The organism is Myroides odoratus (assembly GCF_965118575.1).
GTDB lineage: Bacteria > Bacteroidota > Bacteroidia > Flavobacteriales > Flavobacteriaceae > Flavobacterium > Flavobacterium odoratum_B.
In genome coordinates this window covers 1-57,671 of sequence record NZ_CBCPHW010000013.1, presented here as the reverse complement: position 1 = coordinate 57,671, position 57,671 = coordinate 1, and the positions used below count along the sequence as shown (strand labels likewise).

Annotated in this window: 51 protein-coding genes and 2 tRNA genes (1 of these 53 running past the window's edge); 33 read left to right on the top strand and 20 right to left on the bottom strand. The window is 35.4% G+C overall.

Annotated features, from left to right (window positions below; all coding sequences use genetic code 11):
- The 4 genes from ACMHJ2_RS11820 to ACMHJ2_RS11805 form a co-directional block, all read left to right on the top strand.
- On the top strand, positions 1–124 hold the end of the coding sequence (locus ACMHJ2_RS11820) for a fumarate reductase/succinate dehydrogenase flavoprotein subunit (RefSeq protein ID WP_413513065.1). 1,877 nt of this gene lie to the left of the window's left edge; 124 of the gene's 2,001 nt are visible here — the last part of the coding sequence; its start codon lies off the left edge, out of view; its stop codon occupies positions 122–124.
- A 51-nt stretch (positions 125–175) separates the two neighbouring features.
- The gene (locus ACMHJ2_RS11815) at positions 176–916 is read left to right on the top strand and encodes a succinate dehydrogenase/fumarate reductase iron-sulfur subunit (protein ID WP_413513064.1); all 741 of its coding nucleotides are present in this window, start codon (positions 176–178) and stop codon (positions 914–916) included.
- A 127-nt stretch (positions 917–1,043) separates the two neighbouring features.
- On the top strand, positions 1,044–1,850 hold the full coding sequence (locus tag ACMHJ2_RS11810; protein ID WP_413513063.1) for a hypothetical protein: 807 nt from the start codon (positions 1,044–1,046) through the stop codon (positions 1,848–1,850).
- Positions 1,851–1,989: 139 nt separating this feature from the next.
- Positions 1,990–2,757 (top strand): nitrilase family protein, encoded by a 768-nt coding sequence (locus tag ACMHJ2_RS11805; protein WP_413513062.1) that lies wholly within the window; start codon positions 1,990–1,992, stop codon positions 2,755–2,757.
- An 84-nt stretch (positions 2,758–2,841) separates the two neighbouring features.
- On the opposite strand, the gene ACMHJ2_RS11800 is transcribed toward ACMHJ2_RS11805, so the two are convergent.
- Entirely contained in the window at positions 2,842–3,255 is a 414-nt protein-coding gene (locus ACMHJ2_RS11800) for a lipocalin family protein (protein ID WP_413513061.1), read from the bottom strand.
- Positions 3,256–3,281: 26 nt separating this feature from the next.
- Positions 3,282–3,701: a lipocalin family protein gene (locus ACMHJ2_RS11795; protein ID WP_413513060.1), complete on the bottom strand. Its 420-nt coding sequence runs from the start codon at positions 3,699–3,701 to the stop codon at positions 3,282–3,284.
- Positions 3,702–4,094: 393 nt separating this feature from the next.
- Here ACMHJ2_RS11795 and ACMHJ2_RS11790 point away from each other — a divergent pair, with 393 nt between their 5' ends.
- Together ACMHJ2_RS11790 and ACMHJ2_RS11785 are read left to right on the top strand one after the other, a co-directional pair.
- Complete coding sequence (locus ACMHJ2_RS11790; protein ID WP_413513059.1) at positions 4,095–6,599, top strand: DUF2339 domain-containing protein; 2,505 nt, start codon at positions 4,095–4,097, stop codon at positions 6,597–6,599.
- A 30-nt stretch (positions 6,600–6,629) separates the two neighbouring features.
- Positions 6,630–7,853, top strand: a complete 1,224-nt coding sequence (locus tag ACMHJ2_RS11785) for a hypothetical protein (RefSeq protein WP_413513058.1) — start codon at positions 6,630–6,632, stop codon at positions 7,851–7,853.
- 79 nt (positions 7,854–7,932) lie between these two features.
- On the opposite strand, the gene ACMHJ2_RS11780 is transcribed toward ACMHJ2_RS11785, so the two are convergent.
- Entirely contained in the window at positions 7,933–9,582 is a 1,650-nt protein-coding gene (locus tag ACMHJ2_RS11780) for an Ig-like domain-containing protein (protein WP_413513057.1), read from the bottom strand.
- Between the two features lie 68 nt (positions 9,583–9,650).
- Entirely contained in the window at positions 9,651–10,331 is a 681-nt protein-coding gene (locus tag ACMHJ2_RS11775) for a ComF family protein (protein WP_413513056.1), read from the bottom strand.
- Between the two features lie 113 nt (positions 10,332–10,444).
- Between ACMHJ2_RS11775 and ACMHJ2_RS11770 the strand changes: the two genes are divergently transcribed.
- The 3 genes from ACMHJ2_RS11770 to ACMHJ2_RS11760 all read left to right on the top strand — a co-directional run bounded on the left by ACMHJ2_RS11770 (position 10,445) and on the right by ACMHJ2_RS11760 (position 11,875).
- A complete protein-coding gene (locus ACMHJ2_RS11770) occupies positions 10,445–10,636 on the top strand; it encodes a hypothetical protein (RefSeq protein WP_413513055.1) in 192 nt (63 codons plus the stop codon).
- 4 nt (positions 10,637–10,640) lie between these two features.
- Entirely contained in the window at positions 10,641–11,015 is a 375-nt protein-coding gene (locus tag ACMHJ2_RS11765) for a YchJ family protein (protein WP_413513054.1), read from the top strand.
- A 227-nt stretch (positions 11,016–11,242) separates the two neighbouring features.
- Positions 11,243–11,875, top strand: coding sequence for an NAD(P)H-binding protein (locus ACMHJ2_RS11760; protein ID WP_413513053.1), 633 nt, complete (start codon positions 11,243–11,245; stop codon positions 11,873–11,875).
- Between the two features lie 54 nt (positions 11,876–11,929).
- On the opposite strand, the gene ACMHJ2_RS11755 is transcribed toward ACMHJ2_RS11760, so the two are convergent.
- From ACMHJ2_RS11755 to bla, 3 genes are all read right to left on the bottom strand, one after another.
- Positions 11,930–12,505, bottom strand: a complete 576-nt coding sequence (locus ACMHJ2_RS11755) for a YceI family protein (protein ID WP_413513052.1) — start codon at positions 12,503–12,505, stop codon at positions 11,930–11,932.
- Between the two features lie 143 nt (positions 12,506–12,648).
- Entirely contained in the window at positions 12,649–14,193 is a 1,545-nt protein-coding gene (locus tag ACMHJ2_RS11750) for a glycine--tRNA ligase (RefSeq protein ID WP_413513051.1), read from the bottom strand.
- Between the two features lie 86 nt (positions 14,194–14,279).
- On the bottom strand, positions 14,280–15,026 hold the full coding sequence (gene bla / locus ACMHJ2_RS11745) for an MUS/TUS/MOC family subclass B1 metallo-beta-lactamase (RefSeq protein WP_413513050.1): 747 nt from the start codon (positions 15,024–15,026) through the stop codon (positions 14,280–14,282).
- Between the two features lie 211 nt (positions 15,027–15,237).
- Between bla and ACMHJ2_RS11740 the strand changes: the two genes are divergently transcribed.
- Positions 15,238–15,645 carry a hypothetical protein gene (locus tag ACMHJ2_RS11740; RefSeq protein WP_413513049.1) on the top strand — a complete coding sequence of 136 codons (408 nt, stop codon included), beginning with the start codon at positions 15,238–15,240 and terminating at the stop codon, positions 15,643–15,645.
- A 55-nt stretch (positions 15,646–15,700) separates the two neighbouring features.
- Here ACMHJ2_RS11740 and ACMHJ2_RS11735 read toward each other — a convergent pair whose 3' ends face one another.
- The 6 genes from ACMHJ2_RS11735 to ACMHJ2_RS11710 all read right to left on the bottom strand — a co-directional run bounded on the left by ACMHJ2_RS11735 (position 15,701) and on the right by ACMHJ2_RS11710 (position 26,976).
- Entirely contained in the window at positions 15,701–16,864 is a 1,164-nt protein-coding gene (locus ACMHJ2_RS11735; RefSeq protein ID WP_413513048.1) for an efflux RND transporter periplasmic adaptor subunit, read from the bottom strand.
- 4 nt (positions 16,865–16,868) lie between these two features.
- Positions 16,869–21,227: a CusA/CzcA family heavy metal efflux RND transporter gene (locus tag ACMHJ2_RS11730; RefSeq protein ID WP_413513047.1), complete on the bottom strand. Its 4,359-nt coding sequence runs from the start codon at positions 21,225–21,227 to the stop codon at positions 16,869–16,871.
- A gap of 229 nt (positions 21,228–21,456) precedes the next feature.
- Complete coding sequence (locus tag ACMHJ2_RS11725; protein ID WP_413513046.1) at positions 21,457–21,834, bottom strand: hypothetical protein; 378 nt, start codon at positions 21,832–21,834, stop codon at positions 21,457–21,459.
- 189 nt (positions 21,835–22,023) lie between these two features.
- Positions 22,024–22,413 (bottom strand): hypothetical protein, encoded by a 390-nt coding sequence (locus tag ACMHJ2_RS11720; RefSeq protein ID WP_413513045.1) that lies wholly within the window; start codon positions 22,411–22,413, stop codon positions 22,024–22,026.
- A gap of 142 nt (positions 22,414–22,555) precedes the next feature.
- Positions 22,556–23,599, bottom strand: a complete 1,044-nt coding sequence (gene thiL, locus ACMHJ2_RS11715) for a thiamine-phosphate kinase (RefSeq protein ID WP_413513044.1) — start codon at positions 23,597–23,599, stop codon at positions 22,556–22,558.
- 134 nt (positions 23,600–23,733) lie between these two features.
- Complete coding sequence (locus ACMHJ2_RS11710) at positions 23,734–26,976, bottom strand: DUF2723 domain-containing protein (RefSeq protein WP_413513043.1); 3,243 nt, start codon at positions 26,974–26,976, stop codon at positions 23,734–23,736.
- A gap of 177 nt (positions 26,977–27,153) precedes the next feature.
- Here ACMHJ2_RS11710 and ACMHJ2_RS11705 point away from each other — a divergent pair.
- Both ACMHJ2_RS11705 and ACMHJ2_RS11700 read left to right on the top strand, forming a co-directional pair.
- A tRNA-Gln gene (locus ACMHJ2_RS11705) sits at positions 27,154–27,224 on the top strand.
- 596 nt (positions 27,225–27,820) lie between these two features.
- Positions 27,821–27,891 (top strand) — tRNA-Gln (locus ACMHJ2_RS11700).
- A gap of 77 nt (positions 27,892–27,968) precedes the next feature.
- Here ACMHJ2_RS11700 and ACMHJ2_RS11695 read toward each other — a convergent pair.
- The 5 genes from ACMHJ2_RS11695 to ACMHJ2_RS11675 are packed head-to-tail and all read right to left on the bottom strand — an operon-like array spanning position 27,969 to position 32,678.
- Entirely contained in the window at positions 27,969–28,748 is a 780-nt protein-coding gene (locus ACMHJ2_RS11695; RefSeq protein ID WP_413513042.1) for an enoyl-CoA hydratase/isomerase family protein, read from the bottom strand.
- A gap of 14 nt (positions 28,749–28,762) precedes the next feature.
- Entirely contained in the window at positions 28,763–30,232 is a 1,470-nt protein-coding gene (locus tag ACMHJ2_RS11690; protein WP_413513041.1) for a sensor histidine kinase, read from the bottom strand.
- Positions 30,229–30,774 (bottom strand): CopD family protein, encoded by a 546-nt coding sequence (locus tag ACMHJ2_RS11685; protein ID WP_413513040.1) that lies wholly within the window; start codon positions 30,772–30,774, stop codon positions 30,229–30,231. The genes ACMHJ2_RS11690 and ACMHJ2_RS11685 overlap by 4 nt, the downstream gene beginning before the upstream one ends.
- 9 nt (positions 30,775–30,783) lie before the next feature.
- Complete coding sequence (gene hemH / locus ACMHJ2_RS11680; protein WP_413513039.1) at positions 30,784–31,803, bottom strand: ferrochelatase; 1,020 nt, start codon at positions 31,801–31,803, stop codon at positions 30,784–30,786.
- The gene (locus ACMHJ2_RS11675; RefSeq protein ID WP_413513038.1) at positions 31,803–32,678 is read right to left on the bottom strand and encodes a helix-turn-helix transcriptional regulator; all 876 of its coding nucleotides are present in this window, start codon (positions 32,676–32,678) and stop codon (positions 31,803–31,805) included. Before ACMHJ2_RS11675 ends, hemH begins: the two co-directional genes overlap by 1 nt.
- Before the next feature lie 227 nt (positions 32,679–32,905).
- On the opposite strand from ACMHJ2_RS11675, the gene hemA reads away from it, so the two are divergent.
- The 9 genes from hemA to ACMHJ2_RS11630 all read left to right on the top strand — a co-directional run bounded on the left by hemA (position 32,906) and on the right by ACMHJ2_RS11630 (position 40,127).
- Positions 32,906–34,165, top strand: coding sequence for a glutamyl-tRNA reductase (gene hemA, locus ACMHJ2_RS11670; protein WP_413513037.1), 1,260 nt, complete (start codon positions 32,906–32,908; stop codon positions 34,163–34,165).
- Entirely contained in the window at positions 34,158–35,090 is a 933-nt protein-coding gene (gene hemC, locus ACMHJ2_RS11665) for a hydroxymethylbilane synthase (protein ID WP_413513036.1), read from the top strand. Before hemA ends, hemC begins: the two co-directional genes overlap by 8 nt.
- A gap of 4 nt (positions 35,091–35,094) precedes the next feature.
- Complete coding sequence (locus ACMHJ2_RS11660; RefSeq protein WP_413513035.1) at positions 35,095–35,751, top strand: uroporphyrinogen-III synthase; 657 nt, start codon at positions 35,095–35,097, stop codon at positions 35,749–35,751.
- 36 nt (positions 35,752–35,787) lie between these two features.
- On the top strand, positions 35,788–36,816 hold the full coding sequence (gene hemE / locus ACMHJ2_RS11655; protein WP_413513034.1) for a uroporphyrinogen decarboxylase: 1,029 nt from the start codon (positions 35,788–35,790) through the stop codon (positions 36,814–36,816).
- 67 nt (positions 36,817–36,883) lie between these two features.
- The gene (locus tag ACMHJ2_RS11650; RefSeq protein ID WP_413513033.1) at positions 36,884–37,243 is read left to right on the top strand and encodes a hypothetical protein; all 360 of its coding nucleotides are present in this window, start codon (positions 36,884–36,886) and stop codon (positions 37,241–37,243) included.
- A gap of 6 nt (positions 37,244–37,249) precedes the next feature.
- Positions 37,250–37,546 carry a hypothetical protein gene (locus ACMHJ2_RS11645; protein WP_413513032.1) on the top strand — a complete coding sequence of 99 codons (297 nt, stop codon included), beginning with the start codon at positions 37,250–37,252 and terminating at the stop codon, positions 37,544–37,546.
- Entirely contained in the window at positions 37,543–38,463 is a 921-nt protein-coding gene (gene hemF / locus ACMHJ2_RS11640) for an oxygen-dependent coproporphyrinogen oxidase (RefSeq protein ID WP_413513031.1), read from the top strand. Before ACMHJ2_RS11645 ends, hemF begins: the two co-directional genes overlap by 4 nt.
- Before the next feature lie 77 nt (positions 38,464–38,540).
- Entirely contained in the window at positions 38,541–39,533 is a 993-nt protein-coding gene (hemB, locus tag ACMHJ2_RS11635) for a porphobilinogen synthase (RefSeq protein ID WP_413513030.1), read from the top strand.
- A gap of 180 nt (positions 39,534–39,713) precedes the next feature.
- Entirely contained in the window at positions 39,714–40,127 is a 414-nt protein-coding gene (locus ACMHJ2_RS11630) for a c-type cytochrome (RefSeq protein ID WP_413513029.1), read from the top strand.
- 77 nt (positions 40,128–40,204) lie between these two features.
- Here ACMHJ2_RS11630 and ACMHJ2_RS11625 read toward each other — a convergent pair whose 3' ends face one another.
- Both ACMHJ2_RS11625 and ACMHJ2_RS11620 read right to left on the bottom strand, forming a co-directional pair.
- Positions 40,205–40,987 (bottom strand): hypothetical protein, encoded by a 783-nt coding sequence (locus ACMHJ2_RS11625; protein ID WP_413513028.1) that lies wholly within the window; start codon positions 40,985–40,987, stop codon positions 40,205–40,207.
- A gap of 105 nt (positions 40,988–41,092) precedes the next feature.
- Positions 41,093–41,953, bottom strand: coding sequence for an alpha/beta hydrolase (locus ACMHJ2_RS11620; protein ID WP_413513027.1), 861 nt, complete (start codon positions 41,951–41,953; stop codon positions 41,093–41,095).
- 257 nt (positions 41,954–42,210) lie between these two features.
- Between ACMHJ2_RS11620 and ACMHJ2_RS11615 the strand changes: the two genes are divergently transcribed.
- From ACMHJ2_RS11615 to ACMHJ2_RS11560, 12 genes are all read left to right on the top strand, one after another.
- The gene (locus tag ACMHJ2_RS11615) at positions 42,211–43,812 is read left to right on the top strand and encodes a fumarate hydratase (protein WP_413513026.1); all 1,602 of its coding nucleotides are present in this window, start codon (positions 42,211–42,213) and stop codon (positions 43,810–43,812) included.
- 158 nt (positions 43,813–43,970) lie between these two features.
- Entirely contained in the window at positions 43,971–44,711 is a 741-nt protein-coding gene (locus ACMHJ2_RS11610) for an SDR family NAD(P)-dependent oxidoreductase (RefSeq protein WP_413513025.1), read from the top strand.
- A gap of 95 nt (positions 44,712–44,806) precedes the next feature.
- Positions 44,807–45,847, top strand: coding sequence for a 23S rRNA (adenine(2503)-C(2))-methyltransferase RlmN (rlmN, locus tag ACMHJ2_RS11605; RefSeq protein WP_413513024.1), 1,041 nt, complete (start codon positions 44,807–44,809; stop codon positions 45,845–45,847).
- Between the two features lie 95 nt (positions 45,848–45,942).
- Complete coding sequence (locus tag ACMHJ2_RS11600; RefSeq protein ID WP_413513023.1) at positions 45,943–46,923, top strand: polyprenyl synthetase family protein; 981 nt, start codon at positions 45,943–45,945, stop codon at positions 46,921–46,923.
- A gap of 426 nt (positions 46,924–47,349) precedes the next feature.
- Positions 47,350–47,922 (top strand): RNA polymerase sigma factor, encoded by a 573-nt coding sequence (locus ACMHJ2_RS11595; RefSeq protein WP_413513022.1) that lies wholly within the window; start codon positions 47,350–47,352, stop codon positions 47,920–47,922.
- Positions 47,904–48,536: a hypothetical protein gene (locus tag ACMHJ2_RS11590; RefSeq protein WP_413513021.1), complete on the top strand. Its 633-nt coding sequence runs from the start codon at positions 47,904–47,906 to the stop codon at positions 48,534–48,536. The genes ACMHJ2_RS11595 and ACMHJ2_RS11590 overlap by 19 nt, the downstream gene beginning before the upstream one ends.
- Entirely contained in the window at positions 48,526–49,677 is a 1,152-nt protein-coding gene (locus ACMHJ2_RS11585; protein WP_413513020.1) for a hypothetical protein, read from the top strand. Before ACMHJ2_RS11590 ends, ACMHJ2_RS11585 begins: the two co-directional genes overlap by 11 nt.
- Positions 49,678–49,786: 109 nt before the next feature.
- Positions 49,787–51,763 carry a DNA primase gene (dnaG, locus tag ACMHJ2_RS11580; protein ID WP_413513019.1) on the top strand — a complete coding sequence of 659 codons (1,977 nt, stop codon included), beginning with the start codon at positions 49,787–49,789 and terminating at the stop codon, positions 51,761–51,763.
- Between the two features lie 483 nt (positions 51,764–52,246).
- On the top strand, positions 52,247–53,656 hold the full coding sequence (gene aspA / locus ACMHJ2_RS11575; RefSeq protein ID WP_413513018.1) for an aspartate ammonia-lyase: 1,410 nt from the start codon (positions 52,247–52,249) through the stop codon (positions 53,654–53,656).
- 15 nt (positions 53,657–53,671) lie between these two features.
- Entirely contained in the window at positions 53,672–54,742 is a 1,071-nt protein-coding gene (locus ACMHJ2_RS11570) for a type II asparaginase (RefSeq protein WP_413513017.1), read from the top strand.
- 117 nt (positions 54,743–54,859) lie between these two features.
- Positions 54,860–56,212: an anaerobic C4-dicarboxylate transporter family protein gene (locus tag ACMHJ2_RS11565; RefSeq protein ID WP_413513016.1), complete on the top strand. Its 1,353-nt coding sequence runs from the start codon at positions 54,860–54,862 to the stop codon at positions 56,210–56,212.
- 29 nt (positions 56,213–56,241) lie between these two features.
- Positions 56,242–57,414, top strand: a complete 1,173-nt coding sequence (locus tag ACMHJ2_RS11560; RefSeq protein ID WP_413513015.1) for a porin — start codon at positions 56,242–56,244, stop codon at positions 57,412–57,414.
- Positions 57,415–57,671: the final 257 nt, after the last annotated feature.

Here is a 57,671-nt window from a genome sequence, read left to right as displayed (position 1 = left end):
TGATGATGAGAACTTTGCTTATGCTGCTGCATGGGAATACAAAGGAAATCCTAGAGACGCTGTTCTACACAAAGAAGACTTGGTGTATGAAAATATTAAGTTGGTAACTCGTAGTTATAAATAATATTGAGGTATTGATTCTTGAATCATATCTTGTTGTAAAAATTCGATGCAGATGAATCTTACATTAAAAATATGGCGTCAAAAAAACGCTAAAGAACAAGGAAAAATCGTTGAATATAAAATCAGTGATGTTTCTCCTGATATGTCTTTCTTAGAAATGCTTGATGTTTTAAACAATGAGCTAATCGAGAAAGGGGATGATCCCGTAGCATTTGACCACGACTGTCGTGAAGGTATTTGTGGAATGTGTTCCTTATTTATTAATGGACAAGCACACGGACCAGATAGAGGAATTACTACTTGTCAGTTACACATGAGAAAGTTCAAAGATGGGGATACCATTTATATTGAACCATTTAGAGCAAAAGCTTTCCCTGTTATTAAAGATTTAGTAGTAGATCGTACCGCTTTTGATAAAATTCAACATGCAGGTGGATTTATTTCGGTAAATACGTCTGGTAATACACAAGACGCTAACGCGATTCCAATTCCTAAGCACGATGCAGATAAGTCTTTTGACGCTGCGACTTGTATTGGATGTGGAGCTTGTGTAGCAACGTGTAAAAACTCATCCGCTATGTTATTCGTTTCGGCTAAAGTTTCTCAATTTGCTTTGTTGCCACAAGGTAAAGTTGAAGCGGCAGACCGTGTAATGAACATGGTAGCTGAGATGGACGCTTTAGGCTTCGGTAACTGTACAAATACAGGTGCTTGTGAGGTTGAATGTCCAAAAGGTATCTCTTTAGAGAATATTGCTCGTATGAATAGAGAATACCTTAAAGCAGCTTTATAATTGATTTTAATATTTTTTTGAAAAAGGGAAAAGCAGAACAGTAGGTTCTGCTTTTTTTTTGCTACGGCTCTATTCTTTTTAATTATTTAGTATATATTTGGTTTTTATTAACATAAAATTTAGTTTAATGAAAACCTTACTACTTTGTGTTTTATTTACCTGCATTTCTTTCTTTTGCCAGGCTCAGATTGGAGTTTCTAGTTTTTATGGAAAGCAAGGAAAAACCATTGTCAAATTTAAGAATGGTACCACAGAAGTTGGTGTTCTTAAAGGGAATGCATTACTTTTTGGTTATCGATATGATGATCCCTATGAATTTAAATTTAAGAATAACGGAGCAGATGATTATCGTATGATTTCATCAAATCAAGTTTCTTCTATTGTGATTCACGATAAAAAAAACGAGGAATATTTTACAGAATATTTTCCAATCCGCATGCGCGATTTTGGCAAAAAATATACGTTTTCTGATAAGTATTATGTTGATTTTTATCCATTGAAGAACTATAAAGGTGTTGTTTATGCTGATGTTGTGGTGTATGAAAGTCTTAATTATGGAAAGTCAATTGGACGTTACTTAACGGATTACTATTATTTTCCAGTAGGTAAGACTGGGTATTACTTTTTATTTCATGGAGCATATCGTAGAACAAATAAGGAATCTGCCCAGTTTATGATGCTATTGGATAAAGATTGTAAGCCATTTCAGGAATATATGCAAGAGAATTATCTTGATACAGATAATTACAAAGCAGGTTATAATGCTGCTGTAGAGGAGTTTAAAGGAAATAAATCTCAATTTCTGGCAGATCGAAAAGCAGAGGGAGTAAATAAAAAATGGGCAAAGATTGAGTACAAAAGTGCCGAGTTCTTTATCTATTTTCAACAGATATTAGATAAGTACAGCGAACTGTGTACGCATGAAAACCACTAAAAATCATACAATAGGAGAAATAAGCGTTTCTCCTATTTTTTTGCTTGTATTTCAACGCTAAACAGGAGATAGGTGCTGATTTTGACCTGAACTACATCCCAATAATATTTCGTATTTTTGAATTACTTAAGGATTGATTATGAAAATAGCTCTAATTCAAGCTCCCTTAGTTTGGGAAGATGTGCAAAAAAATACGACTTACTTTAAAAATCAATTACAGCATATCGAGGCTGATACCGACATGGTTGTCTTACCCGAGATGTTTACTTCAGGCTTTACGATGCATCCTGAGCGCGTTTTTATGACGATGCAAGATAAGTTTATTGATGAATTGCAAAAGTGCTGCAAATCGCTTGATTTCGCCTTAACTGGTAGTATTGTCATCAAAGAGGGCGCACAGTATTACAACCGCTTGTTTTTTATTTGGCCAACGGGTGAATTTAAAACCTATGACAAGCGCCATTTGTTTTCTTTGGCTGGTGAGGAGAAAGTATATGCTCCAGGATCGGATCGTCTTATTGTATCTTATAAAGGGTGGAATATTTGTCCTTTGGTGTGTTATGATTTGCGTTTTCCGGCCTTTGCTCGAAATAGTAGTGGAGTTTATGATTTGTTGTTGTATGTGGCTAGTTGGCCTGATCAGCGAATCTATGCTTGGGATTCGCTATTGAAAGCTCGCGCGATTGAAAATATGAGCTATGTTGTTGGGGTAAATCGCTGTGGAGAAGATCAAAATGACAATCAATATACAGGACATTCTCAAGTGATTGATTATATGGGACAACCGATTATAGAACCCCAAGAAGGAGAGCAAATAAAATATTGTGTCCTAGATAAAACAAGGCAAGATAAAGCCCGTGATCGATTTGGTTTTTTAAAAGATGCCGATGAAATTGTCGTGAAGTAATACGAGAGACGAAAATTATAAAGTAGCTATAAAAAAAAGCTACCGATTAAGGTAGCTTTTATATTGTATACAATAAGCTAGTTCTTATTGTTTGGTAAATTCTTCTATCGTACCATCCACATCAAGTTTCAGGGTTTTACCCGCTATAAGTTCGTATTTAAATGCACTCATTTTCGCTGAAGCAGCTTCGACATTTTCCAACTTGCTTTCAAACACAAGGGTATTATCCACAACTTTCCATGTGCTAAATAACAATGATTTGTCATTTACAGCTACCATCGTTCCGTCTTTTTTTAATTCAAAGCCTTGTAGAATTGCAGTATCCGCTTGGTTGGGTTGTGTCCAAATACCTATCAATTCACTTGAAGCAGGTACTTCAGCAATAGGTTGTTCTGTAGCAGTAGTCGTTGGTTCTTCCGTTACAGATGCTTCTTTCGGGTTTTTACAAGAAGCGATAGCAATAGCTACAAAAGCTAAAGCAAGTACAGTTTGTTTCATTTTCATCTGATTAATCGACGCAAAGATTATTTTTTTGTAAAAGAGTCTTTTAGCTCTCCATTAACTAGGTTTAAGGTTGTACCATTAACCACCTCAAATTGAAATGACACTGTATCAACACTTGAGGTTCCATTACCTAAACTCTCTTGTTCTAAGAACAATTGATTGCCTTCTACCCACCACTTGTTTGTTTTAAGTGTAGCCATATTAATTGAAGTTGCTGTTCCATCTTCTTTTAATTCGAAGCCTTGTACTTCTTTGTCGTTAATAGGGTTTGGTTGAACCCAAGTTGCAACCAATACTTTGGTATCCACAACTTCTGGTGTAGTCTCCTTTACCACTTCCGTTGTTGTTTCTTCCGTTGGAAGTGTTTCTTTTTGGTCTTTGCAAGAAGCAAAAGTAAGAGCTATCAATGCGATAGCTAAAGTCATTTTTGTGAATTTCATAGCGAATTAAATTTTGTTTTTAATAGGCCAAATGTATAGCAGGAAAGTGTGAAAAAATTATTTTAGGAATAATTTAACAAAGGTGTTAATTGTCATAATTACAGCCAGTTATAAATAAACTTTTATTGATAATTCGTTTTTTAGTTAAATATTTATCTGTGCGTTTTGAAACGATTCGCACAAGTCAGAGGAATCTAAAAAAAAATATAACAACTAAGTTGAGATAGGGGATATAGATAGTTCTCACTCTGCGATTTTAGGCCACTCAACGGATATTTACATGGATATAGCAAGAAAGCTTTCATTTTTTTGTTAATTTTACTACTTAACCCAAAAGACAATCAGCTAACACATCGTTAAAGGACTGTTATTATAAACCAAAGCATGATTCATATGGAGTTTATACTTTTTATCTTGATCGTAATAGTTCTTGTATTACTAGTAAGAGTCACCAATAAGTTTGAGAAGGTTAAGGACAAACTCGAACAGGCGGAGAAAAGGGACAATGTCTTAACTCAAATGCTCGTGGAGCTGCAAGTCGCTATCAGTAGCCTGAAAAAAGAGGGCGTACAGACAGAGACTACCCCCGTAAAAGAAGATATAAAAATTATCATACCTCCACCAATTCCTGTAGAGACGTATAGAGCGGTCGTTCCTCCTGTAATTGAAGAGCCGGTAGAAAAGCTTGTGGATACACCTAATATAGAACGCAATGGGACTAACCTGGAAGCAGAACGTATTTTTTCTGGAGAGCCTTATAGCGCACCTAGGATAAATCCTGTACCAAGAGAACAGAAAGACAGTGCGTTTATAAAAATGCTGAAAGAGGTGAATTGGCTAAATGCAATTGGTATTATTACGCTTGTATTAGGAATTGGCTTCTTTGTGAAGTATGCAATTGATCAAGACTGGATTAATGAGATAGGCCGAGTAGCTTTAGGAATAGCTGTTGGCGGGATTATAGTGGGTATTGCCCATAAGTTAAGTGCTAAATATCACGTTTTTTCTTCTATTTTGATGGGTGGAGGTTTTGCAACGTTCTATACCACGATAACTTTAGCCTTTAGAGAATACGAAATCTTTAGTCAGACTACTGCTTTTGTTATTCTAATTGTACTAACTATACTCGCTATATTGCTATCTATAGCGTATAAGCGACAAGAGTTGGCTATTTTTGCCTTTATAGGAGGAATGTCCTCTCCGCTCTTAGTGAGTACAGGAGCGGGTAATCATCTAGTCTTATTCTCTTATATTTTATTGCTGAATACGGGCGTTCTGTTTGTAGCGATTCGTCAGAAATGGTTGGTTATCGATAAGTTTAGTTATATACTAACCTATCTTTATCTATTCTCCTGGCTATTTGCCAAATACAAATTAGAATACCAGTTAGATGCAATTATGTTTACTGCTTTATTCTTTTTACAATTTATGTTTTTGTTGGTGGTGCGTTATATCAAGAACTCCAAAGAAAAATCAAATATGGGGCAGTTGTTGTATATTGTTATAGCCAATTTCACTTCGTTATTGAGTTTCTTTGTAATTCATATTAGTAGTTCAGATACAAATTATCTAGGGGTAATTAGTATTGCTATGGCTCTGATTAATGCGCTGATTATAGTTGGTATAACTAGCACTAAAACGGCTCCGGTAGACAAGAACTTTATTTATACACTATTGGCACTAACTATCGGTTTAGTTTCTTTAGCGATACCGGTTCAGCTGAGTAAGGTGTATATAACAATTGTTTGGGCGGTAGAAATGAGCGTATTGCTTTGGATATGGACGCGCACAAAAGCGAATCTATTCCGAGTAGGAGCAATTCTACTTGGAGGTCTTGCGATTATCTCTTATTTAATGGATATCAGAACCTTTAATCCAACCCTTGAATACAATGAAATAGAGGAGAAAAGTGTACTAATCAATCTATTACCACTCCTGATCAATCAATACACCTTAACAGGAATCGTGATTTTACTATCCTTTTTCTTTATTTACTATGTATTAGGTAAAAAACCAATTCTCGAAGAAGAGACCCTAGGTCTAAAAGCAATTCAACAGCCAACAAGTCAGCAAATGCAAAAAATAGTATACATCCTATTGTTTGTATTATCCTATGGCATTGGCTTTTTAGAGATAGCGTATCAAGTAGCAAGTAGAGTTGAATACCCTAATTCTGGTACGATTGCTGGAACCTATCAATCTTTCAGTTTAGTGGTTTATACGGTGATCTATGGAGCCATCTACTTCGCTTTGTATAAGAAGCAAATTACAACTATGTTCTATCAAATAGTTACGGCGGTATCTGTCCTATTGGTCGTGCTTTTTACCACTCTTGTATCTACGCTTAGTACAGATATTTTTTATTACGAACAATATCCCAAAGCCTATTTTGCTTTGCATCTCCTTGCTTTTGGTGCTTTTGTCTATTTCTATTTTAGGCTATACCAAAACATAAACCTACTGAAAGATAAGGCGTACAAATGGATGAACGCAATCTTATTTGCGACTTTAGTTCTTTTGTTTTCTGTAGAATTGGATAATATAGTACTGTGGATAATCAGTACGCCAGATACGTATTTCGATGGTTTGTCAGAGGTACATGCGTATGGATATCCTATCCTTTGGGGATTGATGGCTATGATATTAATGATCGTGGGCATTAATAAACAAAAAGCGGAATTAAGAAAACTATCCTTAATCAGTTTTGGTATTATCGTATTGAAATTCTACCTCTATGATGTATGGAGAATGAACCAAGGAGGTAAAATAGCATCCTTTGTTGTATTAGGTATTATCCTATTGGTGGTGTCTTTCTTGTTAGAACGCATTAAGCTTCTCCTAAAAGATCAAAAACAAGAAGCGAATACACAGGAGTCCCAATCAGAAAATAGGTCTTAAAAGACTTTAAAAGAATGAAACAATGAAACAATGAAACAAGTATATGGCGTAACCTTGATCGTACTGAGTACCTTTTTCTTAGGGCTCCAAATGGGGTATGCACAACCTAAAACTTATAAAGCACGTATAGCTCCAATTACGGAGAGTGGATATTATTCAATTGAAATAGATCCCAGAATCATAGGTGCAACGAAAGGAAATTTGTCCAAGCTGCGTATTTTTAAAAAAGATAGTCTTGGGGTTACAGAAGTTCCTTATTTCATCAGAGAGGTACAGCCTACGTCAAAAGAGACGAAGGTCAAAGACTATACAATAGAAAAGGTAATGGAACGCGATAGTATTAATCGCTTTGTGATTCACAATCCAGAAGAAAAAAAAATAACAGACTTCTACGTTGCGATTGCAAAAGCGGAGGTTTCAATTCAGGCTTCTGTCAGAGGGAGTAACAACAAGCAAGATTGGTTTATCGTTAAACAAAAAACACCTATCTATAGCTATGTTTCTTCGGATCATGGTGAAGCGACCTTGTTTATTCCCATTCCCGAAGGACATTATATGTATTACGAAATTGAGTTGATCAATAATCAATCGGCACCTCTTAAATTAAATAAGGTAAGCACCGCAGTTGATACACAGTCTTATGGTCAATTTAGTCCGACATTATTAGCCTATGACGTCAGCAAAACAAACAAGAAAGAGAAAACAAGCACTGTTTCCTTTGCTAAGCAGGAGATGTTCTATAAATTGAATAAATTAGTGATACATGTGGACGCACCAAAAGCGTATTATCGCAAGGCGGTGTTGAGAGATTCTATAACGAAAGCATCCGTATCCTTCGTTTTATCGTCAAAAAATACGAATGAGTTTATAGTAGATGATATTTTAGTTCATGCACCCTACTTGGAAATCTATAATGGAGATAATGAACCCTTAACGATAAAGTCAATCAATACCTATTCATTGACGAGATTTGCCACGGCTTATCTCAAGGCGAACGAAACCTATGAAGTAGAAGTAAATAGCTCGACTTCAGATTCACGGGATTATGATATCGAGCATTTTAAACAGGATATTCCCTTACTATTACCTATCGTTCAGACAGAAGATTTTAATCAAGTCGATATAAAAGCAACCCCTGATGAAAGTCAAAAGCAAAAGGATAGAACAAATAAAATTTTATGGGGTGTTTTACTAACAGTAGGTTTACTTATTAGTTATATCTGTTATAAAACGTTCAAAAAATTAGAGCAATAGACTCTAAATTCTACTAGTTAAGTAATCTATCATACAAAAAAGAGCCTTTAAAGGCTCTTTTTTGTATGATAGATTCAGTTTATTTCTTTTTTAGAGGAGAAGGTAACTTAGGTGCGATTTTGATTGACACATCTAAGTCTTGATTGATGTCCCAATTGGCGCGAACATCAATAGGTTCAGTAGAATAGAAGGTTTCTTCAGGTTGAAGTTTGTCCCAATAATATCCCGTATCCCATTGGCCATTGCCATTGTCGTCATAGGTTATGCGAACGAAATACTTGCGAGGGGGTAATAACTCAAATGCTATTTTTTGAGGTTTATCCGCTGTTTGTGAGGCGTATACTTTTTCCTGTTCGTCTATTAGTTCGATGATAATAGGATAACGTTTAACCTGAGTTAAATTCAGATTTAAATTCCCATAATCACTGTGTTTCGTTGTTTTTAAAGCATACCGCAAGGTATCGTTGGTGTTGCCAAAGAAATCAGTCAAGGCTTGAGGTAAAATCTCAATCGAATATAATTCTTCAGGCATTTTATCAAACAACAACCTAACTTTTTGTTCTGCTAGTATTTCTTGAATTTCAAAGGTCACAGGAAGTGAATCTTTACTGCTAATTTGAATCAAGTTCTTTTTTATCTCAGCTATAGGTGTTGTTGTTGTTAGGGTAAAATTCTCCTTAAAGTCAATCGTATTATTCTTAGCGGTAATTCTCAGGGTGTCAATTTCTTTCATTTTTACACGTGGACGCACAGAAAACGTTTGTAGATAATCCGCTTTGCTAATCGTAATATGTAAAGAATCCGCTATTACTTTAGGAAACCATACTTGTAGTGAATCCTTCCCTTCAAAGGGGGTATATACACTTTTGATTAAACTGTCATTCTTGGTTACTTTAATCACTGCATCTTTGGCATTGCCTTTATAAGGTAAATACCATTTGTTTTCTGAAATTTGTGAAGGACGTTTAGCTTCAAATTTTTCTTCTGATTTAAAGAGAACTAAGTTGTAGGCCTGGTCGGTTGGGATAACAATAGAATCTTTAATAAAAGCGATTTTATCCTGATCTGGATTGAACAAATAATTGTTGGTTTTTTGTTTTAAACCTAGTAGATAATAAGTTCCAGCCTTAATATTCTCGATTGAAAAGGTTGTTAGCGAATCGAGTGTATTGGTTATATAAAGCGGTTTTTGTTTGTAAACCGTTGAATCGGTAAAGGTTTTAGCATCATAAAGCATGATGTTTACGAAATTATCAGTCTTTAATTTATGTGCCGATTGGATTGTCCCATTTAGCTTTAATGAATCAATATAACTTCCCGTAGAGATAACATATTTAAATTGAGGCAATACATTTCCTTCGTTATTGTCTGTTATGGCATCACCGAAGTTAAAGCTATAGGTTGTGTTTTCATATAGGGTATCTTTCAGTTTAATCGTCATGATTTTTTTAGGACTTCCCATAGGAGAAACCTCGGGATTGTTCTTTAAGGGGGGAGAGACAATTAGATTCTGATTGATGTTTTTTAATTTGATAAATTCATCGAACTCAATAGTAATCACATCTTTATCAAAATGAATGGAATAATTCTCAGGAGAACTCTTTAATACTACAGGAGGAATAGTGTCTAAAGGACCTCCCGATATAAATCCTCTTTTGGCACAATTCGACAGACAGGTTACGCATAAAATGAGTAAACAAGTAAAAAAATATTGATGAAACTTAGACATAGTTCTGTTTTGAGAAGACAAAGTAACAATTATATTTTTTACTTAGAAAATATCCACCCTTAAAAACTTTATTTTGTATAAGCTAAGCACAAAATACTCACTTTGCTATCAGGAATTTGTACTAAAAGCTTGGCACAAGTTTCGAGTGTGCTTCCGGTAGTAAGAATATCATCTAATAATAGAAAGTGTTTGCCAGTATAGGATGGGGATGGCTGTAAGTGAAAAATAGCAGGTTTCGCTTGTATGCGTTCCTGAAAGCTTTTCGTGGTTTGTGAAGCTGTTGATTCAATTTTGGTTAGCAGAGTTCTATCAATGGGAATTTGGAAATATTGAGCCAAAGCTTCTGCAAAGCCATCTACTTGATTATAGCCTCTTTGCTTTCGTTTTTTTTTGTGCATCGGTACAGGAATAAGGTAGTCGGCGGTAGCATAGGATGTGTTTTTACCGAGTATTTCGGCATACATCGTCCCTAGTTTGTAGCTGATTTGTGCTTGGTTGTTGTATTTCAATTGATGCAGTAAGTTTGATACAAGGCCGTGTTTGGTATAGTATAGCAGACAGCTTGCTTGCGCTATTTTTACCTTGCCATAAAATTTACCCATCGCTTCGTTGGTTGCAGAAAGATGTTGGTCTGTAAAAGGCAGTGCGGCACGACAACGGGTACACACCATATCTTCATTTTGAATAAGAATAGTCGAGCAACTCTTGCAAGTTTCAGGAAAAAAGAGGTTAATAAGATCTTTGAACATGGGGAGACGGATGTTTAGCTTTTTAAAAATAATCCAAACCAGACAAACAAAAAACTACTTTAAATAAAAGAAGCCAATATCTTTGTAATGTATAAGTAAAAAGATAAAAATATATGGAGAAAGCAATATTGGAGTTAATGCAGTTGATCGAGCAAGGCCAACATGAAGTAGCCGAAAAGTTTGCAGTTGAAATCGTACAAAGATTAAAAATCCTAATGGATACGGCAGCATCAGATGAATCCCTTGTTCGCTTAGCCAAGATGCAAAAGATTGTAGAAGATCTCCAAGAAAAAATTAAAAAGTAAACGTATGAATTGCTATTGTGGAAGTTCATATGCCTTAGAAAACTGTTGTATGCCTTTGCTAAAAGGAGAAAAAGAAGCGACAACAGCCGAAGCCTTAATGCGTTCAAGATATACTGCTTATGTGTTGGCAAATGCAAAATATTTGATAGAAACTACGCATCCTAAAATGCGTCATTTATATAGTAAAAAATCGATCTTGCAATGGGCAAGCGAGAACCAATGGGTGCGATTAGAGATTGAGTATGCAGAAGAATTTCAAGTTGTTTTTCGGGCGTATTTCAAAGATAAAATGGGAAGTGAACAGGAACACTATGAGCATTCAATTTTTGAAAGCTTAGGGAATAAGTTGTATTATTTGTCTGGTACTTTTGAAGAATAACTGCATTAGGTGCCTTTAGAAAGAGCTAATCTGATTGATTTGCACTTTTTAATCTAGAGATAATTGGCAATTTAAGGGTATATACGAGCAAATAAATGGTGGAAAAGTAATTTTTTGTTTGATTTAATTAGCTATATATCATGTGTTTGTCTTTTTGCATTTGAGAAAACGGAACAGTGTGATGAAAAAGATTGCTATCTTTTTCATTTTTTTTGTAAATTGATAGTATGAGAGCTGTAATTATTGGTGCTACTGGAGCCGTTGGAAAAGTATTAGTGCGTCAACTTCTGTGTGATGAGCGCTATCATTTTGTCGAAATATTTGTAAGAAGTCCTTGGGATATTCAACATCCTAAACTGATTTGTCATGTGGTGGATTTTGAAAAAATGGATCAATGGCATCATTTGATAGAAGGAAATGTAGCCTTTAGCTGCTTAGGTACAACGAGAAAACAAGCAGGGAGCAAAAAAAACCAATGGCATATTGATTATGATTATGTTATTCAATTTGCCAAGTACTGTAAAGCCAAATCAATTCAAACTTTTGTATTGGTTTCTTCTAAAGGAGCAGATTATCAAAGTAAAGTGTTTTACCTCTATCTCAAAGGCAGAATAGAACAGACCATTGCCCGTTTGCATTTTGATCGTACGATTATTGTAAGACCGAGTTCTTTAATTCGTCCAAACTCGAATCGTACCGGTGAAAAAATGGGAATTAAAATACTAAGAGCTCTTAATCGTATCGGATTGTTTAAATCCTATCAACCAATTTCGGTAGCTCAAGTAGCCAATCGATTGCGACTTGAAGCAGTGGATAAGGTCGCTTATAACTTAGTTGTATTTGAAAATGATGAAATATAAAAAAAGGCTTGCTGTTTGAGCAAGCCTTTTTTGATGAAAGGTATTAAAAAATGATTAGTTAGCTTTACTGAACTCTAAATTCACAGTAAGATCAACATTTTTTCCAATCGCTTGCCCAGTGGGGTCGTAAGCAACGTCATAGTCAAAACGGTTGATTGTTGTGGTTGCTTGGAAACCAATTTTCGTGTTTCCATTTCCATCATCTGCTAATAAACCTCCATACGTTAATTTAAATGTTACAGGTTTTGTGATGTTTTTAATGGTTAAGTTTCCTACTAGTTCATATTTATCCTTACCTGTTTTTTTAATTGACTTACTTTCAAATTTCATGGATGCGTATTTTGCGGTATCAAAAAAGTCAGCGGACTTTAAGTGATTATCACGCATTTCTACACTTGTATTAATGCTGTTTAAATCAACGGTAAAGTTGAAAGTTCCCTTGCTTAGATCTTCTGTATCTCCCACAAAAGTTCCTTCGTATTTGTCAAATCTACCATCAACAAAAGAAATCCCTAAGTGTTTTACTGAGAAATTTAAAAAAGAGTGCATAGGATCAACATTCCATTTGGTTTGAGCAAATGAAGTAACTGAAAATAAGACAGCTACAACGAATAAAGCTAATTTTTTCATATCTATACATGTTTTATGATTATCAATAAGTCAAAGATACAGTGCTTCATAAGAGCAATGACTTAACCTACATTAAGAAAAATACAAAATAAAAAGCCCCTCCAAATAAATGGGGAGGCTTTGGTATGTTTAGTAATCGAGGATTACATCATTTTCTTTAACCAGTTTTTCATTGAAACTTCTTCCGAGATGATGTTTTTAAGATCAGCAATTGCTACGCGATCCTGTTTCATCGTGTCTCTGTGACGAATCGTAACGGTTTTGTCTTCTAGTGTTTGGTGATCCACGGTAATACAAAATGGCGTTCCTAAGGCATCTGCACGGCGGTAACGACGACCAACTGCATCTTTTTCATCATACGTAACATTGAAATCCCATTTCAAATCTTCGATAATTTCCTGTGCAATTTCAGGTAATCCATCTTTTTTCACTAAAGGAAAGATAGCCGCTTTAGTTGGAGCAAGTACTGCCGGTAATTTCAATACCGTTCTTGTTGTTCCATCTTCTAAAGTTTCTTCTTGTAACGATTTAGAGAAAACCGATAAGAACATACGATCTAAACCTACGGATGTTTCCACTACATAAGGAACATACGAAGAATTGGTTTCATTGTCAAAGAATTGAAGCTTCTTACCAGAAAATTGCTCATGCGCTTTCAAATCGAAATCTGTACGCGAGTGGATGCCCTCTAATTCTTTAAATCCGAAAGGGAAGTTGAATTCAATATCAGTTGCCGCATTGGCATAGTGTGCCAATTTCTCATGATCGTGGAAACGGTAATTTTCTTTGCCTAAACCAAGGGATAAGTGCCAGTTTAAACGCGTAGCTTTCCAGTATTCATAATACTTCATTTCCTCACCTGGTTTCACGAAAAATTGCATTTCCATTTGTTCAAATTCGCGCATACGGAAGATAAACTGACGGGCAACGATTTCGTTACGGAAAGCTTTTCCTGTTTGAGCAATACCAAAAGGAATCTTCATACGTCCAGTTTTTTGAACGTTCAAGAAGTTGACAAAAATACCTTGTGCTGTTTCTGGGCGAAGATATAAATCCATCGCAGTATCCGCAGAAGCACCTAGTTTTGTACCAAACATCAAATTGAATTGACGTACTTCTGTCCAGTTTCTAGAACCCGTATCAGGATCCGCAATTTCCAACTCTTCAATTAGGGCTTTTACATCGGCTAAATCTCCAGTATCTAAACCACGAGCCATGCGCTCTAAAATTTCTTTTTTCTTTGCGTAGTATTCTACAACACGTGGATTAGTCGCAATAAACTGCTCCTCATCAAAAGCCTCTCCAAAGCGTTTTTTTGCTTTTTCAATTTCTTTTAATGCTTTTTGGTGTATTTTTTCACAGTAGTCTTCAATTAAAACGTCTGCTCTATATCTTTTTTTACTGTCTTTGTTGTCAATTAAAGGGTCGTTGAATGCATCAACGTGACCTGAAGCTTTCCAAGTGGTTGGATGCATAAAGATTGAGGCATCAATTCCTACAATATTTTCGTGCATTTGTACCATGGATTTCCACCAGTACTCTCTAATATTTCTCTTTAACTCTACACCGTTCTGAGCATAGTCATACACTGCGCTTAAACCATCGTATATTTCGCTTGAAGGAAATATGTATCCATACTCCTTTGCGTGCGAAATAACATTCTTAAAAATATCATCTTGTTTTGCCATAGTGCAAAAGTAATAAAAGACTTTAAGATTAAAAACTTCACCACAAGCTATTTGCTGTTAATAATCTTAAGTTTATGGGTTAACTATTATAATTGCTTGATGCTTGTAGATTTTTGTTCATTATAAGCAGATATGATACGCTCCGTATTTTCAAGATGACCAGGTATATTCCATGCATCATGTCCAGGAATGATAACCGTAGCCTGTTTAAATCTGCGTTTTATTTCGTCTATTGTCGAAGACCAAGCTTCTGTATTAGCATCTTGAATATTGCCAATTGTAGTGGCTTCAGCACTTTTAATTAAACATCCACCATATAGCACTTTCTCTTTTGGAAACCATACTACTGTATTGTCTTTGCTATGACCTTCTCCTAAGAAATAAACGGTGAGTTTCTCCTTACCTAGAACGAATTCTTTTTCTCGATCAAAAGTAAATGCTGCTTGAGGCTCATTCCGCTGTTTCAAGATTTCATTTGTAAGAGCATAGGTATATGTCTGTGCACCTGCATTGTTGAAATAATCTAATCCTCCTGAACGATCCTCGTGAAAATGAGTGGTAATAACCCATTTGACTTCCTTGTTATGTTGGGTTTTTATATGGTTTACCAAAGGTTCATATTGCTCTTTGTCCCAAGGAGTATCAATGAGAATTACTCCTTCATCAGTCACCACATATAAAGCATTAGACGAGTATTCCACTCCTTTAAATACTTGGTAGGTAGTGTAGATATACATGTGATCATTCAGTTGTTCAATCTTTAATTTGTCCGATTGCGCATATAAAATCGTGGTAGATACAAATAGAAAAAGACTGCTAAGTAGTTTATACATAATACGTGTAGAATGAATGAGAAATAAATTTATTTTTTAAGTATCTTTTTTTGCCAATCCAAGGGCATTATAAGCAAACAAAATTAAGAAAAAGGAGGAGTATTTAAAACTCATTAGTCCTACTTTTTTCTCTTGGAGTTAAGTGATTAAATAAAAAGGAATGGAAATTTCTTAAATAGACTTATTTTTGTGAATATTTTATAGGAAATTTATGTTTAAAAGAAGCAAAGCAATTGCGTTATCCCTAGCATGCCTAGGATTCTTGGGCTCATGTGAGAATTTATGGGATCGAAGTTCAGATTGTAAAGTATCAACAGATATAAGCCAAAAATTTCTTACTTTCCCCAATAAAGGAGGTGAAGAATATGTGGATGTAAATCCCAAACCATATTATATTATTCAAAAAGTTCAAATAGGTCAAGTAGGGGAGGAAGGTTATATGTATGAAGAAAGAGCTACCGATGGTTACAGTACAGCTAATTATGCTGTTCAAAAAGTTGAAGATGGACGATTAGTGATTCGCACAAATCCTTATTACGGTGATAAGCCCCTTAAATTCGAGATAGAAGTAAAAGGGGGGGATTGTTCGGCAACTATATATGGGACAATACAACCTTAAAAAAGCCCCAAAAAGGTCAACTTTTTGGGGCTTTTCTTATACAGGTGCTTTTGGTTTATTCTTCCTCTTCGGTATTTTTTAACTTCATGAGTAAGGTATAAGCACCTTTAGCAACAATTGTTTTATCGGTTAATGCATCGGCATTGTGAATAGCCGTGAAACCATTTTCTGTTTCTCCGATTTCAACGGGAGTTAATTGATATGTTTGCTTGTCAATTTCGGTAAAAACGAAATTTTTACCTTCAAAATATACTACACTTTCTTCTGGTAATGCTTTGCTTTTTGCAGAATGTGTATCGATTTCGGCATTCATATACATACCAGGCAAAAGATTTTTCTCAAAGTTTTCAAAATGACAGTGTACCTCTGAGGTTCCTTCATTGTTGACATCCATACTAATCAAGACGATTTCTCCTTCGTATTTTTTTGTGGGATTCGAATTGGTAAAGCTAACAACACGTTGTCCAACTTCTAACTTCTCTAAATCCTTTTCATATACTTTTAAGTTTAGGTGAATATCGCTTGGATCAATTAATTCAAATAAAACATCAGAAGGGGTAACATATTTTCCAATATTGACATAGGTATTGCTGACAAATCCGTTAATCGGGCTGTAAATAGCAATAGATCTGCTAATGGTGTTAGGGGTTAATGTATTTGGGTTGATGTTAATCAAACTCAGCTGTTGCCCTAGAGCATTCATGGCAATTCGCTGCGTATTCATCTCAGCTTGTGCTTGTTGCATGACTTTGTCACTACTCGCTTGACTTGCATTTAAATCCTTCTGGCGTTGATAATCTAATTGAGCAAATTGAAATTTGTCTTTGGCAATCAGGTAATTCTGTTGTAATTCGATATAACGAGGATCCTCCATAATGGCAATCTGTTCTCCTTTTTTAATGTGCATACCAGGCATCAATTTGGTTTGCTTTACATATCCCCCTAAAGGATTGGTAATGGAAATCAAATTTTGTGGTGGGACATCAATTTTTCCATTTAATTTCAGTACTGTGGCAATAGTATGTTCTTGAATTTGTGTAGTCTGGAGATCAACATGGTTGAGTTGAGCCTCTGTTAATTGTACAATATTGGTTTCTTCTTGTACACTTGTTTCTTCTTTTTGCTCGGTATTTTCTTTGCATTGAACAAATAGAAATCCAGTCGATAGCAGCAAGACTACAAGTGAAAAACGACGGATAGATTTATAGGTAGTAAACATGATTTTAGTTATTTGAAGTTAGATAATTGATTTGAATTACCGTGTCGTTATACGCTTTTAAGGCATCATAATAATTACTTAGAAGTTCTAAGGCTTGATTGGTTAAAAGAACATATTCAAGGTAATTAATTTCTCCATTGATGAATTGCAGCTCTGCCGTTTTCATGATGATATCGGCGCCTTTCGGTGCTTGTTGTTCATAACTTGTGAGTATATGTTGACTACTTGTTAGGTTTATCAACAACTGTTGATAACGGTTCATCATATTTTGTTTGGTCATGGTCAGTTCTGCTTCAGCCAAATCTTCCGCTCGTTTAGACGCGCGAATTCTTCCTTTTTGACCAAAATCAAATAGTGGCAAGGTCAGCCCTACTTGAAACGAATGAAAGCGATCCTTTCGATCATAATAAATATCATTAGCTGCAAGTCCCATAAAGCTACTATTGTTGTACGAAAGTTGAATCGTAGGTAATAGCTTAGATCGCTCTAATTGGGTTTGAGCAGATGATATTTCTCTGTTTTGTTCTGCGATTTTTATTTGTGGATTGTTGTCTAGATCTTGTTCTAATCCCAATAAGTCAATTTTGTTTTTCTCAAGTAAGGGCACGATATCTTCTTCTGTGTTGAGCAAGTATTTTAAACGCAATTGCGCTAGACTTTTAGCTTGTACTATTTCAATTAGCTGCATTTGGATTTTAACCAATTGATTTTTAGCTGTTGTTTGCTCTAAAATCGTGCTTTCTCCTTTGTTAAAGCGCAAAGTAGCTTTGTTGTAAAAAGAGGTATACATGCTATCTGCTTGGTATAATAACTGTTCTTTTTCACTCCAATAGAAGTAATCAAAAAAGCTTTGGGTTACTTCTCTTTTTATCTCAACCGTTTTTAGTTCTAGATCAAAAATACTTTTTTGCCAGGCTTGTTTATAGACATTTCTTTGTTTGCTATAGAGGGTTGGAAAAGCGATATCTTGGCTAATGATGAATTTATTATCCGTATAAGGCCCGTTAATCTGTCCGAATTCTCCCGCAATTGTGGTTTGAGGTATATCAGTAGCTGTAGAAATAAAAGCTTTAGCAAAATCAGTACGCAACTGCTCTGTTCGAATAGTTGTATTATTTTCAATTGCTCTTTCAATCGCTTGATCTAAAGGGATAGGTGTTTGAGCAGAAGCAGTAAGGGTTGTCAATAACAATAAACCAATTGAGGCTATCGACGTGCTATTTTCTTTCTTTTTAAAGAAAGAAAAGTTTAGTTTTTGTTCGAAAGTGATATATAACAAAGGCAAAATGAATAAAGTTAAAAAGGTTGCGAGGATTAGTCCACCGATAACAACCGTTGCAAGCGGTCTTTGAACTTCTGCTCCAGCTCCGTTACTCAAGGCCATAGGAAGAAATCCAAAGGAGGCAACGGAAGCGGTCATTAATACAGGACGTAAGCGACTTTTGGCTCCGCGAACTACGATATAGACAATATTGGTGATTCCCGATTTTTGCAATCGGTTAAATTCGGCAATTAATACAATACCGTTTAATACGGCTACACCGAATAAAGCAATAAACCCTACACCCGCACTGATACTAAAAGGCATTCCTCTCAAGGCAAGAAGGAAAACACCTCCAATAATGGATAGGGGAATGGCGGTAAAGATCATCAAACATTCTTTGATTTTTCTAAAAGCAAAAAATAGTAAAACAAAGATTAACACTAAAGCTAATGGTACGGCAATGGCTAAACGTTCTTTCGCCTCATTTAGGTTTTCAAACTGACCACCATAGGTGATGCGATAACCAGTAGGCAAAGTAATTTTAGCTTCTACTTTTTGCTGTAACTCTTCTACAATACTTTGGACATCACGTCCTTTTATATTGAAACCTACAAAAATACGTCGTTGTGCATTTTCACGTTGAATTTGATTCGGTCCTTCTTTGATTTCAACTGTTGCCAATTGACTCAATGGAATTTGAGAACCCGATGGCGTAGGAATTAAAATATTGCGAATCTGCTGAATGTCTTTTTTGTTTTTTTCATCCATACGCACAACAATATCAAACCGATGCTCTCCTTCATATACGACTCCTGTACTTTGTCCTGCTAATGAGGTATTGACAATGCGGTTAATTTCATTGATGGATAAACGATGACGAGCAATAGCGGCTCGATTGTATTCAATGAGGAGTTGCGGCATTCCTGTTACAGGTTCAACATATAAGTTGGTTGCCCCAGGAATGGTATTGATAATTTGTCCAATTTGATCTGCCGTTGACGCTAATGTATCCAGATTATCGCCAAAAACTTTGACTACTACATCTTGTCTGGCTCCGGTCATTAATTCATTAAAGCGCATTTGTACGGGAAATTGAAAACCCACCGTAATTCCAGGAACTTCTTCTAATGCTTTTCCCATTTTATCTGCCAACTCTGGAAAAGAAGTAGCTGAAGTCCACTCTTTTTTGTCTTTTAGAATGACTATCATGTCTCCTGCTTCCATGGGCATGGGATCCGTCGGAACCTCACTATTTCCGATTTTAGTTACCACTTTTTCTACTTCAGGAAACTGGGTAATTAAAATATGAACTGCTTTTTGCGTACTTTCTATCGTAGTGGTTATATTACTGCCATTTAATACTTTGGTATCAACGGCGAAGTCACCTTCTTCTAAGGAAGGAATAAACTCACCCCCTAATGTTGATAAGATATAGATGGCACTAACAAATAATAGCGCAACAACAGTATAGATCGTTTTCGGCATTTCTAATACGCTGACTAAGGCTTTTTGGTAAATTTTTTCCAATTTGGACATAAAGCGATCGGCAAAATTAGGTTTGGGATTTACTTTTCTGCTTAAGATCCAAGAACTCATCATGGGAACATAAGTCAGTGAAAGTAAAAAAGCACCTAATAAGGCAAAGGCTACGGTTTGCGCCATAGGTTTAAACATTTTTCCTTCAATACCTTGTAAAGTTAGAATGGGAATGTATACAATCAGAATAATGATTTGTCCAAATACTGCGCTATTCATCATTTTGGAAGCGGATTGAACAACGGTTTGGTTCATCTCTTCCTGCTTGAGTAGTGCTTTTTCTTTGAATTTGTTGTTATGACTGAACTGATGGAGGACAGCCTCTACAATAATGACAGCTCCATCAATGATTAAACCAAAGTCTAAAGCTCCTAAACTCATTAGGTTTCCACTTACCCCAAATAAATTCATCATACAGATTGCAAATAGCATCGCCAGCGGTATAATGGAAGCTACCAAGAGTCCCGCACGGAAATTACCCAAGAATAAGACCAATACTAAAACAACAATTAAAGCTCCTTCTAATAAATTGGTTTCTACGGTTCCAATGGCATTGTTTACCATTTTGGTACGATCTAAAAAGGGCTCAATCACTACGCCTTTAGGTAAGGATTTTTGAATTTCAGCCACCCGTAACTTTACATCCTCAATAACGTTGTTGCTGTTTTCTCCTTTTAACATCATAACAATACCGCCTGCAACTTCGCCCTGATCATTATAGGTCATTGCCCCATAACGGGTGGCATGCCCAAGGTGAACTTTGGCAATATCGCGGATGAGTATCGGAAACTCCTGGTTTTTAGAGGTAATGGCAATATTTTCTATATCCTCTAGGGTTCCAATTAAACCTTCAGAACGGATATACAGTACCGTAGGTCCTTTTTCAATATAAGCACCTCCAGTGTTTTCGTTGTTAAGATTAAGCGCCTCAAAGACATCTGTAATCGTAAGACCATTCGCATCTAGTCGATTGGGATCAACGGCGATTTCGTATTGCTTTAATTTTCCACCGAAACTACTTACTTCAGCCACTCCTTTTACAGCGATCAGCTGACGGCGGACAATCCAATCTTGAATGGATCGCAATTCGGTTAAATCATATTGTTTTTCATATCCTTTTTCTGGGCGAACAACATATTGATAAATTTCTCCTAACCCGGTAGAGATTGGACCTAGTTCTGGTCGTCCTACTTCTTTAGGGATATCATTTTGTACTTGTTGTAGGCGTTCTCCTACTTGTTGTCTTGCCCAATAGATATCAACATCTTCTTCAAAAACTATCGTAATTAAAGATAAACCAAAACGAGAAAAGCTTCGAATACTTTTCATGCCAGGTATATTACTGTTGGCTTGTTCGATAGGGAAGGTAACTAAACGTTCAATATCAGTAGCCCCATAATTTGGAGCCACAGTAATAATTTGAACTTGGTTATCCGTGATATCTGGTACAGCATCGATGGGTAATTTCGTCACTTGAAATATTCCCACAACGATAAGGCCTAGTACCATTAAACTGATGATGAGTTTATTCTTTACAGAATATTCAATTATTTTGTTTAACATAATAAGATTGTTAATCCCCTTATTCGCAAAGCACCAAGGGACAGAAATCTACCATACAAAACTAACCCCTCAAAAAGGAAGTTCTTTTTTGAGTCAATTTAATACCAGTAAAGTAGAATAGATTTAAGTCGCAATATTGGATTATTACTCCTTTAGGGTTGATACATAAATACTAAATAAACCACGCAACTATTTAGTTAATTTGTACGAGGTATAGGGTCAATATGTATTAACAAAATTTAGGCGGTTGCCAGATAGAGGATAAAAAACTACTTTCAAAAACCGAATCGTGCATACTTTCGACTTTTGTATTATTCGTAGGGATTTTAATTTTATCTATTTTTAAAATAGTAGGGGGAGTGGTTGCTACTAAGTGAATAATAGGTGCATGAGATACGAAAGGAAGTTTCTCATCTGTTGGATCCCCATCTTCTTTGTGGTTGTTATCATAGTGAATTTGTAAGAATCCCCAAATACTCAAATCGGGATTCAATCCTTTATGATCCACATAATGCTCAACAAGCAATGGAAACTTCAACAGCTGACCAAATTCAGTTGTTGAAATTAAAAACATGAACACAAAAAATAAAGCTATTTTTCTTTTCACGAGGCTTGTTTTGAGTTTGTTATGTGGTACAAAATTAAGTAATCTTTTTCATTACCTAGATGCAAGGTCGTAATTTGTTTGAATTCAAAATAAGCAATGGTGTAATTCTAATCAACTTCTAATGATTTAAGGCCAATAAAAAAGGCAGAACTCGAATTCTGCCTTTTTTATCAATTATTTTTTCAATTTTTACATATTTGTCGCTGCTGCCGTAACAAATGCTGCTCCTAATAACCCTAATAATACAACCATTATAATAAGGCCAATTAAAGAAATAACAAGACCAGCAATAGCGAAGCCTTTTGGTCTTTTGAATAAGCCAACAATAGATAAGATTAACCCGACTAACCAAGTTAACCATCCTATAATTGGAACCCAAGAGATGATAATGGCTACAATGGATAAAATAAATCCAGCTAATCCGATGTTGTTTTTCTCAACGAATTGTTGAGGTGGAAAAGAAGGATTCGGATTTTGATAACCCATAAGAGGGGGTGGAACAACGACTTCTTCGTGTTGTACTGGGATGGGTTGTTCTTGTTCTTGGTTTTCTTCTTGATAATTCGTGTTTGTTTGCATAACAGTGTGTTTTTCTCAAATTTAAATATTTTATTAAATATTTGCAAAAAATAGTTAATATTTTATTTAAAACAAAAACTAAAATCCACTGATTCCTGTGAAAAAGGCATAAAAAAAACTGGCTAAAAACCAGTTTTTGTATTTATTGTAAAGCATTCCAACCTTTTGCTTTGATCGGAATTTTGGTATTATCTCTCGTAATAAGGTGAACACCTTCACTTTCTTGCGTCATATGTCCGATAACAGTTAGGTTTGGGTTGCCCTTAATTTTATCGTAATCGGCCATTTTAATTGTAAATAGCAATTCATAATCTTCACCACCATTGATTGCGATTGTGGTAGAGTCAATATTAAACTCTTCACAAGTACTAATAAACTGTGGATCGAGTGGAAGTTTTTCTTCAAATAGATTACACCCTACTTTTGATTCCGTACAAAGGTGCATGATCTCTGAAGATAATCCGTCAGAAACATCAATCATACTTGTTGGTTGTACCTCAAGTTCTGCTAAAAGCTGTTTGATATCTGTTCGTGCTTCTGGTTTTAATTGTCTCTCAATAATATAATCGTAAAGCGATAAATCAGGCTGATTGTTTGGATTGACAAGATAGACTTGTTTTTCTCTTTCTAATACCTGTAACCCCATATAAGCGGCTCCGATATCGCCCGTTAGAACTAGTAAATCACTGTCTTGGGCATTGCTTCTGTAAACGAGCTCTTCTTCTTTTGCTTTTCCTATTGCTGTAATACTAATAATCAACCCTTTTTGCGATGAGGTTGTATCACCGCCAATTAAATCAACTTTATAGTACTTACACGCATGAGTAATCCCTTCATATAGTTCTTCTAAAGCTTCTAGTGGAAAGCGATTAGAAACAGCAATAGAAACGGTAACCTGAGTAGGTATCGCATTCATCGCACAAAGGTCAGAAAGATTAACAACAAGGGCTTTATAGCCTAAATGCTTCAAAGGAACATAGGCCAAATCAAAGTGTACACCTTCAATTAATAAGTCGGTTGAAACTACTATTTTATCACTTGGAAAGTCTAGAACAGCTGCATCATCTCCAATTCCTTTTAATGTAGAGGGTTGTGTAGTAGTGAAGTCTTTGGTTAAGTGTTTGATTAAGCCAAATTCACCTAATTGTTCTAAATCTGTTTTGCTTTGGTTTTTATTTTCAATCATAGTGTAAGATTCCTTTTGAAGGACAAAGTTAAGAAGAAAAGTCAAGGGTGCCTATTCGAATTTTTTTTAGATGGGGAATTAGATAAAAAAAGCCTTTAGTCTATACAACTAAAGGCTTTTGGGTATATTAAAGATTATTCTTGTTCTTCTTGTTCTTCTTCTTGTCCACCGCTATATCTTTTGTACAAGTAATTAAAATGAGTAAAATAAGCATTAAAATCAGTTTTAAATTGCGCTACAAATTTGGTTTGTTTGTCATCGGTATCGACAATAGCTACTAAATTTCTCCAAATTTCCAACTCAGAGAGAATTTCATACGAATAATAATTTTGCTCCTCTAACGGAAGGTTTTTATAATAAAATAGCTTCTCATTTGATTTTTGTGCTAATTGTTTAGCGTATTGTTGAGCCACTTTTGTCTCTCCAATTTTGTAATAACACTCAACAAATGGAGCAACTAATTGATAGTAACCATAATATTCAATCGGCATATTGGTCATGGCAATATCGAGAATTTCTTTTGCTTTAGCATCTTTGCCTTCTTCGATTAATTGCTCTGCCAAACGACTCAGATTAATGCGGTAGCTCAAAGAATTTCTACGGGTTTGTGGATCGTGATAAATCTTATCACTGCCCATATTGCCCCAATACCATTTTTTAACTGTTTCGTACATGCGATCCGAGTCAATCATCCCTAGATCTAAAGGATGTGAATTTTTGTTGGTTGATTTAATAGGAACCAATTTGTAGATTAAGCCTTGCAATTGCAAATAATCTTTCATCCAAACAAAGTCGTCATTATTAAAACTACCCCCAGAGAAATAAATCGGTCTCTCCCATTTGTTATTCGCGATGATATCTAACATAATCAAACGGTGTTTGTAAATCGCTTGGTCTGTAATATCAATATCTATCGAAGAAACGATTTGATCTCTTAAATAGGGAGAAACAATGTTGTTTTTGGCTATAGTAGCAGGATCCACAGGAATACTAACTTTGTCTGCAGGAATAAAGTAAAGCGTTGTTCCTGCCTCCGTCATTTTTTTCGATCTTTGATCATCTGAACGAACAACATCTAATAATAAGGATAGATCGACACGTTGATCCGTTAATGGATTAATAAGGATAGCATCGCGTTTATTACCAACATATTGGTCGTGGGTAAATTTAATTGGCAAAGGATCCGAGTCATACGCTTTAGCTTTCATCTGGTCGATATACCAATCTTGAGTTAGCAAACTTGTACAAACTACACGAACATCGGTACGGTAGCCTTCAATCTCTTGTAAGTACCATAACGGGAAAGTATCGTTATCTCCAATCGTAAAAATTATCGCATTAGGATCACAAGAATCGAGGTATGCTCTTGCATTAGCTAAAGCTGTATAGCGATTCGAACGATCGTGATCGTCCCAGTTTTGTTGCGCTAATAATACAGGTGCAGCCAGCGTACATACCGTTAATACAAGTGCAGCAGACAGTTTGGGAGAAAGGTATTTTGTAACCCCTTCATAGATGGAGTAAACCCCAAATCCAAGCCACATCGCAAAAATATAAAAAGAAGGCACAACCGCATAATCGCGTTCTCTTGGTTCAAAAGGACGCTCATTTAAGAATACTTTTAAGGCTAAACTGGTGAATAAAAATAACACTAAGAGTACCCAGAACATTTTAGGATCTTTGCGGTAATTAAATACAATTCCGATAACCCCTAAGATGAAAGGTAGGAAAAAGTAGGTATTTCTACCTTTATTATTTAAAACATCCGAAGGAAGATTCTCTTGAGATCCTAATCGGGCTTCATCTATAAGATTGATACCACTTAGCCAATTGCCATGTTCTAAATCGCCTTGACCTTGAATATCATCTTGACGTCCCACAAAGTTCCACATCAAATACCTCCAATACATATAACCAAATTGGTACGTAAACATATAAGACATATTATCTGTAAAAGAAGGAACCTCAATATCTAAGGCTTGCCCATATTTACTAAAGAAGTTATCCAATTCTTCCACACCAAATTCTCCACTCGCTAGTTTTTGTTTTACACCACGATCCAAGTAAACTAATTCTTCATTATTGACATAATCTTGTGCAACATTGAAATTTAATGGTTTGGAATAACGCATATAGTTAATACGGTGATTTTTATCCGTACTCCACATACGCGGTAAGAAACCTTTGTGTTTTTCATTGAAGTTTTGCCCTGCATTTTTCCATTCATTAACAACTACGTAGGTACCTGTTTTATAATCTCTTTCGTAGTTTGGTTTTTCGTCTTTCCACGGGTTGTTTTGATCTAAACCGGTATACGCTTTGGTGAAATAAGAATCGTAATAGATGCTTTCATCTCCATATTGCTCTCGTTGATAGTAAGCCAATAACTCAGCGGCATCTGATGGTGTATTTTCGTTAATGGTAACATTTGCATTCGCGCGAATAGGCAACATTAGCCAAGCCGTTAACCCCACACAAACAAATACTAAAGTTAAAATCAACGTATTCACGGTTGTATGTCCTTTTTTGCGCGTGTAGTATAATCCAAAAGTAGTAATACCAATTAAGAGCAAGAAAGCGATAACAGTTCCACTGTTAAAAGGAAGTCCTAATGTATTTATGGCAAAAATCTCCGTTTTTCCAAAGAAAGCTAAAAGCTTAGGGAAGAAAAAGGCAAATAAGAAGAATAAAGCGGCAACGGATACGATATTGCCAATAATAAAATTCTTAATCGTTACTTTCTCATATTTTTTAAAATAGTATAATAAACCAATAGAAGGGATAGTCAATAAGGCCATAATGTGAACGCCAAATGAACATCCAGCAACAAGTCCAATCAATAACAACCAACGATTTCCTCCAGGTTGATCTAAATTATCGATCCAACGCAGCCCTAAATACAGTAGAAGAGCGGTTAATACCATTGCAGAAGCGTAAACTTCTGATTCTACTGCATTGAACCAGAAACTATCCGTAAAACTGAAGGCTAGAGATCCAATAGCTGCACTTCCTAAAACGGCAATCGCATTGGATGTATTCCATTCGGATGTTTTTGTAACCATCTTTTTTAGAATATTGGTCATGGACCAAAACATAAATAAGATAGTAAATGCACTTGATAATACCGCTACCATATTGACTGCTAGTGCAATATGCTGAGGTGAAGCTGCAAATAGAGAAAACAAAGCACCTAGCATCTGATAAAAAGGAGCTCCTGGAGGGTGTCCTACTTGAAGCTTAGCCGAAGTAGCAATGTATTCCCCTGGATCCCAGAAACTAACGGTAGGTTCTACGGTTAAAGTGTAAGTGATTAATGCAACGAGGAAGCATAGCCATCCACCGATTATATTCCACTTTTTGTAGTTGAATGTTAACATATAAGAAAATTCTTGGTATTTTTAATCAATATATACAAAGAAAGTCTTTTTTTGTTAGATATGTATTACATTAAAAAAAAATAATTTTGCGTTTTGTTTTTGGATAATATAAAAAAAGTATTACTTTTGCCTCCGCAATGTAGAAGTAGTTACTACTTTTAAGTAGCAAATTGGCACTGGCCTATGGTGTAATGGTAACACAGCTGATTTTGGTTCAGTCGTTTTAGGTTCGAGTCCTAGTAGGCCAACAGAAAGCTCCTTGATTTTTCAAGGAGCTTTTTTTATGGCGTGAAGGGTGATGAGAAATGGGTGATGGAAAATCAATCTCAAAAGTTGTGGATGGTACAAAAAATCCCCTATTAGTCAACATCATCATCTCTGATTACTAAGCAAAAAGTTACGTCAATCTGTATAGAAAGAATTCAATAGCACTTATTCCTCTGAACTGTGCTCTAAACGCTTTAGTTGGGGTAAACGATTCATAGATGACGTTTGTTTAAAGGATTGATAAAAGGATATCAAGTACATCTCGTAGGTCGTATTGACAATGAAAGTATCGTATCGGTTATGTTCAAATAGTTAACCGTAAACAGTCAACTGTTAGCGGTTAACTGTCATTCAGAATGAATTGAAGGAAAAGAGGGGTATCCTAGAAATCCATCAAGAAATCTATTTTAAAAAAATGTTAAAATTTAGTTTGCTTTTTATTGATTATTAGGGGATTGTAGGTAAAGGGCGTTTTTAAGGTGAGGAATTCTTTCTGATTTCTTTGGTAAATATAGAAATAATGCTACTTTTGCATCCGCAATACAGAAGTAATTACTTTTAAATTGCAACGTGGTACTGGCCTATGGTGTAATGGTAACACAGCTGATTTTGGTTCAGTCGTTTTAGGTTCGAGTCCTAGTAGGCCAACAAAAAAGCTCCTTGATATTCAAGGAGCTTTTTTTATTGCATAAAAAAAGGTTGGATACTGATTCCAACCTTTTTTATTATCCTTTAAAGTCCGGTTTTCTTTTTTCTAAGAAAGCGGTTGTTCCTTCTGTAAAATCGGGTGTATTAAAACACTCGCCGAAATGTTTGATTTCTTCGTGATAACCATTAGTACCATCTTTGAAGTTGGCATTAATTGATTTAATTGCTTTAGAGATAGCAGAAGTAGAATTGTTCGAGATCTTGTGTGCAATCGCTTGCGTAAAAGATAATAATTCGCTTTGTTCTACCACGTGATTTACCAATCCATAGGCTAAGGCTTTTTCAGCAGTAATCATTTCTGCGGTCATAATAAGCTCCATAGCGCGTCCTTTACCGATTAATTGAGGTAAACGTTGTGTACCTCCATAACCAGGAATTAAACCAAGTGTTACTTCAGGTAAACCCATCTTTGCATTGGATGAAGCTATGCGGAAATGGCAAGCCATTGCCAATTCCAATCCACCTCCTAAGGCAAATCCATTTACTGCCGCTATAATCGGTTTAGAATAGTTTTGGGCATAATCAAATAATAATTCTTGTCCTTTAGCCGCCAGTTGGGAACCCTCACTTATATTGAAGTTTGAAAATTCTTTGATATCAGCACCTGCAACAAAAGCTTTTTCTCCACTTCCTGTAATAATTACAACACGTACATCTTTGTCTTCTTCTAGTTGAAATAATGCTTGATGTAACTCTTCAATTGTTGGCTTATTTAATGCATTTAATTTCGTTGGCCTGTTGATTGTGATTACTGAAATGTAATCCTTGGTTTCAATTAAGATATTTTCATATTCCATATTGCTCTAATTTTTTATTTGGTCAGTGGTAAGGTAACAGTAAAAGTTGTTCCCTTACTCGCTTGTGTTTCAAAGGTAATGGTTCCTTTATAATTTTCTACTATATTTTTGATAATCCCTAAACCAAGCCCCATTCCACTTGTTTTGGTCGTAAACTTGGGTTCAAATATTTTTGTTTTATCCGCAATAGTGACTCCCGAGCCATTGTCTTTTACTGAGATAATGATGTTTTCGCCATCTTGATACGCTTTAACAATCACAATTGGACTCGGATTGCTATCTGGAATAGCCTGAATTGCATTTTTTACTAAGTTAGTGATTATACGGATAAGTTGTGTCTGATCGATAATGGCAATAATTTCTTCTTCTTCGTGATCAAAATAAATAAAGTCTTCGGTAAAAATATCTAAAGATATGCGAATCGTCTGAATGACATTCAAGGTTTCATTTTGCTGTGCTGGCATAGAGGCAAAGCTGGAAAAGGCGGTCGCAACCGAAGACATGGTATCAATTTGCCCAATAAGTACGGTGGAATAATCTTTTAGTTTACTGCTGATTTCAGGATCTGTAGGATCAAACTTACGTTCGAAACTTTGTACCGTAAGACGCATCGGGGTTAGTGGGTTTTTAATTTCATGAGCCACTTGTTTGGCCATTTCTCGCCACGCTTGTTCCCGTTCATTCTGTGCTAAACGTTGATAGGTTTCATCTAATTTTTCAACCATATCGTTGTAAGCATTGATGAGATTAGATATTTCTTTACTCGTTGATATGTCTTCTATCTTTTCATTTTTCTGCCCTAATTTCGTGCTCGTCATTTTTATACTTAACTTATTTAAACTCTGTGTAATATAGTTAGATAAGAAGTATGAAATAGCAATTGACATAATCAACATAATGATATACACTTGCCCAAATTTATACATGAAGTTGCGCACTTCATTTTCATAAAATTCGGTTTCTTCAGGATAAGGGATTTTAATAATTCCCAATGGTTTAAATTTTTGGTCTTTTAAATAACGATAAGACGTTCGAATACGCGTATGATCGATATCCTCAATGTCTATAAATCGTTTGATAGGCGAGGATTTAATCGTCTTTAAAATGATAATGGGAATATTCGATTGAACACTATCAATTGAGAATGTTCCTTTAGAAGATACAAGTAGTTTGCCATCCAGGTCGTGAATGTTTAATTCTGTATTGTGGATGGACGCGAGTTCATGAATCTTATCTTTAAAGATAAAGGGAAGGTTTTCCGTATGGAGTGGATACGGCGTTGTCGTTAAGATATAAGTAATATTTTCCGTGATAGAACCTTCCTTTCGCTCTAATCTATATTGATGATAAGTACGTGCTTCTTCCTTAAATTGATACACTGAAACAGCAGATATCAATATGGAAGATATGATACTTAAAAAAATTAAAGAGAAAAATATTCTATTTTGAAGGGAGAAACTTTTTAAAAAAAACTTGTCTTTCATTCATTTTCTTTGCGTTGACGAATTTGTTTATAAAGCTTAACACCGATCATTAATAATATAGCCAAGGCTACTAATCCGACTACACCAAATATCCAGTTGAAAGCATTTTTTAAAAATACTAAAAAAACGACAGAGAATAAAATTATTGTTGCCCCTTCATTCCAAATTCTAAAGAAAGAAGATGTTTTAGTTAACGTATTCTGGTTAATTTGTTTGACAAATTGATGACATTTTAGGTGATAGGCCATCAAAAAGACCACAAATAGTAGCTTAACATGCATCCAAGGTTGTTGAAGCAAGTAGGGATTCATCACAAATAGGGAGATACCAAAAAGAAGGGTCAATAGCGCAGCAGGCCAAGTTATGATACTCCATAACCGATTAGTCATGATGCGATATTGTCTTTTGAGAATATCTTGTTCGGGTTGTGGTTTTTCATTCGCTTCAACGTAATAGACAAATAGACGAACGATATAAAATAAGCCTGCAAACCAGCAAACAACAAAAATAACGTGTAGTGCTTTTAGATATAAATAAGCCATAATAACACTTTAATTAGTCTGTTGCCAATTCGTAATCCATGTAGCCAGTGCATCTATAAACTGATCATTGTCATTCAAACAAGGAATTGTTTTGAATGATTCTCCGCCGTGGTGGAGAAATTCATCATGTGCCTCCATGCCAATCTCTTCTAAAGTTTCTAAACAATCCGCTACAAAGGCTGGGGTAACAACTGCTAGATGCTTAATGCCACTTTCTGCTAATTGATTTACCGTTTGGTCTGTTGGCGGTTGTAACCATTTATCCATACCTAGTCGGGATTGAAAGGTATTGGTGTATTTGCCTTCAGGAATATTGAGTTTAGCAACCACTTGTTTGGTTGTTTCCAAACATTGGTGTCTATAGCAATTTTTATGCGCAATAGAAGGGGTATTACAACAAGATCCATCTATTTTACAATGGGATTTGGTTGTGTCAGACTTGTAGATGTGACGCTCTGGTACGCCGTGATAGGAGAAGAGAATATGATCCCATTCATTTTGATCTAAATGCAATTGAATAGACGCTGCTAAAGCGTCGATATACTCTTTTTGATTGTAAAAAGCAGGAAAACTGGTAATCTTCATTTCCTTGAAGAATTTTTTGCGTAATTCTTCTGCTAAAACTTCGATTGTCTCTGTGGTTGCCATGGCAAATTGAGGATACAAAGGAATCATAAATACATCCGTTACACCTTGGTCATGGAGTTCTTGTAATCCCATATGGATCGATGGTTCACCATAGCGCATCGCTAGAGCAACAGGCAAATCTATTTTTTGCTGTAGCTTTTTGTGCTGACGCTGTGAGATCACGATTAAGGGTGAGCCTTCTGGCCACCATACTTTTTGATACGCTGCTGCGGATTTCTTAGGTCTCGTATTTAGTATAATTCCCTTTACTAAAAGTGCTCTCAGTAAATAAGGCATATCGATGACTCTTTTGTCCATTAGAAATTCACCCAAATAAGGTTTGACATCCTTGGCTGTTGGCGATTTTGGTGAACCTAAATTTACAAGTAGTATCCCTTTCATTATTGATTGTTTGAATTAATTGACATTAAATATTTTTTAGGAGTTATCCCGTATTTCTTTTTGAAAGCAGATATGAAATGACTCGCAGAGCTATAGCCAATTTTTAAACCCACTTCATTGACGTTATAATTGCCTTCATCTAATAGCTTTCGCGCATATTCCATTTTGTAATCAAAGAGGAAACTAAATACGGAGTCTCCATAAATTTGTTTGAATCCAATTTTTAGTTTTTTAATATTCAATCCAATAAGATCGGCTAACTCTTGTAAAGTTGGCGGTTCAGTCATTTGTTGAATGATGATGTCTTTGGCTTGTTTTATCTTTGACACATCCTCTTCGTCTGATAAAAAGGGACAATTATCAATATTTTGTTCTTCATTATAATTAAAAACAAGACTTAAAAGTTCATACGTTTTGCCCTTGTAAAATAAGTTTTTTACCGAAGGATGCATCGTAGCATTGAACATTTGTGTCAATACAATAGCAATAGCAGGTGTGATTTTCTGCTCCGTATAATATTTTTTCTCTTTGTTTTCGCCCGTTAAAAAACCAATGAATTCCGCTTCTGATGAAAATAAAGAATGGAATTTTTTAATAGGTATCAAAAGACAAATAATCGACGATTGGCTTTTTACTTCTAAATGAACAGGTAGTTGTTTTTGTGGATTATAAAGAAGTAGAGATTTTTCTTCTGGTAAATCTAAGGTATAGGCTCCTTGATTGTAGATAAACTGTCCAGTGCCCTTTAAACAAAAGTAAAACTGAATGATATCAGTGCCAATCTCCTTGTGAAAAGGAAGTGATTGCGGACTGTGATTGTCTATTTTATAAACAGAAAATTGGGGGTCTATACTTATTTCTTCTATGGGACTCATAGCGTTATTTTTTTGAAAGACAAGGAAACTGATTGTTGTATTTTTTATTTAGAATGATTCTATATAAAGTCTTTTGTAACCCTTGGTAATACTGCAAATGTACTGTAATATAATGAAATATTGCTAATTGTTTTTCTTTTTCTTTCAGCGTTATTAATAGTCCCTCTAGCGTTACTTTTATCGGATCATTAGCGTTAAATTTGCTTACTTTTGAAATTGAAATAGGTATGGAAAAAATAGATAAGGTCAAATCAACTACTTTTTATGCAGTAGGATTAAGCTATAAAAAAGCGGATGCTGAGATGAGAGGAAAGTTTAGTTTGAGTGAAACGGCCAAAGAAAATCTATTGAGTCAAGCGAAAGAAGAAGGGATAGAAAGTTTAATCGTAATCTCTACGTGTAATCGAACAGAGATTTATGGTTTTGCTCAACATCCTTTTGAATTGATTAAATTACTATGTGATAATAGTAACGGAACCGTTGATGATTTCAGACAAGTCGCTTATGTATGTAAAAACAACGAAGCGATTCGCCATTTATTTCGCGTTGGAACAGGTTTAGATAGTCAAATATTAGGAGACTTTGAAATCATAAGTCAAATTCGAAATGGCTTTATTCTCGCTAAAGAACAAGGCTTAACCACTAATTATTTTGAGCGTTTGGTGAATGCTGTAATTCAAGCCAGTAAGCGCATTAAAAATGAAACCGAATTGAGCTCTGGTGCTACGTCTGTTGCTTTTGCAGCTGTACAATATATTATGGATCAGGTGCAAGATATCTCTTCAAAAAATATCTTGTTGTTCGGAACAGGAAAGATTGGACGTAATACTTGTGAAAATCTTGTAAAACACACCCATAATGATCATATTGTTCTAATTAATAGAACCAAAGAAAGAGCGGTAAAAGTTGCGGGGAAATTCAACTTAATTGTAAAAGATTACAACAAGTTAGAAGAAGAAATTAGCAAATCTGATGTTTTAGTTGTTGCAACAGGAGCCCAAATCCCAACGGTCGATTTTTCAATGCTTCACCTCGAGAAGCCTTTAACTATATTAGACTTATCGATTCCGAAAAACGTAGATCCAATTGTAGCATCTCATCCAATGGTAGAATTAATTCACATGGATGATTTATCAAAAATGACAGATAAAACCATTGAACGCAGACGTGAATTTATCCCACAAGCGGAAGAAATTATCGATGAAGTAATGTCGGAATTTGTCGCTTGGACCCAAATGCGCAAATTTGCCCCTACAATTCATGCCTTAAAAACAAGATTAGAACAAATAAAAGATGGAGAAATTGATTACCATCGAAAAAAATATGAGAACTTTGATAGTGAACAAGCTGAAGTAATTACCATGCGTATTATTCAGAAGATCACCACCCATTTTGCCAATCATTTGCGACATGATGAAACTGTTGTAGACGAGAGCATTGAATGGATAGAAAAAGTTTTTCAATTAGACACAAGACAAAATGGATAGAGTTATTCGTATCGGTACACGCGATAGCGAGCTTGCGATGTGGCAAGCAAAAACAGTGGAAAAGGCATTAAATGCTTTAGGGTATAAAACGGAATTAGTTCCCGTTAAATCCGAAGGGGATTTAGTTTTAGATAAGCCTTTATATGAAATGGGAATTACGGGTATTTTTACCAAAACCTTGGATGTTGCGATGATCAATAAAAAAGTTGACATTGCTGTGCACTCCATGAAAGATGTACCAACAGCTTTGCCACAAGGAATCGTGCAAGCAGCAGTACTCCAAAGAGCCAGTACAGCTGATATTTTACTGCATAAAGGAGATACTTCTTTTTTAGATCCTGAAGTAGAAGCGATTGTGGCAACGGGAAGTTTAAGAAGAAAAGCCCAATGGCTTCATCGCTTTCCGAAGCATACCTTAGTAGATTTGAGAGGGAATGTCAATACAAGAATGCAAAAACTCAAAGATAATGCGGATTGGAAAGGAGCTATATTCGCTACGGCAGGTTTAGATCGAATCCGAAAGAAACCCGCTACTTTTATCAACTTGGACTGGATGATTCCGGCACCTGCTCAAGGTGCAATGGTCGTCGTAGCTATGGCAGAGGACTCTTTGATTTTGGATGCTTTAAGCCAATTAAATGACTATGAGGCTGAAATGACGACGCATATTGAACGTCAATTTTTGCGAACTTTAGAAGGAGGATGTACAGCACCAATTGGAGCGATTGCCACGTATAATCAAAAGGATGAAACAATTGATTTTACGGGTATTTTATTGTCTTTAGATGGGAAAGAGAAATTTGAAATCAAAAAAACCGTATCTATTCGCGAGTGGAAAAAATTGGGATTCTATGCCGCACAAGAAATATTGGCTGACGGAGGACAAGCTTTGATGGAAAAATTACGCCAAGAATTAAAACGCTAAGAAGATGCCTACGGTTTTATCAACCCGAAAATTGACTGATAATAATCGCCAACTCATAGAATCAAGTTCTATGCATTGGATAGAAGAAGATTTTATAACAACAATACCCCAAGCATTTTCAGTTGATACACTTAGAGAAATCGTTTTGTTTACGAGTCAAAATGCTGTTAAAAGTATTTTGAATGCGCCACATCTGCAGGAATTAAAAATGAAACCCGCTATCTGTGTAGGCCTTAAAACTAAAAATCTGCTGGAACAAAACGGATGGGAGGTTTTGGCTTGGACCCATTATGCAAAGGAATTAATTGTCCGTATTGAAAGAGACTTTACAGGTAAAAGTTTTTCTTTTTTTTGTGGAAACATCCGACGCGATGTTTTACCCTTGTTTTTTAAACAATACAACATTCTTTTCGATGAATATGAAGTTTATCAAACGGTAAAACAACCCCATCAACTGAAGCAAAAAATAGATGGAATCTGTTTTTACAGTCCATCGGCAATTGAGAGTTTTTTACAAAACAATCAAATTACAAATGAAATTTGCTTTTGTATTGGTGAAACAACTGCAGATGCACTCAAAGAAATTACAGAGCAAATTGTGTTAGCCCATCAACCAACGATAGAGGCTACTTTACTTGCTTGTTTAGCATATTATAAATAGTGTCAGCAAAAATTGACGTACTTAAATGGTTTAGAAATGATTAAAAATGATTTATTCTTAAGAGCTTTAAAAGGAGAAACGGTGGAAAGACCACCCGTTTGGATGATGCGTCAAGCAGGTAGATATTTACCAGAATTCCGCGCTTTACGAGATAAATATGATTTTTTTACCCGTTGTAGAATGCCCGAAATCGCCGCTGAAATTACAGTACAGCCTATTCGTATTGTAAAACCAGATGCTGCTATTTTGTTTTCTGATATTTTAGTTGTGCCCCAAGCCATGAATATTGAGGTAGAAATGAAAGCAGGTGTTGGGCCTTGGTTGCCCAATCCAATTCGTTCTGCCAAAGATGTGGAACAAGTAATTGTGCCTAATATCGAAGAAACCTTAGGGTATGTGATGGATGCTATTAAAGTAACGAAAGAAATGTTAAATGATGAGGTGCCTCTAATTGGTTTTGCAGGTTCTCCTTGGACAATCTTTTGTTATGCGGTGGAAGGACAAGGGTCGAAGAGTTTTGACCTAGCCAAAGGATTTTGTTTTTCAGATCCAATTGCAGCGCATACTTTATTGCAAAAAATTACGGATACCACTATTTTATATCTGAAAGAAAAAGTAAAAGCAGGAGTAAACGCCGTTCAAATTTTTGACTCTTGGGGTGGAATGCTTTCTCCTGTAGATTATCAAGAGTTTTCTTGGAGATACATCAACCAAATTATTGAGGCATTAGCAGACATTACGCCCGTTATCGTATTTGGTAAAGGATGTTGGTTTGCCTTACCTGAAATGGCACAATCCAAAGCTTCTGCTTTAGGAGTAGATTGGACTTGTAGCCCACAAAATGCCCGTTTATTTACAGGTGGGAATATCACTTTACAAGGAAATTTTGACCCAAGTAGATTAATGTCTCCAATCCCCACTATTAAAAAGATGGTGCACGAAATGATTGATGCTTTTGGAAAAGATAAATATATAGTAAATCTAGGTCATGGTATTTTACCCCATATTCCAGTAGATCACGCCAAAGCTTTTATCGAAGCTGTGAAAGAATACGAATACAAATAGACGAAACCATCAGGCAAAAAGGTTTGCGATACTAACGTAAACTTTTTTGCTTTATATACGAAGACCTATGCTAAACAAAGGAGTTAAAAGCGAAGAAGATAGAAGAATTGAGTCCATTGTCGTTAAATTATCCTCTATTGGATACATTCCCGATGATTTACAAATAAAAGAAACCATCGATATAGAATTGGCAAAAATGGGATTGACCTATGATCTTTTATTGGCGATGGAAGCCGAAGAATTGAATACGCATTTGCTAAAGTTCAATTTTGGATGGGATCGTATGGAACAATTTGCAGACCTAATGGTTAATTGGTCAAAAAAAGAAACGAGCTTTAAAGCCAAAGCCAAAAGTTTATATGCATTTATTCAGAATGAAAGCAAAGCTTTTTCATTTGAAATCATGGCGAAAATCGGCCAACTATAAAAGAATATGCGTTACTTAAGAGCAGGTATTATAATAGGTTTTGGTCTTTGGTGTGTGGTACTCCTTGCATTGATGTTTGTCAATTTCTTGGAAATGCGTGAACCTTTTTGCCCTGAATATATACCTCCTTACCATTTCTTTTTAATACTGAGTATCAGTGCATTTTTACCTTATACTTTTCTGTTCGTGATGAACGGAATAGAACGCAAGAACAAAACAAAACAGTTTAGAATAACAACCAAGTTGTACCTCGGTACTCTTTTGTTGTTTACACTGGGCTGTATCGTAGATTATATTATATGAAAGAAAAATTTTATCACTATATACAACAACTCCAAGATCAAATTACAACGAAGTTAGAACAAGTTGATGGAGAAGCTCAATTTAAACAAGATGTATGGGAGCGTAAAGAAGGTGGTGGTGGAAGAACACGTGTTATTGAAAATGGACGCGTTTTTGAAAAAGGAGGAGTAAATATTTCTGCTGTGCATGGGGAACTACCTGTTGCAATGCAAAAGTATTTCGATGTAGGTAATGTCGATTTTTACGCTTGTGGATTGAGTTTAGTCATCCATCCTAAAAGTCCGATGGTGCCAACGGTTCATGCCAATTGGCGTTATTTCGAAATGTATGATAAACAAGGAAATGTCGTGCGCTCTTGGTTTGGAGGGGGACAAGACTTAACACCTTACTACTTATTTGAAGAAGATGCCATACATTTCCACCAAACGTGTAAAACGGCCTGTGATAAGCACGAGGCTACTTTTTATCCGTTATTCAAAAAACAATGCGACGACTATTTTTGGAATACACATCGAGATGAAGCTCGTGGAATAGGTGGATTGTTTTTCGATCGATTGGAAGAAACAACTGATAAATCTGCGCAACAATGGTATGATTTTGTTACAACAGTAGGAAATAGCTTTCTAGAGGCTTATGTACCTATCGTGGAAAAGAGAAAAGCATTAGTCTATACACCAGAACAACGTACCTGGCAAGAAATTCGAAGAGGACGTTATGTAGAATTTAATTTAGTTCACGATAAAGGAACACTTTTCGGATTAAAAACCAACGGACGTATGGAGTCTATTCTGATGAGTTTACCCCCACACGTGCAATGGGTATATGATCACCATCCAGAAGAGGGAAGTGAAGAAGCAAAGCTGTTAGAGGTTCTTGCCAATCCTGTGGATTGGTGTATAGTTAACCATCAACTGTAAACCATTTTAATAATTAGTTGTAGATTAATAGGTAGGACAATTTCACACTGTTAACTGTCAACAATAAATCAAGTATTATGTTTCCATTAGAAAGAGGTAGAAGATTAAGAACAAGCGAGTCCATTCGCAGTCTTGTAAGAGAGACGATTGTGACGCCGCAAGATTTTATGTTTCCCATGTTCATTGCAGAGGGAACAAATGTTGAAGTACCCATTTTATCTATGCCAGGGATCTATAGAAGATCCGTGGATTTAACGGTAAAAGAAGTAAAAGAACTATATGCGTTAGGTATAAGAGCAGTGAATATTTACGTAAAAGTAAGCGATCATTTAAAAGATAATGCAGGTACAGAAGCATGGAATGCCAATGGACTAATGCAAACGGCAATCAAAGCAATTAAAGATGCGTGTCCAGGTATGATTGTCATGCCAGATGTGGCGTTGGATCCTTACTCTATTTATGGGCATGATGGAATTATTGCAAACGGAAAAGTAGTGAATGATGTTACGGTAGATGCTTTGATGCGAATGAGTGTCTCTCATGCACAAGCAGGTGCAGATTTCGTTGCGCCAAGTGATATGATGGATGGACGTGTGTTGCGTATGCGTGAAGCTCTAGACCAGTCGGGTTATACCGATGTTGGAATTATGAGTTATTCCGCTAAATATGCCTCCGCTTTTTACGGACCTTTTAGAGATGCTTTAGATAGCGCACCTCGAGCAGATGTAGAAATTCCAAAAGATAAAAAAACCTATCAGATGGATTATGCAAATCGTTTGGAGGCAATCAAAGAAGCCCTGTATGACGTAGAAGAAGGAGCTGATATAGTGATGGTAAAACCAGGTATTGCTTATTTAGATATTGTACGCGAAGTAAAAGATGCAGTAAACGTACCCGTGTCCGTATTTCATGTTTCGGGAGAATATGCTATGGTAAAAGCCGCAGCGGAAAGAGGTTGGTTGGATCATGATTTAGTAATGATGGAACAACTGACTTGTATAAAACGAGCGGGAGCCAGTATCATCTCAACCTATTTTGCAAAAGAAGCAGCTATCTTGCTGAATAAATAAGAACGGAAAGTCCGATACATATTATCGGGCTTTTTTTGTACCTTATATGTATCCTATCCGCTATTATGTAGTAGAGTTAGCGCGTATTATGTCGTTTTTTTACATGAAAAGGAGTGATTTGTTAAAGCATTGGCTAGAATTGTTTTGTACCTTTGATTTAACAAATAAACAAACAACTCTATGCGTAATTATTTTATTAAAACAATACCTTTTGTTGTCGCAATTTTAGTATTGTCTTGCGGTAAAAAAGAAGAAAAACAACAAGCTCCGGAACCTATATATGAATCTGAACGCGGCGGTGCAACTGCAATGACTGACACAGAAAAAATCGCTTTAGGAAAGCAAATATTTGAAGGAAAAGGAACTTGTGCGTCTTGCCACATGGCAGATAAAAAAGTAATTGGACCCAGTGTGAGAGAAATTGTTCAGATTTATGATAAGCTTGATGTTAGTATTATCTCTTTCTTAAAAGGACAAGAAGAAGCGATTGTTGATCCTTCTCAATTTATTATTATGCAGGCTAATTTAGAAATCACCAAAAAATTAAGTGATATGGAATTAGAAGCCTTAGAAGCCTATATGCGCAGTATGTAATCTTATTTTACTAGTTAGTGTCATTGAAATAAAAAAAGCTTGAGTTAGCATCTGTTACTCAAGCTTTTTTTGTACTGTTATAGTTTTTCTTTGATGTGATCTATTTTAATCCCTCTATCAGAAGAATAAATAATTTTATTGTCCTTTTTGATAAAAACATAGGGGACCAATTTGTTTTTTAGATTGTAAGTAGGTGCCAAATGAGCGATCAAGTCTTGAGAGGTAAATAGTTTCCAAGGGTTTTCCAACAAGCCAAAATTTTTATAAGTACTTCCTTCTGTATAGGTTTGTAAATTTGAAGCGGGATTGATGAATAAAGCAGTAAATATTACCTTTTCATAGGCTGGATCAGTCGCTAAGGCATTTAATTCAGCATAGGCTTGCATACAAGGACCACAAGTCGTGGAGGTAATCACAAATACGCCATCCCAATTCATGATATCAGCTACATTGTAGCGTTCCCCACTAAAAGATTCAAATTCAGTTGTTGTCGTATCTTCAGCTTCAGCATTCCCTGTTCTGGTATTGTCAAACGAAATTGTTCCATCCGCTTCAATTACAATCTCTCGATTATCGCTGCCTATTATTGTGACAGTCTGCTTAACCCCAGAGAGATCAAATGCGAAAATTTGATAATATGCCCCAAACTGATTGCCTGAGCCTTTTTGAAGTAAATCGCCATTGAGATAGGTTAATTTATTTTTCGAATTTAACTTCATTGTCTTTTTGAAATCCTTCAATTCCTCTGAAGATAGATTCTCAATTAGCAACGGAAAATGTTCCTTGATGTAGTTGTCTTTTTTCGTTTGTCCCAAAGCTAATGTTGAGGTTAGCAAGAGTAGAAATACCGTTTTTTTCATTTTTTAGTATAGTTGTGAATTATAAAAAGGAGAAAATAAATTGCAAGCCTATTTGTAAGTAGTTGGTAATTTATGTTGATTTTGTTCTGTTCGTAAATGGATGGCTTACTGTTCAGTTTTAGCTTGATGAAACTGTTTTCTCAACGCATTTTGCACCGCTTGATGTAAAACTGTGGCATGAGTTTCATCTTCTAAGTAATCAAAGGTGGAGTGAATCTGTGGGTTACCTTGAAGATTGACAAAAAAACGAAACGATTCGGCATGCATTTTTTCATCCTCTGCCTTACTTGGAGCTCCAACATATACATGAACGGGATCCTTTATTTTTTTTATTAAGGAAATTGTTGTATCAGCTAATAATTTTTCATCACCCCACCATAAACTTGGACTAACAATTAAGTAGTTGGTAAATAAATGCGTGTAGTGAACCAAAAGGTACGAAGACATTAATCCTGCTAAAGATTCCCCTACAACGGTTCGCTCCTGCGTGGTTTTATAGTTTTTATCGATATACGGAATAAGTTCGGATTCAAAAAATGAAGCATAAGCATCAGCTTCTCCATATTGTTTAAATTGCGCTCGACTAAACCCTTCTTTTTCAATAAAATCTAGGTTCTGTACTGGAAAAGTAAAATCTCTTCTTCGATTTGTATTTTCAATGCCTACGACAATCGCTTCAGGAAAACGGTTAATCCAAGCTTGTGAATTATAGCGAAAAATACCCGTCAAATGGATAAAATCTTCTTCTACCCCCCCATCTAATATATATACAACCGGATATTTGACCGTATCATTGGGTATATAATGAGGAGGTAAATAAATATTAATAGTTCGAGTTTCTTTTAAAACTTTTGATGGGAAAGAGATAGATTCTCCTAAAATTATTTTTTGAGCTCCTTTTTGCCCAAAAACTAAAAGTGTTAAGAAACAAAAAGCAACGGATAAAAATCTTTTTAAAGCTGTCATAGGTTAAAAATTAATGCATTCAAATGTAAATAAAAGAAGATGAGGATTGTGTTTTTATCTTACAAAAGAACATCTCTTTGCAAAAATGGAGCGGAGGGGGAGCTTTTCTAGTAGGTAAGGAATGATTCTCTTTTTATTTTTTAAACATAGAAAATTGGTTTTAAAGCCTTGTCAATCCTAGCTATTTAGAAGCATTCTATGGTTTTTTGATGGGGATATTTCGTAATTTTATCCAACAAAAATAAACTAACAATCCAATGGACTTTATGTATCAAGATCCGTATCCAATCCAAAAGGATGATACGCAGTATAAAAAAATTTCCTCTGATTTTGTCAAAATTGAAAAATTGGGTAATCGCGAAATCTTAGTTGTAGATCCAAAGGCTTTAGAAGTTTTATCTGAAGCTGCGATGACGGATATTTCATTCCTATTGAGAACCGCTCACTTAGAAAGTTTAAAAGCAATTTTAGATGATCCAGAAGCAACAGACAACGACCGTTTTGTCGCCTATAATTTATTGCAAAATGCAGTTGTGGCGGTAGAAGGGCAATTGCCTTCTTGTCAAGATACGGGAACGGCTATTGTTGTCGCAAAAAAAGGAGAAAATGTTTATACAGGATCTAATGATGCTGAAAGTTTATCTAAAGGAATTTTCAATACCTACCAAAAGAAGAATTTGAGATATTCACAAATTGTTCCCATCAGTATGTTTGAAGAAAAAAATTCAGGGTCTAATTTACCTGCGCAAATTGATATTTACGCAACACAAGGTCAGAAATATGAGTTTTTGTTTTTAGCGAAAGGTGGAGGTTCAGCGAATAAAACCTTCCTGTATCAAAAAACAAAATCCCTGTTGAACGATAAAAATTTGACGGAGTTTATCAAAGATAAAATCATGGATTTAGGTACTTCCGCTTGTCCTCCTTATCACTTAGCATTAGTGATTGGCGGTACATCAGCAGAAGCAAATCTTGCTGCTGTTAAAAAAGCATCCGCAGGTTATTACGATAATCTACCCACTTCTGGAAATATGGGAGGTCAAGCTTTCCGCGATTTAGAATGGGAAAAAAAATTGCAATTAGTCTGTCAAGAATCTCATATTGGAGCACAATTTGGTGGTAAATATTTCACCCATGATGTTCGTGTAATTCGCTTACCACGTCATGCGGCTTCTTGTCCAGTAGGATTAGGTGTTTCTTGTTCGGCAGATCGAAATATCAAAGCTAAAATTACAGCAGAGGGATTATTCATTGAACAATTGGAAGAAAACCCAGCACGATTATTACCTGCGAAAGCACCGCATTTGGAAGATCCTATCATCATAGATTTGGATAAACCAATGCAAGAGCAACTAGCCGAACTGACCAAACATCCAATCAAAACGCGATTGATGTTAAATGGAACTGTAATCGTTGCGCGTGATATTGCACATGCAAAGATTCAAGAAATGTTAGATGCAGGACAAGAGATGCCAGACTATTTCAAAAATCACCCAATTTATTATGCAGGACCTGCAAAAACACCAGAAGGAATGCCTTCCGGTAGTTTTGGACCAACTACGGCCGGACGTATGGATCCTTACGTAGATGCATTTCAAGCTGTGGGTGGAAGTAAAATTATGTTGGCAAAAGGAAACCGTTCGCAAACGGTTATTGATGCCTGTAAAAAACATGGAGGATTCTATTTAGGATCAATTGGTGGACCAGCTGCTATTTTAGCCAAAGAAAATATCTTAAGTGTTGAGGTGGTGGATTTCCCAGAATTGGGAATGGAAGCAGTGCGTAAAATCGTCGTGAAAAATTTCCCTGCCTTTATTATTACAGATGATAAAGGAAATGATTTCTTTCAAAACTTATAAAATAAACCAACAACTCAATACAGTTCAAAAGCTGTCTTACAAAAGTAAGGCAGCTTTTTTTATGGATTAAGATTGATTAAATCTCTGTTAATTAAAAGGTTGATACTTTTTTGTTTTCCTACTAATTCGTAATTTAATAGAAACTAAAATAGTAAAGTATGAAAATGTTAGAAAATAAAGTGGCTATCGTTACAGGTGGAGCTTCTGGAATTGGCCAAGCAGTGGTTGAACTATTTGTCAAAGAAGGAGCTAAAGTCGTAATTGCCGATTTAAATGTAGAGTTAGGAAAAAAATTAGCAGATAAGTTAGGGACAAATACCTATTTTATTAAGTCCAATGCCGCTTCTCCAACCGATAATGAAGAATTAGTACAAGAAACGATTAAGAAGTTTGGCAAACTCGATATAGCTGTAAATAATGCAGGAATTGGAGGAGCAAATGCTCCAACGGGTGAATATGATATAGAAGAATGGAAAAAAGTAACATCCATCAACCTCGATGGCGTTTTTTACGGCATGCGCTATCAAATTCCAGCGATGCTTAAAAATGGAGGAGGAAGTATTATAAACATTGCTTCCATTTTAGGACAAGTTGGCTTTGCGGGGTCTCCTGCTTATGTGGCTGCCAAACATGGGGTAGTGGGATTGACGAAAACCGCCGCTTGGGATTATGGAACAAAAAATATACGTGTAAATGCGGTAGGCCCTGGATTTATAGAAACACCACTTTTGTCGAGTATGGATCCAGAAGTTAAACACTTTTTAGAATCTCAACACGCAATGCAACGCCTAGGAACACCAGAAGAAGTAGCCGAAATAATTGCCTGGTTAGCTTCGGAGAAAGCCTCTTTTGCAACTGGAGGGTATTATCCAATAGAAGGAGGTTATCTAGCAAAATAATAAAAAAAGAAGGATTTAGTCATTGCGATTAAATCCTTTTTTATATCTCAAAATACAGATGTCAATTATTCGAGTAAAAAAAGTAAATTTGCACCATGCAAGTAGAGAAAAAAGACATAAGAAGTTTATCGAAAGAGCAATTGAGAGATTTTTTTATTTCTCAAGGAGATAAATCATTTAGAGGAAATCAGGTGTACGAGTGGTTATGGAGTAAAGGAGCTCATTCTTTTGAAGATATGAGTAATCTCTCTAAATCAACGCGTCAAATGTTGGAAGATCACTTTGTAATTAATCATATTCAAGTGGATAATATGCAAATTAGTTCGGATGGAACTATTAAAAATGGCGTAAAATTACACGATGGATTAATTGTAGAGTCGGTATTAATTCCAACAGAAACCCGTACTACTGCTTGTGTTTCTTCTCAAGTAGGTTGTAGTTTGGACTGTGAGTTTTGTGCTACGGCACAATTAAAACGCATGCGTAACTTAAATCCAGATGAAATTTACGATCAAGTTATGACCATCGATCAACAAAGCCGTAAAAATCACGGACGTCCTTTATCCAACATTGTATTTATGGGGATGGGTGAGCCTTTGATGAATTACAACAATGTTCAAGCGGCAATCGAAAAAATTACCTCAGACGAAGGATTGGGGATGTCACCTAAACGCATTACCGTTTCTACGTCGGGAATTCCAAAAATGATTAAAAAACTAGCAGATGACCAGGTGAAATTCAAATTAGCAGTTTCCCTACACTCCGCGATTGAAGAAACGCGCAATCGAATCATGCCTTTTTCTAAAAACTTTCCTTTGACTGATTTACGCGATGCACTACAATATTGGTACAGCAAAACAAAAAGCAGAATCACTTTCGAATATATCGTGTGGAAGGGAATTAATGATGATAAAGCTTCGATTGATGCCCTTGTCAAATTCTGTAAGCAAATGCCAAGTAAAGTAAATTTGATTGAATACAACCCTATTGATGATGGCGAATTTCAACAAGCCGATGATCAAGCTATAAAAAACTATATAAAAGCCTTAGAAAGCAATGATATTACGGTAGTCGTAAGACGCAGTAGAGGAAAAGATATTGATGCAGCTTGTGGTCAATTAGCTAATAAATCTTAAGTACTATACACTAAATGAAAGAAAGTGTTTTTTTATTCTGAGGATATGCGTTAGAATTGTAGGGTATCACATAAAAAGTCCTAAATTTGTTTAGAATGAACATTGTACAGCAAATACAGGAACCGATAAAGACGGAAATGGAACTCTTTGAAAAGAAGTTCCATAAGTCAATGGCAACAAAAGTTGCTCTTTTAAACCGAATTACTTACTATATTGTAAATCGCAAAGGAAAACAAATGCGTCCTATGTTTGTCTTTCTCGTTGCAAAAATGGTTCACGAGGGGGAAGTCAATGAGCGTACCTATCGCGGTGCTTCTGTGATTGAACTTATTCACACCGCTACCTTAGTACACGACGATGTGGTAGATGATAGCAATAAACGCCGAGGTTTCTTTTCGTTAAATGCCTTGTGGAAAAATAAAATTGCCGTTCTTGTAGGGGATTATTTACTTTCAAAAGGACTTTTACTTTCTATTGATAACGGAGATTTTGATTTATTGCGTATTATCTCAGTAGCGGTACGAGAGATGAGTGAGGGTGAATTATTGCAAATAGAAAAAGCACGTCGATTAGATATTACGGAAGAGATTTATTATGAAATTATTCGCCAAAAAACGGCTACACTTATTGCCGCTTGTTGTGCTTTAGGCGCTGCATCTGTTCAACCGGATAAAACAGAGTTAATCGAAAAAATGCGCAAATTTGGAGAAGTCATAGGAATGGCCTTTCAAATTAAAGATGATTTGTTTGATTATACGGATGGACCAATAGGCAAGCCTACAGGAATTGATATTAAAGAACAAAAAATGACACTTCCGCTTATTTATGTTCTTAATACGGCCTCTAAAGAAAAGCGCAAATGGTTAATTAATTCTGTAAAAAATCACAATGAAGATAAGCGAAGAGTAAAAGAAGTAATTGATTATGTGAAAGAAGCGGGTGGCTTGACCTATGCTACGCAAAAAATGGTAGCCTATCAAGAAGAAGCTCTCGTATTATTAGAAGATTTTCCAACCTCTCCTTTTAAAGAAGCGTTGATTACTATGGTGAACTACGTAATCGAACGCAAAAAATAAAATAAAAAAATAGTTGTACTCGCACTATGTTTTTAGCTCTGTTGATTAAGTTCTAGGAATAATCAACAGGTTTAAATTGTACAGAAACCTCCAAATATGGAGGTTTTCTTGTTTTGGGCACTTTCTGAGTACACCTAAAATAACATTTTAGGGATTTGATGCGCGCTATTAGAGTTAGGTTTACCTTGTAAAACCTATAATAGAAAAAAAAACAAAAAAAAATCACTTTTCATCCCAACCTTTTTACTACTTGTTGCGTCTATGTAATAGATGAACCAAAAATCAACCCATTATGAAAGGATTATTACTACTTATTATTAGTTTGGTCGATGCCATTCTCTCTTTTGTGATTCAATTTTTAGCATAATTTATTCAAACGCGAGTTTTAAGAAATTAAAATTTAGAAATTAGCGAAACCAAATTAACATGAAATTGATACGATTATATCCTAAAAAACTGGACGACTACATCGACGATCTTCGGCGTGAAAAACGAACTGCCCAGCAGGAGGTATATCAATTGCTGTCTGGGAAGATGTTGAGCGTATGCAGACAATACATTCAGGATGTACACTATGCAGAAGATGTTATGGTAACTGCGTTTATGAAAGTATTTACGGGAATGAATAAATACGAAAGTAAAGGAAGTTTTGAAGGATGGATTAGACGTATTATGGTCAATGAATCAATCTCATTTCTCAGAACACAAAAACAGCTAACCTACTTAGAGGATGATTTTGCTTATATAGAAGATGCAAAAGAAGAATATGCGTGCGATCTTTCTCTGGCAGATATTCAGTTGATGATTGATCAATTACCAGAAGGATGTAAAACAATATTTAACTTATATGTAATAGAAGAATATAAACATCAAGAAATTGCAACGCTACTCCAAATTAACGAAGGAACGTCTAAATCACAACTCGCACAAGCACGCAAGTTATTACAACAACAATTAGGGAATTTAAAAAATAAAGGTTTATGGAATGGAGTAAAATAGAACAAAACTGGAAAAAGCAAGCAGAAGAACGTGCGATTGCTCCTTCAGAAGCAGCCTGGAATAAATTGTCTAAGCAATTGGATGACCGCAATAAGAAAATAAAAAGATTGAACTATACAAAATGGATGGGATTAGCCGCTTGTTTAGTGGTAGGCGGAATCTTAGGACTACTATTTTTAAAGACAGACAAAACAATACAGTTGCCAACGACTGACTTTTTAATGCAAGAAAAACAACTAACGATAGAGGAAACTCGTCCACAAGAAATACAAAAAGGAGCAGAAGAAACGGATAAAGGAGTTACAAAACTCATTCCAATTACGGTTTCAAAGCAAGGAATTGTAGAAAGAAGTAGTAGAGACAAACAAGCTGCGCTTGCAGAAATTCAAATTCCACTACAAGTTCAATACAAAAAAGAGCGTATTGATTCACTTGTTATTGATGAAATTTGGGTGAGAAAACCGCAAAAGAAAATTATAGTCGACAGTGATAATCTTTTAGATCAAGTAGAAGGTGAGATTGAAATTGAATATAGAGAAACAAAAGTAAAAAAAATTATAGATACGGCTAGAAAAGCAGTAGTAGACTTATCAGATAGTAGATATGAAAAATAAGATAAAATATATAGGCCTGTGCTTTTCTCTTTTGTGTGTTGGACACACTTATGCACAAATTACTGTAATTCGTGAAAGTGAAAAAATAGAAGAGAAAGATCAGGTTTCAAAAAAAGCAGAGGCGTCGTTGAAGAATTTTGATTATAAGGTTAGTCAGATTTCAGTTGAAATTCAAAATACAACGGTAAAAGAAAAAGAGCAGTTAAGAATAAAAGTTGATTCTATCAATAATTTAGTAGATACCCATGTGATGCTTGAAGAAGTAGGGCAAAAATGGAAAAGTCAATATGCAAAAGAAACTTCACAACGCATTGAAAAAGAGGTCGCCCGAATGCAAGATAGCTTGACAAATGCCGTACAAAGTCGAGTGAATTATGCTATGAGATATGGCGAATATCTCAAAGTAGCGGATACGACAAAAAGAATAGCAAGTATTCTAATCGGAAAGCCTCAAGAGTATTATAAAGAGGAGGATAAAACGTATACCAGTGAAAAAAGAACCACGTTTCGTTTAGGTATTGTTTATGGGATGAGCAATCTAGCTACTGAAGGGGCTTTTGCTAATTCAGATATTCGCTATATCCCATCTAATTTTTTTCAAGGAGGATTCTATTTAAAAACGCGTTTATTAAAGAATAATAGCTTGTTGTATTTGCGTTACGGTATTGTTGGAGAATCAAATAATTTAAAATCTTCGGGACATCGCTATTTTGAAGTACAAAAAGGAGAAACCGTATTAGTAGAACATGAAAAGAACTTGCGTAAATCGAGATTGGCTATTGCTAGTTTTCAGATTCCTGTTTATTTAGAATTTGATTTCACCAAACCGAAGATTGACGAAAAAACAGGCAAAAAATATTTTAGGAGTGAGGATTCTTGGCGAGCGGGAATTGGTGGATATGTAAATATCTCCAATAATAAAAGCAAAGGACATCAAGTATATCGCTATAGAGAAGATGGCGTGCAATATCGAGTAGATGAAAAAGGAGATTTGGGAATTAATAAAACGCGATTTGGAGTTGGTACTTTTATCGGCTATGGTTCTTGGGCTTTGCAATTCCAATATGAACTAACACCTTTCTTTAAAAACAATAGTGTGAAACAAAATATGTGGTCACTGGGGATACGAGCTGATATATAATGCACCAAATGTTAAGAACAGAGGATTTACCCAATCATTTACAAACCAATAGAAGTTGTTTTACCATAAAGCAACTTCTTTTTTTATCTTTGTGGAACAAAAGTAAATTATGATTTCCAAAAATACCATTGATACTGTTTTTGATACTGCTCGTGTAGAGGAGGTAATTGGCGATTTCGTCAACCTAAAAAAAGCAGGGGCTAATTACAGAGGTTTGAGTCCTTTTGTAAATGAAAAATCGCCTTCTTTTATGGTATCACCAGTAAAGCAAATTTGGAAAGACTTTAGTTCGGGTAAAGGTGGAAATGCCATCAGCTTTCTTATGGAGCACGAGCATTTTTCTTATCCCGAAGCCATTCGCTATTTAGCAAAAAAATACGGTATTGAAATAGAAGAAACGGAACAAAGCGATGAAGAAAAACAACAACTCAATGAAAAGGAAAGCATGTTCATCGTTTCAGAATTTGCAAAGAATTACTTTGAGCGTATTTTAGTAGAAACCGAAGAAGGAAAAGCAATTGGGTTGTCTTATTTTAAAGAAAGAGGATTTACTTCAGACACCATTAAAAATTTTGGATTAGGCTACTCACCCGATAAATGGGATGCTTTTACGGAAGAGGCTTTAAAAAAAGGATATTCACTTGAATATCTAGAGAAAACGGGAATGACGATTGTTAAGGATGACAAGCGTTTTGACCGATTTAAAGGACGCGTAATGTTTCCAATCCAAAGTATGTCAGGGCGTGTTTTGGGTTTTGGGGGACGTATTCTAACCAATGATAAAAAAGCAGCCAAATACCTCAATTCACCAGAAAGTGATATCTATCACAAGAGTAAGGTGTTATACGGAATCTCTCATGCTAAACAAGAAATTGCCAAAAAGGATAACTGTTTCTTAGTAGAAGGATATACAGATGTGATTCAAATGCATCAAACAGGAATTAAAAATGTTGTAGCTTCTTCTGGAACGGCATTAACACCTGATCAAATTCGACTAATTAGTCGCTTGACACAAAATATTACTATGCTTTTTGATGGGGATGCTGCGGGAATTAGAGCCTCTTTTCGAGGGGTAGATTTAATTCTAGAGGCGGGAATGAATGTGCGTATTTGTTCACTACCAGATGGAGAAGATCCTGATAGCTTTGCGCGTAAACATACTTTAGAAGAATTAGAAGCCTATTTTGAAACCAATGCCACTGACTTCATCCGTTTCAAAGCCAATGCTTTGATGGAAGAGGTGAAAGGTGATCCAATCAAAAAAGCAGATATTATTCGTGATATGGTGACGAGTATCTCCAAAATACCGGATCCAATTAAAAGAGAGATTTACATTCAGGAGTGTTCTCGTATCATGGATATCTCAGAAGAGGTAATCTTTAGTTCATTGGCGCAGATTAGCAAGAAAGAGTTAGCAGATGCCAATAAAAAGTTCAGCCAAGAACGCAAGCAAATGGAGGTGGCGCATGCAGAAAAGCAAACCCCAAATAGAGCGGTTGATGCTTTATTCTTATTAGAACAGCGAATTATCGAAATTTTATTGTTGTATGGCAATGAAGAAGAACAATTTATTGAATTGATATTTGAAACGAACGAAGAGAATGAAGTGGTGGAGGTAGAACACAAAGCGGTGCAAAAAGTTTATGAAAAAATCTATTTAAGCCTGCAAGAAGATGAGGTTCAGTTAACAAATCCCATTTTTAAAAAGTTGTATAAGGATATTATGGACTATTACCACAATAGTGTTTGGAGTTTAGAAGATTATCTCAAGCGATTAGATAAGGAATTATCTGGAGAAGTCACTACCATATTAATGGAGGAGGAAAAGGAAAATCTTCACAAATGGGAGTCGCAGAATATTTTTGTTAAGCAGAAAAAAGATGGAATTGCACAATACACAACAGAAACGATCTTGACGTTGCGTATGTACTTAGTGAATTCCATTATCGAAAAGTATAAAAGTAAATTAACAGGGGTAGAACAAGAGCGCGCTTTTGAGATACTCGGTATTATTATTGATTACTCTACGTTGATGAATACTTTTTCCAAACGATTAGGACAAGTTACCACGCGATTTAGAATTTAAAAAAAGTCTCATTTATTTATGAGACTTTTTTTTGGACTCTTGTCTCGTCCTGAAATAATAAGACATCCAATTTTGAGGAATTTTAAAGAAGATATTTTTTTAAAAAATATCCTTTTTGATTTAAAAAATGCGAATTATATTATTTTTATAATATGGTATGCTAAAAGAAAATACGAACGGTATTTTTTTATATATTTGATTAGTCATTTGTGCTTTTTTTAAGATTCTGAACAATAGTATGGATGAATTTTAGATTCTTTTTGAATATTGTTTTTATTTGTTAAAGAGAAACAAACTCTTTTATTGTGATTTATTTAATAAAGCGTTTTTAATCTCATTAATATAAGTAAAAAAAATAAAACAAATCCCATGTTTTTATCATAGTCTATTTTTTTTTCTAGTCGTAATTTTGATTTATAAAAGAAATAAAAGCGCTGGCAGTAGTTAGGTTAAGCGAATAATATAATATAAAAATTTAATAATATGAAAGATACAAGAAGAGAACACGATTTTTTAGGTGAATTAGATATTCCAAATGATAAATATTACGGTGTTCAAACATTGCGCGCAGTTGAAAATTTTACAATCACTGGAATCACTTTGAGCCAAGAAAAAGGATTGATCAAAGCTTTAGGAGAAGTTAAAAAAGCGGCAGCATTAGCGAATAAAGATTGTGGCGTTTTAGATCCGAAAGTGGCAGATGCTATTTGTTTTGCTTGTGATCAAGTAATTGCAGGAAAATACGACGATCAATTCGTAAGTGATTTAATTCAAGGTGGTGCGGGTACATCGGTAAATATGAATGCCAATGAAGTAATCGCCAACGTAGCTTTGGAACATTTAGGACACAAAAAAGGAGAATACCAATATGTACATCCTAACAATCATGTAAACTGTTCTCAATCAACAAATGATGCTTATCCAACAGCATTTAGATTGGCTCTATATTACAAATTAGACAGTTTTTGTCAAATTATTTTAAACTTAGAAAAAGCATTTTCAGCAAAAGGAGAGCAATTTAAAACGGTACTGAAAATGGGACGTACGCAATTGCAAGATGCTGTACCTATGACTTTAGGACAAGAGTTTCACGCTTTTTCTACAACGGTTGGAGAAGATTTATTGCGCTTGCGCGAAGCACAACGCCTGATCTTAGAAGTAAATATGGGAGCAACCGCTATTGGTACTAAAGTAAATGCTCCAGAAGGATATCCTGAATTATGTGTAAGTTATTTAGCAAAAGAAACAGGATTGCCTTTAGTTTTATCTCCTGATTTAATTGAAGCTACGAGTGATACTGGAGCGTATGTACAAATTATGAGTACAATTAAACGCGCAGCGATTAAAATTTCAAAAATATGTAACGATTTGCGTTTATTAAGTTCAGGCCCTCGCACTGGATTTAACGAAATCAATCTTCCTGCACGTCAACCAGGATCATCTATTATGCCAGGAAAAGTAAATCCAGTTATTCCAGAAGTAGTAAATCAAACGTGTTTCTATGTTATTGGACAGGATTTAACGGTAACAATGGCTGCAGAAGCGGGTCAATTGCAATTAAACGTAATGGAACCAGTGATCGGATTTGCTTTATTTACTTCACTGGAATATTTAGGTAATAGTGTGAATACTTTAATTGAAAAGTGTATTGTCGATATTACAGCTAATGAAGAACATTGTGCAAATTTAGTAATGAATAGTATTGGTATTGTAACGCAGTTAAACCCAATCTTAGGCTATGAAGCTTGTGCAAGTGTAGCAGGTGAAGCGTTGTTATCAGGTAAAAGTGTACACCAAATTGTTGTGGAAGAAAGAAAACTTATTACACAAGCAAAATGGGATGAAGTGTATTCTTTAGAGAATCTAATTCACCCAAAATTAATTGTATCCTAAATCAAATCCCCTACTATGAGAAAGATTATCAATGTATTGTTTGCTGTATTACTTGTTTTTCAGGTACAAGCACAAACCAAAAAAAATAATCAAGTAACCAAAGAATTACCTCGTGTAATTATTTTAGCAACCGGCGGAACAATTGCGGGTGCGGGTGAATCTTCTACCAAAGCAGCTTATACTGCTGGTAAAGTGCCAATTGACGATTTGCTAAATGCAGTTCCTCAAATGCATGATTTCGCTAAAATCAAAGGTGAACAAATTGCCCAAATCGGAAGTCAAGATATGAATGTGGATACTTGGTTAAAGTTAAGTAATCGCATCAATGAGATTTTTGAGAAAAATGAGGCTGACGGTGTTGTTGTAACACATGGAACAGATACACAAGAAGAAACGGCTTATTTTTTAGAGCTAACAGTTAAATCATCTAAACCTGTTGTACTTGTAGGAGCAATGCGTCCTTCAACAGCAATGAGCCAAGATGGAAATAGAAATCTATTAGATGCTGTTATGGTTGCCGCTTCTCCCAATAGTAAAGAAGTTGGCGTAGTTACTGCCATGAATGAAGAAGTATATGCAGCAAGAGATGTTACAAAAACGGTAACAACAAATATGGCGACCTTCAAATCTAGAAATTTTGGTCCTATTGGATTAATCTATGATGGAAAAGTAACATATTATTATAAAACACTTCGCTCACCAGAACAAAAATTCGATATCAAAGGGTTGAAAAAACTTCCACAAGTAGAAATTATCTACGGGTATGCAGATGCGAGTCCAAAAGCAGTTAATGCTTCTGTAGAAGAAGGTGCGAAAGGAATTGTATATGCTGGAATGGGAAATGGTAACTTCAACGCTCCAGTTGGTGAAGCCTTAGAAAATGCAGCAAAAAAAGGAGTGGTAGTTTGTAGATCTGCAAGAGCAGGCTCAGGAAGAGTAACATTGTTTAATGAAATAGATGACAAGGCACTCGGATTTATAGTTGCAGATGATTTAAATCCGCAAAAAGCACGAGTTCTATTGATGCTTGCTTTGACTAAAACAAGCAATCAACAAGAATTACAAGAACTATTCTTTACGTATTAAAGTTCATAGATATTCGTCTATAAGAAAAATAATGAAAGGGAGCAAATGAAACAAAATAGTTGTTTGCTCCCTTTTTTGTGCCTATAGGTGAGTATCCTAATCATAAAATCGAGTTTTATGTTATTGATTCAATTTGCAATTTTAATTGCCATGATATTAATCGGTTCCCAAATGAAAGGAATCGGATTAGGAGTAATGGGGATGGTCGGCTTGTTAATATTTGTTTTCATATTCAATATGAAACCTGGAGACCCACCTATTGATGTAATGTTAGTGATTATGGCTATCGTTTCTACAGCAGCTACGTTACAAGCTTGTGGAGGATTAGACTATTTAGTGCGATTAGCAGAAAAAGTAATCCGCAGTAATCCATCTAATATTGTTTTTATCGCACCGTTTACGGTATACTTTTTCTGTCTATTTGCAGGAACAGCGCACTTGCTATATTCTTTGCTACCTATTATTGCTGAGGTTGCAACAAAAAAGAGAATTCGACCTGAACGTCCTTTGAGTGTGTCTGTGATTGCGTCACATTTAGCTATTACAGGAAGTCCAATGAGTGCGGCAACGGCAGCTTTTGCTGGAGCTAGTATTTTAGCATACCCAGGAGCCTTAATTGACATTATGAAAATTTGTATCCCAGCTTGTTTAGTAGGTATACTTATTACTTGTTTAGTTGTGTTGCGTAAAGGAAAAGAACTAAATGATGATCCAATTTTTATCGAAAAAATGAAAGACCCTGAGTTTGCCAAAAGCTTAGACTCTGATGAAGATGCAAGTGGGAATCAAAAACCATTGAAAAAAGGAGCAAAAATATCTGTAGTAATCTTTGGTATTGCTGTTTTATTGATTGTTGTTGCAGGAGCTTTTCCACATCTTTTACCGCAATTCGAACCAGGTGCAGCTAGTTTAGTAGTGAAAGCAAATGGTGAACTTCAAATGGTGAGTGTAATCAGTATGATTACTTTAACAGCATCTGCTTTAATGATGTTAATTACAAAAACAAGTGCTATTGATGTAACGAAAGTGAGCTTGTTCTCTTCTATGGCTACTGCAGTAGTTTCTGTCTTTGGTGTAGTTTGGATGAGCGCAACATTTATGTCGCATAATGAAGTAGCAATTAAAGGTTTCCTTAGTGATATTGTAACCCTATATCCGTGGACTTTTGCTATTGCCGTTTTTATTTTGGGTGCATTGATGTTCAGTCAAGCCGCAACAACCAAAACGATGATGCCTCTAGGTATGGCTTTAGGAGTTTCAAACCCAGCTTTAATAGCAATTTTTCCTGCTGTAAATTCAGATTTCGTTTTGCCAGGGTATCCAACGCTATTAGCAGCCATCAATTTTGATCGAACAGGAAGTACGAAAATCGGAAAATTTGTAGTCAATCACAGTTTTATGATTCCTGGAATAGTAGCTATTGTCGTTGCTATTGCAACAGGTTTCTTGTTAGGATCCTTTTTACTTTAGTACACGTACACCTTAATACACATACAGCTATGAAAAGAATTATTATAATCCTCATGTTAGTTGTGCAAGGCGGAATGTTTGCACAAGAAACACAAACAAGTGTTGATTCACTCTCGACCCCCTTAATACCAGTTGAGAAAATTGATTTATTGAAAAACGTTGATCTAATCTTTAATATGCATTTTGCCAATGATAACTTTTTTCACGATGGGAAATTTCAAGAGTCAGAATTTAGTAATAACCAATTTAGATTAGAAATTAAAGGAAAAATTCACGAAAAAGTTTATTTTCGTTTTAGAGATCGCTATACGAAAAGTACAGATCCTGGAAGTAGAGATAATATTAGCCGTTCTACAGATATGGCTTATATAGGTGTTTTATTATCTCCTAAAACACAGTTGAACTTAGGTAAAATGAGTGCAGATTGGGGAGGATATGAATTTGATTTGAATCCAATCGATATTTTAGAATATAACGATATCCTTGAATATGCAGATAATTTCTTAACAGGGGTGGGAATAACACATCAGGTTTCGAAAAATCACGCTTTTGGTTTACAAGTTTTAAATTCGCGTGTTTCAAATTTTGAAGACGTATATAAAGGACAGATGCCAGAAGGAATTGAAAAATCAAAAGCTCCAATGGCTATTGTAACAAATTGGAGAGGTAGTTTCTTTGGTGGGAAATTTGAAACTATTTATAGTTACAGCTATTTTCAAGAAGCTAAAGATCGTGGGATGAATTATTATTCTTTAGGTAATAAATACCAAGATGGTAAATTTAAATTCATGTACGATTTTAAATATAGCAATGAAGGACTAGATAGAAAAGGTATTATTACAGGTATGCTTCCTGGTGATGAGGTTGCTGTACAACAAAATGTATCTTATTTGGAAAACTGGATTAAAGCAGAGTATTTAGTCGCTCCAAAGTTTAATGTAACGTTGACTTTAATGAGTAATAATGCATATGCTAAAAATTTGGTATCCGAAAATAGTGGTGTTAGTCATATTCGTTCTAGTTATGGATTTATTCCTACAGTAGAATATTTGCCATTTAAAAATATGAATATTCGCTTCTACGCATCCTATGTTGGTAGATATTATAATTATTCAGGTTATGCTAAAGAGCATTTAGGACAAGAAAATTACAATACAGGAAGATTAAGTGTTGGTTTTATTGCTCCTTTACTGATTTTTTAATAGATATATTTGAGTTTAGAAGAGAGGTTGTCGGTAGACAGCCTCTTTTTTTATAGCCTTATATAAAAGGTGAAAAAGCTTAAATGCTTGGCGTTGAGTGTTTAAATAAAAACCAGTAAAAAAGGCATAAATCTACCTAAAACTCAGTATTGCATCAAAAAGCGGGTCTTCTTTTGAATAAAGTGTAGTTTGGGGTATAGTTTTCAAAAATAATTTCATTTGTAATGGGTTTCCTATTAGACAGTTGGCTAAAAAGT

Bases quoted from the DNA above. Each gene is read 5' to 3' on its own strand.
- ACMHJ2_RS11815 (WP_413513064.1), top strand. From the start codon at position 176: ATGAATCTTACATTAAAAATATGGCGTCAAAAAAACGCTAAAGAACAA.
- ACMHJ2_RS11810 (WP_413513063.1), top strand. From the start codon at position 1,044: ATGAAAACCTTACTACTTTGTGTTTTATTTACCTGCATTTCTTTCTTT.
- ACMHJ2_RS11805 (WP_413513062.1), top strand. From the start codon at position 1,990: ATGAAAATAGCTCTAATTCAAGCTCCCTTAGTTTGGGAAGATGTGCAA.
- ACMHJ2_RS11800 (WP_413513061.1), bottom strand. From the start codon at position 3,255: ATGAAACAAACTGTACTTGCTTTAGCTTTTGTAGCTATTGCTATCGCT.
- ACMHJ2_RS11795 (WP_413513060.1), bottom strand. From the start codon at position 3,701: ATGAAATTCACAAAAATGACTTTAGCTATCGCATTGATAGCTCTTACT.
- ACMHJ2_RS11790 (WP_413513059.1), top strand. From the start codon at position 4,095: ATGGAGTTTATACTTTTTATCTTGATCGTAATAGTTCTTGTATTACTA.
- ACMHJ2_RS11785 (WP_413513058.1), top strand. From the start codon at position 6,630: ATGAAACAAGTATATGGCGTAACCTTGATCGTACTGAGTACCTTTTTC.
- ACMHJ2_RS11780 (WP_413513057.1), bottom strand. From the start codon at position 9,582: ATGTCTAAGTTTCATCAATATTTTTTTACTTGTTTACTCATTTTATGC.
- ACMHJ2_RS11775 (WP_413513056.1), bottom strand. From the start codon at position 10,331: ATGTTCAAAGATCTTATTAACCTCTTTTTTCCTGAAACTTGCAAGAGT.
- ACMHJ2_RS11770 (WP_413513055.1), top strand. From the start codon at position 10,445: ATGGAGAAAGCAATATTGGAGTTAATGCAGTTGATCGAGCAAGGCCAA.
- ACMHJ2_RS11765 (WP_413513054.1), top strand. From the start codon at position 10,641: ATGAATTGCTATTGTGGAAGTTCATATGCCTTAGAAAACTGTTGTATG.
- ACMHJ2_RS11760 (WP_413513053.1), top strand. From the start codon at position 11,243: ATGAGAGCTGTAATTATTGGTGCTACTGGAGCCGTTGGAAAAGTATTA.
- ACMHJ2_RS11755 (WP_413513052.1), bottom strand. From the start codon at position 12,505: ATGAAAAAATTAGCTTTATTCGTTGTAGCTGTCTTATTTTCAGTTACT.
- ACMHJ2_RS11750 (WP_413513051.1), bottom strand. From the start codon at position 14,193: ATGGCAAAACAAGATGATATTTTTAAGAATGTTATTTCGCACGCAAAG.
- bla (WP_413513050.1), bottom strand. From the start codon at position 15,026: ATGTATAAACTACTTAGCAGTCTTTTTCTATTTGTATCTACCACGATT.
- ACMHJ2_RS11740 (WP_413513049.1), top strand. From the start codon at position 15,238: ATGTTTAAAAGAAGCAAAGCAATTGCGTTATCCCTAGCATGCCTAGGA.
- ACMHJ2_RS11735 (WP_413513048.1), bottom strand. From the start codon at position 16,864: ATGTTTACTACCTATAAATCTATCCGTCGTTTTTCACTTGTAGTCTTG.
- ACMHJ2_RS11730 (WP_413513047.1), bottom strand. From the start codon at position 21,227: ATGTTAAACAAAATAATTGAATATTCTGTAAAGAATAAACTCATCATC.
- ACMHJ2_RS11720 (WP_413513045.1), bottom strand. From the start codon at position 22,413: ATGCAAACAAACACGAATTATCAAGAAGAAAACCAAGAACAAGAACAA.
- thiL (WP_413513044.1), bottom strand. From the start codon at position 23,599: ATGATTGAAAATAAAAACCAAAGCAAAACAGATTTAGAACAATTAGGT.
- ACMHJ2_RS11710 (WP_413513043.1), bottom strand. From the start codon at position 26,976: ATGTTAACATTCAACTACAAAAAGTGGAATATAATCGGTGGATGGCTA.
- ACMHJ2_RS11695 (WP_413513042.1), bottom strand. From the start codon at position 28,748: ATGGAATATGAAAATATCTTAATTGAAACCAAGGATTACATTTCAGTA.
- ACMHJ2_RS11690 (WP_413513041.1), bottom strand. From the start codon at position 30,232: ATGAAAGACAAGTTTTTTTTAAAAAGTTTCTCCCTTCAAAATAGAATA.
- ACMHJ2_RS11685 (WP_413513040.1), bottom strand. From the start codon at position 30,774: ATGGCTTATTTATATCTAAAAGCACTACACGTTATTTTTGTTGTTTGC.
- hemH (WP_413513039.1), bottom strand. From the start codon at position 31,803: ATGAAAGGGATACTACTTGTAAATTTAGGTTCACCAAAATCGCCAACA.
- ACMHJ2_RS11675 (WP_413513038.1), bottom strand. From the start codon at position 32,678: ATGAGTCCCATAGAAGAAATAAGTATAGACCCCCAATTTTCTGTTTAT.
- hemA (WP_413513037.1), top strand. From the start codon at position 32,906: ATGGAAAAAATAGATAAGGTCAAATCAACTACTTTTTATGCAGTAGGA.
- hemC (WP_413513036.1), top strand. From the start codon at position 34,158: ATGGATAGAGTTATTCGTATCGGTACACGCGATAGCGAGCTTGCGATG.
- ACMHJ2_RS11660 (WP_413513035.1), top strand. From the start codon at position 35,095: ATGCCTACGGTTTTATCAACCCGAAAATTGACTGATAATAATCGCCAA.
- hemE (WP_413513034.1), top strand. From the start codon at position 35,788: ATGATTAAAAATGATTTATTCTTAAGAGCTTTAAAAGGAGAAACGGTG.
- ACMHJ2_RS11650 (WP_413513033.1), top strand. From the start codon at position 36,884: ATGCTAAACAAAGGAGTTAAAAGCGAAGAAGATAGAAGAATTGAGTCC.
- ACMHJ2_RS11645 (WP_413513032.1), top strand. From the start codon at position 37,250: ATGCGTTACTTAAGAGCAGGTATTATAATAGGTTTTGGTCTTTGGTGT.
- hemF (WP_413513031.1), top strand. From the start codon at position 37,543: ATGAAAGAAAAATTTTATCACTATATACAACAACTCCAAGATCAAATT.
- hemB (WP_413513030.1), top strand. From the start codon at position 38,541: ATGTTTCCATTAGAAAGAGGTAGAAGATTAAGAACAAGCGAGTCCATT.
- ACMHJ2_RS11630 (WP_413513029.1), top strand. From the start codon at position 39,714: ATGCGTAATTATTTTATTAAAACAATACCTTTTGTTGTCGCAATTTTA.
- ACMHJ2_RS11625 (WP_413513028.1), bottom strand. From the start codon at position 40,987: ATGAAAAAAACGGTATTTCTACTCTTGCTAACCTCAACATTAGCTTTG.
- ACMHJ2_RS11620 (WP_413513027.1), bottom strand. From the start codon at position 41,953: ATGACAGCTTTAAAAAGATTTTTATCCGTTGCTTTTTGTTTCTTAACA.
- ACMHJ2_RS11615 (WP_413513026.1), top strand. From the start codon at position 42,211: ATGGACTTTATGTATCAAGATCCGTATCCAATCCAAAAGGATGATACG.
- ACMHJ2_RS11610 (WP_413513025.1), top strand. From the start codon at position 43,971: ATGAAAATGTTAGAAAATAAAGTGGCTATCGTTACAGGTGGAGCTTCT.
- rlmN (WP_413513024.1), top strand. From the start codon at position 44,807: ATGCAAGTAGAGAAAAAAGACATAAGAAGTTTATCGAAAGAGCAATTG.
- ACMHJ2_RS11600 (WP_413513023.1), top strand. From the start codon at position 45,943: ATGAACATTGTACAGCAAATACAGGAACCGATAAAGACGGAAATGGAA.
- ACMHJ2_RS11595 (WP_413513022.1), top strand. From the start codon at position 47,350: ATGAAATTGATACGATTATATCCTAAAAAACTGGACGACTACATCGAC.
- ACMHJ2_RS11590 (WP_413513021.1), top strand. From the start codon at position 47,904: ATGGAATGGAGTAAAATAGAACAAAACTGGAAAAAGCAAGCAGAAGAA.
- ACMHJ2_RS11585 (WP_413513020.1), top strand. From the start codon at position 48,526: ATGAAAAATAAGATAAAATATATAGGCCTGTGCTTTTCTCTTTTGTGT.
- dnaG (WP_413513019.1), top strand. From the start codon at position 49,787: ATGATTTCCAAAAATACCATTGATACTGTTTTTGATACTGCTCGTGTA.
- aspA (WP_413513018.1), top strand. From the start codon at position 52,247: ATGAAAGATACAAGAAGAGAACACGATTTTTTAGGTGAATTAGATATT.
- ACMHJ2_RS11570 (WP_413513017.1), top strand. From the start codon at position 53,672: ATGAGAAAGATTATCAATGTATTGTTTGCTGTATTACTTGTTTTTCAG.
- ACMHJ2_RS11565 (WP_413513016.1), top strand. From the start codon at position 54,860: ATGTTATTGATTCAATTTGCAATTTTAATTGCCATGATATTAATCGGT.
- ACMHJ2_RS11560 (WP_413513015.1), top strand. From the start codon at position 56,242: ATGAAAAGAATTATTATAATCCTCATGTTAGTTGTGCAAGGCGGAATG.